The organism is Nitrospirae bacterium YQR-1 (assembly GCA_039908095.1).
Classification (GTDB): Bacteria; Nitrospirota; Thermodesulfovibrionia; order Thermodesulfovibrionales; family Magnetobacteriaceae; genus Magnetomonas.
Genome location: JAMOBJ010000023.1, coordinates 1 through 54,707, shown reverse-complemented (window position 1 = coordinate 54,707; position 54,707 = coordinate 1). Strand labels below are relative to the sequence as shown.

At 43.0% G+C, this 54,707-nt stretch carries 49 protein-coding genes, 2 tRNA genes and 1 rRNA gene; 32 read left to right on the top strand and 20 right to left on the bottom strand.

All coding sequences use genetic code 11. The features are described 5' to 3' along the window. A 16S ribosomal RNA gene (locus H7844_11315) occupies positions 1-1,051 on the bottom strand; the annotation flags it as partial. A gap of 467 nt (positions 1,052-1,518) precedes the next feature. On the opposite strand from H7844_11315, the gene H7844_11310 reads away from it, so the two are divergent. From H7844_11310 to H7844_11295, 4 genes are read left to right on the top strand one after another with little or no spacing between them, the layout of a single operon-like run. Then, positions 1,519-2,259 carry a hypothetical protein gene (locus H7844_11310; GenBank protein MEO5357872.1) on the top strand — a complete coding sequence of 247 codons (741 nt, stop codon included), beginning with the start codon at positions 1,519-1,521 and terminating at the stop codon, positions 2,257-2,259. Further along, positions 2,237-2,962, top strand: coding sequence for a 1-(5-phosphoribosyl)-5-[(5-phosphoribosylamino)methylideneamino]imidazole-4-carboxamide isomerase (hisA, locus tag H7844_11305; GenBank protein ID MEO5357871.1), 726 nt, complete (start codon positions 2,237-2,239; stop codon positions 2,960-2,962). The genes H7844_11310 and hisA overlap by 23 nt, the downstream gene beginning before the upstream one ends. Before the next feature lie 8 nt (positions 2,963-2,970). Further along, a complete protein-coding gene (gene hisF / locus H7844_11300; GenBank protein MEO5357870.1) occupies positions 2,971-3,816 on the top strand; it encodes an imidazole glycerol phosphate synthase subunit HisF in 846 nt (281 codons plus the stop codon). 55 nt (positions 3,817-3,871) lie between these two features. After that, on the top strand, positions 3,872-4,402 hold the full coding sequence (locus H7844_11295; GenBank protein MEO5357869.1) for a CPBP family intramembrane metalloprotease: 531 nt from the start codon (positions 3,872-3,874) through the stop codon (positions 4,400-4,402). A 103-nt stretch (positions 4,403-4,505) separates the two neighbouring features. On the opposite strand, the gene H7844_11290 is transcribed toward H7844_11295, so the two are convergent. The 3 genes from H7844_11290 to H7844_11280 form a co-directional block, all read right to left on the bottom strand. After that, positions 4,506-4,583, bottom strand: a tRNA-Glu gene (locus H7844_11290). Between the two features lie 14 nt (positions 4,584-4,597). Next, positions 4,598-4,670: transfer RNA gene (locus H7844_11285), tRNA-Lys, on the bottom strand. A 34-nt stretch (positions 4,671-4,704) separates the two neighbouring features. Continuing rightward, a complete protein-coding gene (locus H7844_11280) occupies positions 4,705-5,652 on the bottom strand; it encodes a GDP-mannose 4,6-dehydratase (GenBank protein ID MEO5357868.1) in 948 nt (315 codons plus the stop codon). A 128-nt stretch (positions 5,653-5,780) separates the two neighbouring features. On the opposite strand from H7844_11280, the gene H7844_11275 reads away from it, so the two are divergent. From H7844_11275 to rfaE1, 11 genes are all read left to right on the top strand, one after another. Further along, on the top strand, positions 5,781-6,911 hold the full coding sequence (locus tag H7844_11275) for a glycosyltransferase family 4 protein (GenBank protein ID MEO5357867.1): 1,131 nt from the start codon (positions 5,781-5,783) through the stop codon (positions 6,909-6,911). Between the two features lie 129 nt (positions 6,912-7,040). After that, positions 7,041-8,093: an NAD-dependent epimerase/dehydratase family protein gene (locus H7844_11270; protein ID MEO5357866.1), complete on the top strand. Its 1,053-nt coding sequence runs from the start codon at positions 7,041-7,043 to the stop codon at positions 8,091-8,093. Beyond that, positions 8,093-8,821: a nucleotidyltransferase family protein gene (locus H7844_11265; protein MEO5357865.1), complete on the top strand. Its 729-nt coding sequence runs from the start codon at positions 8,093-8,095 to the stop codon at positions 8,819-8,821. The genes H7844_11270 and H7844_11265 overlap by 1 nt, the downstream gene beginning before the upstream one ends. Continuing rightward, complete coding sequence (locus H7844_11260) at positions 8,808-9,887, top strand: radical SAM protein (protein ID MEO5357864.1); 1,080 nt, start codon at positions 8,808-8,810, stop codon at positions 9,885-9,887. The genes H7844_11265 and H7844_11260 overlap by 14 nt, the downstream gene beginning before the upstream one ends. Before the next feature lie 9 nt (positions 9,888-9,896). After that, entirely contained in the window at positions 9,897-11,021 is a 1,125-nt protein-coding gene (locus H7844_11255) for a glycosyltransferase family 4 protein (protein MEO5357863.1), read from the top strand. 172 nt (positions 11,022-11,193) lie between these two features. Next, positions 11,194-11,970: a hypothetical protein gene (locus tag H7844_11250; GenBank protein MEO5357862.1), complete on the top strand. Its 777-nt coding sequence runs from the start codon at positions 11,194-11,196 to the stop codon at positions 11,968-11,970. Further along, complete coding sequence (locus H7844_11245; protein ID MEO5357861.1) at positions 11,963-12,268, top strand: hypothetical protein; 306 nt, start codon at positions 11,963-11,965, stop codon at positions 12,266-12,268. Before H7844_11250 ends, H7844_11245 begins: the two co-directional genes overlap by 8 nt. Before the next feature lie 35 nt (positions 12,269-12,303). Then, positions 12,304-14,511 carry a hypothetical protein gene (locus tag H7844_11240; protein MEO5357860.1) on the top strand — a complete coding sequence of 736 codons (2,208 nt, stop codon included), beginning with the start codon at positions 12,304-12,306 and terminating at the stop codon, positions 14,509-14,511. Between the two features lie 97 nt (positions 14,512-14,608). Next, positions 14,609-14,797, top strand: a complete 189-nt coding sequence (locus H7844_11235) for a ferredoxin (protein ID MEO5357859.1) — start codon at positions 14,609-14,611, stop codon at positions 14,795-14,797. A 49-nt stretch (positions 14,798-14,846) separates the two neighbouring features. After that, positions 14,847-16,259 carry a glutamate--tRNA ligase gene (gltX, locus tag H7844_11230; GenBank protein ID MEO5357858.1) on the top strand — a complete coding sequence of 471 codons (1,413 nt, stop codon included), beginning with the start codon at positions 14,847-14,849 and terminating at the stop codon, positions 16,257-16,259. A gap of 60 nt (positions 16,260-16,319) precedes the next feature. After that, a complete protein-coding gene (gene rfaE1 / locus H7844_11225; GenBank protein MEO5357857.1) occupies positions 16,320-17,288 on the top strand; it encodes a D-glycero-beta-D-manno-heptose-7-phosphate kinase in 969 nt (322 codons plus the stop codon). Positions 17,289-17,293: 5 nt separating this feature from the next. Here rfaE1 and H7844_11220 read toward each other — a convergent pair whose 3' ends face one another. From H7844_11220 to H7844_11205, 4 genes are all read right to left on the bottom strand, one after another. After that, entirely contained in the window at positions 17,294-19,309 is a 2,016-nt protein-coding gene (locus H7844_11220) for a bacteriohemerythrin (GenBank protein MEO5357856.1), read from the bottom strand. Between the two features lie 332 nt (positions 19,310-19,641). Beyond that, the gene (locus H7844_11215) at positions 19,642-20,586 is read right to left on the bottom strand and encodes a diguanylate cyclase (GenBank protein ID MEO5357855.1); all 945 of its coding nucleotides are present in this window, start codon (positions 20,584-20,586) and stop codon (positions 19,642-19,644) included. 13 nt (positions 20,587-20,599) lie between these two features. Further along, on the bottom strand, positions 20,600-21,241 hold the full coding sequence (locus H7844_11210) for a hypothetical protein (GenBank protein MEO5357854.1): 642 nt from the start codon (positions 21,239-21,241) through the stop codon (positions 20,600-20,602). Next, positions 21,238-21,612 (bottom strand): response regulator, encoded by a 375-nt coding sequence (locus H7844_11205; protein MEO5357853.1) that lies wholly within the window; start codon positions 21,610-21,612, stop codon positions 21,238-21,240. The genes H7844_11210 and H7844_11205 overlap by 4 nt, the downstream gene beginning before the upstream one ends. Positions 21,613-21,799: 187 nt before the next feature. Here H7844_11205 and H7844_11200 point away from each other — a divergent pair, with 187 nt between their 5' ends. Next, entirely contained in the window at positions 21,800-22,603 is an 804-nt protein-coding gene (locus H7844_11200) for a hypothetical protein (protein ID MEO5357852.1), read from the top strand. Positions 22,604-22,616: 13 nt separating this feature from the next. Here H7844_11200 and H7844_11195 read toward each other — a convergent pair whose 3' ends face one another. After that, positions 22,617-22,874, bottom strand: coding sequence for a hypothetical protein (locus H7844_11195; GenBank protein ID MEO5357851.1), 258 nt, complete (start codon positions 22,872-22,874; stop codon positions 22,617-22,619). Between the two features lie 54 nt (positions 22,875-22,928). On the opposite strand from H7844_11195, the gene H7844_11190 reads away from it, so the two are divergent. From H7844_11190 to H7844_11175, 4 genes are all read left to right on the top strand, one after another. Further along, the gene (locus H7844_11190; GenBank protein ID MEO5357850.1) at positions 22,929-24,497 is read left to right on the top strand and encodes a hypothetical protein; all 1,569 of its coding nucleotides are present in this window, start codon (positions 22,929-22,931) and stop codon (positions 24,495-24,497) included. Continuing rightward, positions 24,494-26,473 carry a hypothetical protein gene (locus tag H7844_11185; protein MEO5357849.1) on the top strand — a complete coding sequence of 660 codons (1,980 nt, stop codon included), beginning with the start codon at positions 24,494-24,496 and terminating at the stop codon, positions 26,471-26,473. Before H7844_11190 ends, H7844_11185 begins: the two co-directional genes overlap by 4 nt. Before the next feature lie 181 nt (positions 26,474-26,654). Then, positions 26,655-28,148 (top strand): PAS domain S-box protein, encoded by a 1,494-nt coding sequence (locus H7844_11180; GenBank protein MEO5357848.1) that lies wholly within the window; start codon positions 26,655-26,657, stop codon positions 28,146-28,148. 14 nt (positions 28,149-28,162) lie between these two features. Continuing rightward, entirely contained in the window at positions 28,163-29,038 is an 876-nt protein-coding gene (locus H7844_11175; GenBank protein ID MEO5357847.1) for a response regulator, read from the top strand. A gap of 185 nt (positions 29,039-29,223) precedes the next feature. On the opposite strand, the gene H7844_11170 is transcribed toward H7844_11175, so the two are convergent. The 9 genes from H7844_11170 to H7844_11130 form a co-directional block, all read right to left on the bottom strand. Beyond that, on the bottom strand, positions 29,224-30,987 hold the full coding sequence (locus H7844_11170; GenBank protein ID MEO5357846.1) for a formate--tetrahydrofolate ligase: 1,764 nt from the start codon (positions 30,985-30,987) through the stop codon (positions 29,224-29,226). Positions 30,988-31,006: 19 nt separating this feature from the next. After that, on the bottom strand, positions 31,007-33,673 hold the full coding sequence (gene fdhF / locus H7844_11165) for a formate dehydrogenase subunit alpha (protein ID MEO5357845.1): 2,667 nt from the start codon (positions 33,671-33,673) through the stop codon (positions 31,007-31,009). A gap of 18 nt (positions 33,674-33,691) precedes the next feature. Beyond that, positions 33,692-35,470, bottom strand: coding sequence for an NADH-quinone oxidoreductase subunit NuoF (nuoF, locus tag H7844_11160; protein MEO5357844.1), 1,779 nt, complete (start codon positions 35,468-35,470; stop codon positions 33,692-33,694). A gap of 28 nt (positions 35,471-35,498) precedes the next feature. Beyond that, complete coding sequence (locus H7844_11155; protein MEO5357843.1) at positions 35,499-35,954, bottom strand: NAD(P)H-dependent oxidoreductase subunit E; 456 nt, start codon at positions 35,952-35,954, stop codon at positions 35,499-35,501. A gap of 136 nt (positions 35,955-36,090) precedes the next feature. Beyond that, on the bottom strand, positions 36,091-36,567 hold the full coding sequence (gene purE / locus H7844_11150) for a 5-(carboxyamino)imidazole ribonucleotide mutase (GenBank protein MEO5357842.1): 477 nt from the start codon (positions 36,565-36,567) through the stop codon (positions 36,091-36,093). A 190-nt stretch (positions 36,568-36,757) separates the two neighbouring features. Further along, positions 36,758-37,126, bottom strand: a complete 369-nt coding sequence (locus H7844_11145; protein MEO5357841.1) for a DUF86 domain-containing protein — start codon at positions 37,124-37,126, stop codon at positions 36,758-36,760. Further along, positions 37,126-37,419 (bottom strand): nucleotidyltransferase domain-containing protein, encoded by a 294-nt coding sequence (locus H7844_11140; protein ID MEO5357840.1) that lies wholly within the window; start codon positions 37,417-37,419, stop codon positions 37,126-37,128. The genes H7844_11145 and H7844_11140 overlap by 1 nt, the downstream gene beginning before the upstream one ends. Positions 37,420-37,579: 160 nt before the next feature. Next, positions 37,580-38,455 carry a hypothetical protein gene (locus tag H7844_11135; GenBank protein ID MEO5357839.1) on the bottom strand — a complete coding sequence of 292 codons (876 nt, stop codon included), beginning with the start codon at positions 38,453-38,455 and terminating at the stop codon, positions 37,580-37,582. Further along, positions 38,455-40,119: a Na+:solute symporter gene (locus tag H7844_11130; protein MEO5357838.1), complete on the bottom strand. Its 1,665-nt coding sequence runs from the start codon at positions 40,117-40,119 to the stop codon at positions 38,455-38,457. Before H7844_11130 ends, H7844_11135 begins: the two co-directional genes overlap by 1 nt. Positions 40,120-40,322: 203 nt before the next feature. Here H7844_11130 and H7844_11125 point away from each other — a divergent pair, with 203 nt between their 5' ends. The 6 genes from H7844_11125 (at position 40,323) to H7844_11100 (ending at position 46,050) form a co-directional block, all read left to right on the top strand. Continuing rightward, positions 40,323-40,763, top strand: a complete 441-nt coding sequence (locus H7844_11125; protein ID MEO5357837.1) for a transcriptional repressor — start codon at positions 40,323-40,325, stop codon at positions 40,761-40,763. 8 nt (positions 40,764-40,771) lie between these two features. Further along, positions 40,772-41,680: a zinc ABC transporter substrate-binding protein gene (locus tag H7844_11120; protein ID MEO5357836.1), complete on the top strand. Its 909-nt coding sequence runs from the start codon at positions 40,772-40,774 to the stop codon at positions 41,678-41,680. 11 nt (positions 41,681-41,691) lie between these two features. Then, complete coding sequence (locus tag H7844_11115; GenBank protein MEO5357835.1) at positions 41,692-42,441, top strand: metal ABC transporter ATP-binding protein; 750 nt, start codon at positions 41,692-41,694, stop codon at positions 42,439-42,441. 7 nt (positions 42,442-42,448) lie between these two features. After that, a complete protein-coding gene (locus H7844_11110; protein MEO5357834.1) occupies positions 42,449-43,249 on the top strand; it encodes a metal ABC transporter permease in 801 nt (266 codons plus the stop codon). 247 nt (positions 43,250-43,496) lie between these two features. Further along, entirely contained in the window at positions 43,497-44,432 is a 936-nt protein-coding gene (locus tag H7844_11105; GenBank protein MEO5357833.1) for a hypothetical protein, read from the top strand. Between the two features lie 10 nt (positions 44,433-44,442). Further along, a complete protein-coding gene (locus H7844_11100) occupies positions 44,443-46,050 on the top strand; it encodes an ATP-binding protein (GenBank protein MEO5357832.1) in 1,608 nt (535 codons plus the stop codon). A 61-nt stretch (positions 46,051-46,111) separates the two neighbouring features. Here the strand turns inward: H7844_11100 and H7844_11095 are convergent, their stop codons facing one another. Next, positions 46,112-46,417 carry a DUF1640 domain-containing protein gene (locus H7844_11095; protein MEO5357831.1) on the bottom strand — a complete coding sequence of 102 codons (306 nt, stop codon included), beginning with the start codon at positions 46,415-46,417 and terminating at the stop codon, positions 46,112-46,114. Positions 46,418-46,846: 429 nt separating this feature from the next. Between H7844_11095 and htpG the strand changes: the two genes are divergently transcribed. Continuing rightward, on the top strand, positions 46,847-48,748 hold the full coding sequence (gene htpG, locus H7844_11090; protein ID MEO5357830.1) for a molecular chaperone HtpG: 1,902 nt from the start codon (positions 46,847-46,849) through the stop codon (positions 48,746-48,748). A gap of 58 nt (positions 48,749-48,806) precedes the next feature. Then, positions 48,807-49,547 carry a DsbC family protein gene (locus H7844_11085; GenBank protein ID MEO5357829.1) on the top strand — a complete coding sequence of 247 codons (741 nt, stop codon included), beginning with the start codon at positions 48,807-48,809 and terminating at the stop codon, positions 49,545-49,547. A gap of 79 nt (positions 49,548-49,626) precedes the next feature. On the opposite strand, the gene H7844_11080 is transcribed toward H7844_11085, so the two are convergent. Beyond that, positions 49,627-50,406, bottom strand: a complete 780-nt coding sequence (locus tag H7844_11080) for a PhzF family phenazine biosynthesis protein (protein MEO5357828.1) — start codon at positions 50,404-50,406, stop codon at positions 49,627-49,629. A gap of 278 nt (positions 50,407-50,684) precedes the next feature. On the opposite strand from H7844_11080, the gene H7844_11075 reads away from it, so the two are divergent. The 4 genes from H7844_11075 to H7844_11060 all read left to right on the top strand — a co-directional run bounded on the left by H7844_11075 (position 50,685) and on the right by H7844_11060 (position 54,432). Beyond that, a complete protein-coding gene (locus H7844_11075; protein ID MEO5357827.1) occupies positions 50,685-51,347 on the top strand; it encodes a hypothetical protein in 663 nt (220 codons plus the stop codon). 3 nt (positions 51,348-51,350) lie between these two features. Next, entirely contained in the window at positions 51,351-52,046 is a 696-nt protein-coding gene (locus H7844_11070; GenBank protein ID MEO5357826.1) for an HAD-IA family hydrolase, read from the top strand. An 8-nt stretch (positions 52,047-52,054) separates the two neighbouring features. Beyond that, the gene (nadB, locus tag H7844_11065) at positions 52,055-53,629 is read left to right on the top strand and encodes an L-aspartate oxidase (GenBank protein MEO5357825.1); all 1,575 of its coding nucleotides are present in this window, start codon (positions 52,055-52,057) and stop codon (positions 53,627-53,629) included. Between the two features lie 239 nt (positions 53,630-53,868). Further along, positions 53,869-54,432: a flavin reductase family protein gene (locus tag H7844_11060; GenBank protein ID MEO5357824.1), complete on the top strand. Its 564-nt coding sequence runs from the start codon at positions 53,869-53,871 to the stop codon at positions 54,430-54,432. Positions 54,433-54,707: the final 275 nt, after the last annotated feature.

The window sequence follows — 54,707 nt, the reverse complement described above, 5'->3', positions numbered from 1 at the left end:
AGCTGACGACAGCCATGCAGCACCTGTACGAGCTCCCGATATTACTACCGAGTCGTTTTCCTTTCGGAATTCTACCACTCGCATGTCAAACCCAGGTAAGGTTCTTCGCGTTGCGTCGAATTAAACCACATGCTCCACCGCTTGTGCGGGCCCCCGTCAATTCCTTTGAGTTTCAACCTTGCGGCCGTACTTCCCAGGCGGGGTACTTATTGGTTTCCCTTCGGCACAGAGCCCTAAAGAGCCCTACACCTAGTACCCACCGTTTAGGGCGTGGACTACCAGGGTATCTAATCCTGTTTGATCCCCACGCTTTCGCGCCTCAGCGTCAGTTAAGCGCCTGATGGCCGCCTTCGCCACCGGCCTTCCTCCAGATATCTACGCATTTCACCGCTACACCTGGAATTCCGCCATCCCCTCGCTCACTCAAGTTGACCAGTTTTCAGGGCAATTCCCGGGTTAAGCCCAGGGATTCCACCCCAAACTTGATCAACCGCCTACGCGCCCTTTAAGCCCAGTAATTCCGAGCAACGCTTGCCACCTCTGTCTTACCGCGGCTGCTGGCACAGAGTTAGCCGTGGCTTATTCGCAGGGTACCGTCATCATCTTCCCCTGCAAAAGTGGTTTACGACCCGAGGGCCTTCTTCCCACACGCGGCGTCGCTGCGTCAGGGTTTCCCCCATTGCGCAAAATTCCTCACTGCTGCCTCCCGTAGGAGTCTGGGCCGTGTCTCAGTCCCAGTGTGGCCGTTCATCCTCTCAGACCGGCTACCCGTCTTAAGCTTGGTAGGCCATTACCCCACCAACTACCTGATAGGACGCAGGCTCATCCTTTGGCGGATTACTCCTTTTACCGCAAGCATTACCTGCTCGTGGTCTTATCCAGTATTAGCCGCCGTTTCCAGCGGTTGTCCCAATCCAAAGGGCAGATCACCTACGCGTTACTCACCCGTGCGCCACTATGCACATGTATTGCTACATGTACACCGTTCGACTTGCATGTGTTAGGCACGCCGCCAGCGTTCGCTCTGAGCCAGGATCAAACTCTCAGTTTAAACCTAAATATCTTGCAATATCTAAATCAACCTAAGTTTTTCTTGGCTGTTTTTTTACTTACTCAATTTTTTTGACTGCATTTGTTCTCTCTCGAGAATTTTATGACAGGAGCACTACACATCTCTTAGGCTTGTCAAAGAACATCTAACTCAAACTACTATAACCCATATGATTTCTTTTGTCAAGTGTTTTTTTTAATAAATAAAAAATTTTTCTTAACACCGCTTTTTACCGCTTCAGACACTAATTCCAAGTAGCAGTCAAGAGAGTAACGAGGCGGCCGGGAGAAGGGGACACCTCCCTTTACAGGGGATTTCCCTTTGGGGGAGACGTCAAGGAGCTTTCGACGATACCAACAAAGTTAATCAAATGACTGCTGCTTGGTATAATTATTGGGATGTGTCTCAATTTAATTAATAAAATTTTAAATCCCACTTTTTACCCCTGTTTTTGCTAAAATAGATAAATGCTTATAGGTTATGGGATTTTAGCCGGTGAGACTGTTAAGGTGTCCTCACCAGGGATTGTTCAAATATCTGTATTTAAGGAATGGGATGGAAACATAAGCGCAGCGGTGAATACTTCAACATACTTAAAGTCGTTAGGGATACCTGCGGTTTTTCACCCTGTAGGATATTTTCTGTCGGAGACAAGGGAAGAGGTAAGAAGACAAAATATGGAAGTCTTGCTTTATTTGGCCGGACACGCCACTCAGCCCATTATCATTCATGATGAAACCACGCCCTGGGGAACACGACTGTATGGTCAGTATGAGGAGGCGTATGAGGAAGCCCTTAAGAAAATCACGCAATACTGTCCGGTGTCTATTGAAAATGCCTCTAACACAACAGATGTTACATGGTTTTGGAGCAGATTTGCCACCTCGATAACCCTTGACATAGGGCACATTCAGGCCGCAGGAATTGATGCTGAAACATTTGTTGCCGGCATGGACGGCGACCTCTGCAAGATGGTTGAATTTATTCACGTTCACCACGCCAACGGTCCCCACTACAACGGCGTCACCGACCACTGGGGCCTTACCCCAAACTGTAAAGAGCTCAAAGCACTGAGGAAATTCATCAAAAGGAACAGTACCGTTAAGATCATACTTGAAATCATAAACACTGATGATGTGAGAGAAAGTCTTACTCTCATAGAAGAGGCGGTAAGGGAGGTTCATAATGCTGTTAATACCCGCAATTGACTTAAAGGACGGATTCTGTGTACGGCTGTTGCAGGGTAAAAAAAATGAGGTTACACAGTACTCGGACAATCCGGTTAATACAGCCCGCAGGTGGGTTGAAGACGATGCGGAGTTAATCCATGTAGTTGACCTTGACGGGGCATTTACCGGAGATCAAAAAAACATAGAGAGCATAAAAAAAATACGTGCGGCGGTAGATATTCCTATTGAGGTTGGAGGCGGTATCAGAAGTATTGAACGTATCTCTATGCTTCTATCTATAGGTGTGGATAGAATAATTTTAGGCACAGTAGCTGTCATAAATCCCGCCCTTCTTGAGCAGGCATGTGAAAAGTTTCCAGGCAAAGTCCTCGTTGGAATAGACGCAAAAGATGGGAAAGTTGCGATAAAAGGCTGGGAAGAAGTCACAGAGGTTGACGCTCTGGCTCTTTCTTTAAACGCTGTTGCAGCCGGTGCAGCCGGAATAATTTATACAGACATAGTCAGGGATGGGATGCTTACCGGCCCTAACGTCTCCGCCACTAAAGCACTTGCTGAAAAAGTCAAAATACCGGTTATCGCCTCAGGAGGAATTTCAACTTTAAAAGATATTGAAAATTTGGCTAAAACCGGAATAATATATGGCGCAATAACCGGCAAGGCTATCTATAACGGTGCTATTAACTTAAAGGAGGCTATCGGGTTTCTGAAAACCCTTAAGTAAAGACAGCTATGCTTGCTAAACGAATAATACCATGTCTTGACGTCAGAGACGGGCGTGTTGTAAAGGGTGTTAATTTTGTAAATATCAGAGACGCAGGGGACCCTGTGGAGAATGCCGTTTTTTATGACGCCGAGGGTGCCGATGAGTTGACATTTCTGGATATAACGGCCTCTCATGAAAAACGAAAAATTATGCTTGATGTTGTAGAAAGGACAGCGGCTGAGGTCTTCATCCCTGTTACTGTTGGGGGGGGAATCAATACGCTTTCAGATATCAGCGACCTGCTTAACGCAGGGTGTGATAAGGTTTCAATTAATACTGCAGCGGTTAAAAACCCGGGATTTATTAAAGAGGCGTCGGAGCGCTTCGGAAGCCAGTGCATAGTTGTTGCAATAGACGCTAAACGCTGCGTGGAAACGGAGAGGGAAATCCCGGGTTGGATTGCTGAGCAGGAGAGCGTGTATCATCTTAATTTACATGCCGCCCCTTGTGCTGATGGAGAGCCCCGCTTTGAGGTTTATACCCATGGAGGGAGAAAAGCACGCGGGATAGACGCCCTCATGTGGGCTAAACACATGGAAGAGCTGGGGGCAGGGGAAATTCTGCTGACAAGCATGGACAAAGACGGCACCAAAAGCGGTTATGACATAGAATTGAACAGGGCAATTTCCGAGGCTGTGGGAATTCCGGTTATTGCCTCAGGAGGGGCGGGCACTCTGCAGCATTTATATGATGCACTGGCCTTTGGTAAGGCGGATGCCGTTCTGGCCGCTTCCATCTTTCATTACAGGGAGTATTCCATCAGAGAGGCCAAAGAGTTTCTCAACTCTAAAGGCATTACAATGAGGCTTTAGTATTTTGCCTGTCCAACCTAAAATTTCCAGAAACAGGCTCCTCTTACTTGCAATTATGACAGAAGCAGGCGCTCTGTTGTGTGCCGTTGCCATGGCCTGGTACTATGAGTTTGACCTCATCCCAACCCCTAAGAACATTTTAAAAGAGGCTGCTTACGGCATCCTCTTTGCAGTTTTTCCATTTGGCCTCTTTGTCTTCACTCTTTCAAAAGCCGCCGACAATATTGCTTTCCTTAAAAAATCAAGAATCTTTATGCTTAAAGAGATAAGAGGTCTGTTTTCAGAGGCAACGGTAGGAGATATTTTTTTTATTTCAATAATTGCCGGCATTTGTGAGGAAGCCTTTTTCCGTGGAGCTCTTCAGATAAAGACCGGATTGATAACATCGAGTCTGGTCTTTGGGCTTTTTCATTTTATTAACCCTGTGTATTTTGTCTTTGCAACACTCATGGGTTTATACCTGGGTGCTCTGTACTCCTTCACCGGAACCCTGCTTGCCCCCATGCTCTGTCACTTCGCTTACGACTTTGCCGCCCTCTGCTACCTGGCAAATTACACTGATACCAAGTTGCATTCATTCGATTAACTTTGTTGGCTTCGTCGAAAGCTCCTTGACGTCTCCCCTAAAGCTGGTGACGGTTTTTTAGTGGGGCTTGAGAAAATATATCCTTTAAAATCAAGGATATAAGTGGCGTCCCCAACGGGATTCGAACCCGTGTTACCGACGTGAAAGGCCGATGTCCTAGGCCGAGCTAGACGATGGGGACGTCGTTTTGTTCTATGAGTCGCCTGGGATTCGAACCCAGGACGCCCGCCTTAAAAGGGCGGTGCTCTACCAACTGAGCTAGCGACTCAAACTCAGCATTATAACCTATTGTTATATTATTGTCAATCAATAATTTTTTTGTAGTTTAAACTCTCTTTCAATGAATCTTCCAGTTTAATCAGAGGCTGCCAGCTTGTGTGTTGGAATAACTTCTCATACGAGCCTGTGATAACAGGATTATCCACGGGTCTTATGAGTGAGCTGTCTTTTATAACCCTCACCTCACAGTTGTAGAGTTTACAGTACAGTGTGATTATTTCCTTTATTGAGCGGCCGATGCCTGAACAGATATTATAAGCCTCACCGGTTTTGCCTTTTTTTAAGAGTAAGTAGTAAGCCCTTGAAACATCCCTGACATCTACAAAATCCCTTATTATTTCAATGTCTCCGGCAACAATTGTATTATCGGATGAATTTTTTGCTTTTAAAATCTTTTTGCCTAATGAGCTGACAACAAAGTCCTCCGGCTGTCCGGGCCCCACGTGGTTAAACGATCTCGTTAACACAATATCGAGTCCAAAGCCTTTTACATAGACCTGCGACAGGTGCTCCTGCGCTACCTTTGAAACCGCATATGGGCTTATGGGGTTAAGTTGTCTTGTCTCTTTTATCGGAATCTCCTGCTCTCCTACTATGCCGTATTGCTCGGATGAACCAATTGATAAAATCCGGCATTTAAAATCTGAATATCTCAGTGCCTCATAAATATTCAGCACCATTTCCATATTTTTTAAAAAACTCATATCCGGCTGTATCCAGCTGTTTCGTACAGAGCTCAGAGAGGCTAAGTGAATTATATAATCCGGCTGTATCTTATTAAATACCTCGCCTACCCTCTTTTTATCCAATAAGTCCAGCTTAACAAAAGAAAACTTTCCATGGTAATTTTTCTCAAAGGGCGGGTTTATATCAACTGCAATTATCTCGGCGCCCCCTTCCGCCGACATTATGTAAGAGGCAATATAATGCCCGACAAACCCGGAAAAACCTGTTATCAGATATTTTGACATTCTTTAGTGAAAACCCTCTTTTAATATTGTTACAGATATTGTTATCATTATAAGACGCTTTAGCAATTTGTCCATTTTAACATAATTTTTGGATATTGAAACCAACAATAAAACATGGAGGCTTAACCGTGAGACTGGCAATTGACGCAACGGTCTTAGAAGACAGGCATCCGACGGGAATAGGCAATGTCGCTTTAAATGTCGTAAACAAACTCTCTGAACTACATGATGACATTGTAATCTGGAGCGTGGAAGAGAGTCTTCTTAAAATTGACAAGTCAAAGCTCAGGTTTCCTTTTTCAGAAAAAGGCAGGCGTATACTAGGTAAAAACATATATCTTGCGCGTGCGCTGTGGACTCAACTGTCACTTCCGTCTCTTCTTAGGAAGGAACAGGCGGACATATTTTTCAGCCCGATAGCCGAGGGTATTATAAAGCCCCCGATACCACAGGTTGTAACCATTTATGACATCACACCCATACTATTTAAAGAACATGTACCGCTGTTAAGAAACCTTAGTTTCAGGTACAGACTTCCTCAGGTTTTTAAGTATGCTAAAAAGATTATAACAGATTCATATGCCGTGCGGGAGGACATCATCAACTACTATGGTTTGAGGCCGGAGACGGTGGAGGTAGTCTATGTGGCCTATGATACAGGGCATTTTAAGCGTACCACGGATGAGGCCACAGCAGGTGTGTTAAATAAATACGGCCTTGTCAGGGGTGAATATTTTATATATGTCGGAAGCATAGTTGCCACTAAAAACCTTGACACTCTGTTACGTGCTTTTTACAAATCAGGCCTTGATAAGACCCTTGTGCTGGCAGGGAAGATTGCAGAGGCCGGATACTACAAAAAGCTGCTCTTCATTAAAGAAACCTTGAAATTAACAAATGTTAAATTTGTAGATTACGTGCCCTATGAAGATTTACCTGCGCTGTATAGCGGGGCGGCGGCGCTTACCTTTGTTTCCCTGATAGAGGGATTCGGTATGCCTGTTGTGGAGGCGATGTCTTGCGGCCTGGCTGTGATTAGCTCCGACAGAGGGAGTTTGCCTGAGGTCTGTGGCGGTGCCGCCATTGTAACAGACGCCCTGAGTGAAGATGAAATCAGCAGAGCTATGATTGAGCTAGCCCAAAACACGGCAAAGAGGGAAGAACTTATAAAGAGAGGCTATGAGAGAATTAAGGAGTTTTCATGGCAAAAAACAGCGGGCAGAATTTTAGAAATCTGCAAGGAGGCAGCATTTTATTAATACATCGGTTGCATCCGGAAGTACACGCATACGGCAAGGAGCTTTCGACAATGCCAACAAAGTTAATCGAATGAATGCAACTTGGTATGAGGCAATTGAAGGCATCCTGGAAGAGAGGGGAGGTGTGCAGTGAAAAAGGTATTAGTAACAGGCGGGTGCGGATTTTTAGGGTCCCACGTTTGCGAATTCTACACAAAAAGGGGAGATGAGGCCATAAGTTTCGACAACCTGTCAAAGCACGAGCTTCTTAGAACTGGTTTTGCCGTTGAGGAGGCAAGAGGTTTTAATAAAGTTTTTCTGGAAAGTATCGGCGTGAAAAATATAATCGGAGACGTCAGAAACCAGGAGCTTCTCCTTGATGCCGCCTCCGGCTGTGATTATATCGTACACACAGCCGCCCAGCCGGCTATGACAATCAGTTGGGAGGACCCGGCACTTGACATAACAACAAATGTTATAGGTACCTTTAATGTCCTTGAGAGCGCCCGCCGCCACAAGATCCCTGTTGCCGGCTGTGCAACAATACATGTCTATGGTAATAAGATAAATGAAACCCTCATTGAGACCCCGACAAAATACGTAAGGTCTCCAGCGGGTATAGATGAAACCCATCCCACTCTTGAGGGAACCCTCACCCCCCTCCATGCTTCAAAAGCAGCAGGGGATATTTATACAAGGGCATACATTGACACCTACGGAGTTAAGGCGGCCAGCTTTCGGCTAACCGGCATATACGGCAGCCGGCAGTTTGGAGGTGAGGACCACGGCTGGGTAGCAAATTTTTCGATACGCACCGTGCTAAACCAGCCGATTACAGTTTTCGGGACAGGCAAACAGGTCCGGGACATAATCTACGCAACGGACGTCTGCCGCGCTTTTGAGGCATTTTATAACTCACAGGTGCCGGGAATTTACAATATCGGCGGCGGGCTTGAGACTGCTCTGTCCCTACGGCAATGTATAGACATACTGTCGGAGATAACAACGAAACGCCCGGAGGTGCGTTTTGATAAGGACCGCCACGGAGACCTCAGATACTTTGTCTGTAACATTGACAAGGCACGCAAACACCTTGAATGGAGCCCTGAGATTAAACCCAGGGAGGGAATTGAAATGCTGGTTGACTGGATAAATTCCACCGAATTATTTTTTAAACCGAATCACCCCGAGGGTAACTCGTAGTGAAAGCTCTTGTGCTGGCGGGGGGGCGCGGCAATCGCGTTAATGAGGTATCATCCACTATGAATAAGTGCATGATAAAGGTCAACGGCAGAGCCGTTATTGAGTACGCTCTGGATAATGCCGTAAAAACAGTTGTTGACGAATTGGTAATGGTGGTGGGGTACAGGGCCGAGGACATTATAAACACCTATGGGAACACATATGGCGGCAAGCGCTTAAAATACGTGATTCAATGGGAGCAAAAGGGGCTGGTTCATGCTCTGGAGTGCAGCAGGGAGGCGGTGTGCGGGGATGACTTTGCCCTGTTTCTCGGTGATGAGCTTCTGATAAACCCCAAACACAACGAAATGATTGAGCAATTCAACCGCACCGGTGTTTTTGCCCTCTGTGGTGTATTAAAAGTAAATGACAGAAATTTTATAAAAAAGACATATACGCTCATACAAGATGACACAGGCAGAATTTACAGGTTAGTTGAAAAACCCTCTAATCCCTTAAATGATCTAATGGGTACGGGTAATTGTGTATTTAGAAACGCAATATTTAACTATATCGGGGTAACTCCGGTACACCACCAAAGGAAAGAAAAAGAGCTGCCCGATTTAATCCAGTGCTCTATTGATGACGGAAAGGAGGTCAAGTCTTTTATGATTTGTGACAGGTATGCTAACATTAATTCCTTCGGGGATATGAACCAGGCGGAGAGTTTTTTCAATGAACTACCTTAGGTCATTGAAGCGGCTGGCGGCTGCTCTGAGGTATAAGGGCTTCAGGTATGCCTGGAATTACCTGCATTACCACTTTTTCTGGTTTTTAAGGCATCCGCTTATTATTAAATACCTGTACCTGTTTGAGCCCTATCCACAGTACATAGAGGTTGAGGTAACAACGCGGTGTAATCTCAGGTGTATCCAGTGTGAACATACGTACTGGAAGGAGCCGGCGGTGGATATGCCGTTTGAGAAGTTTAAACATATAATCGGGCAGTTTCCAAATCTTAAATGGATAGGATTAACGGGAATCGGCGAGAGCTTTATGCACAGGGATTTTATTAAAATGCTCCACTGGGTAAAGGAGCGGCATGTAATAGTTGAGCTCTTTGATACCTTTTACTTTATAGATGAGGATATAGCACGGGAGCTTTTAACAATCAATATTGAAAATTTCTATATATCTTTAGATGGTGCAACAGCTCAGACGTATGAAAAACTGCGTGTGGGCTCAGACTTTAAAAGGGTAACGGAGAACATAAGAACCTTCTTCAGACTCAAAAGAGAAATGAACTTGTACTTCCCTGAAATAATCTTTCACTTCATAATACATAAGCTAAACTATCACGAGGTGCCGCAGTATGTGGACTTTGTTGCCGAGATTTCAGAAAACTCCGGGGTTGCCATATTTTACTCTCAGATGCTTCACCGCTACAGAGAGACAGAGGACATGTTTATGAAGATACCGGATGAGGTAATAGAAGAGGCGGAGAGAGCAGGTAAGAGACACGGCATTAAAATAACATGGAACCTGGACGTGCAGCGGGAAAAGCCCCCCATGAGCAGGTGTCTGGAGTGGATAATGCCCTTTATCTTTGTAACCGGTGATGTAATTCCCTGTTGTGTAGGAAATGAGGCGAACCGGCGGGACTTTCAGAGAGAGACCTCCCTGGGTAATATATTTAATCAGAGCTTTAAAGACATCTGGAACGGCCGGAGGTATAAGGAACTGAGGAAAACGCTCAAAAGCGGCGGCTGCCCGGCGCCTTGTGTCAGCTGCAGCATCTATGAGAGGCGTGGGTAATTTAAACAAATGAGGGTACTTATAGTAAATCCACATATGTTCATCTACGGCGGGGCCGAGCTGGTTATCGTTAAGCTCTCAAATTACCTTAGTGCTAACGGGATTGAACACGCACTTCTGACAACTAACATTATCCCCGAGATTGAGAACGACCTGAAAAACACAGAGATCATAAAGGCTCCGTTTGAGGTCAGAAATAACTGGAGCGATTTGGCAAAAAACATTTGGTTTTTAAACAAAGGCATACGCAGAAATATAGCTGGCTTTGACGTCATAAACGCCCACAACGCACCTGCCGAGCTGGCTGCCGTTGCCCAAGGCAAGCCTGTAGTCTGGCTTTGTAATGAACCTCCTGAGGTGCTCTTAGGCGGAAGTACTCACAGAGAGGGATTATTAAAGAGGTTTACCAAGAATGTTTTTTACGGATTTGACAAACAAGTTGTAAAGAGATTTATTAAAAACGTGGTTGTTGCGGATGAGTTTAACGCTCAACGCTTCAAAAGGTTATACGGCATAGAGCCGGATATAATCCCCTACGGGATCAATTACGATTTTTTTTCCTTGCCTCCGGAAAACTTAACCCGCAGAGCAGATGGACGATTCACAGTGCTTCATGTCGGGATAATTAATCCGTTAAAAAACCAACTGGCAAGCCTTAAAGCAATAAATATTTTAAGGAGGGACATTCCTGAAATACTGTTGATTCTTGCAGGGCATCAAGAAGATCATTATTATGCCGAGGTAAAGGAATATATAAATGAGCATGAGCTGAAGCCATACGTTGAATTTACCGGACACATTAACAGGGACCGCCTGAGAGAGCTTTTTTACAGCTCAGGCGTACTCCTTCATCCGATAAAGTCCCAGGGAGGGTGGCTCACTCCGTTTGAAGCCCTCAGCGCCGCACTGCCCATAGTTGCTTCAAAGGACATGACAGCTGCATCAATCATAGAGTGTGAAAATATCGGAGTCGTTACCGATAACTTTGCTGAGGCAATTCTGGACGTCTATAAAAGTTATGATAAATATAAAGAGCAGGCCGGGCGTGGACGGCTTTACGTTAAAAACAATTTAACCTGGAATAACTTTTCGTCCTCCATGGTTAAATCCTTTGAAAAAGCCTGTAACAGGTAAGTCTATTTGACAAAGGTTTTTTTATATGGTATTTTAACCTATCATGTGTTTAGTATATGCAGAACATGTTTTTAGACATTATAAAAGTGTATCAGGTAGTCGTGCAGCGGCCTGAGACTTGTTTAGTTTTATGAAGAAGAGCCCCTTACGCATTGACTCTTATGAGAATTTTATGGAGAGTGACTCTATCAAAGAAATAGAAGCGCTCCGTCAAATTGACTTCTATAAGGCTCGCGATGCTCAAGAAAAACTTACAAATGATTTAAATGATTTAAACAAAACAACTGATAACAAGCTTTTTACCAGAGCGGTAGAGGGAAGAGCTAAAGATAAGGAAAGCCTTTTTAAAAAACTTTTTAAAAAAGTAAAAGAACAATCTAAGACAGAAGGATTAACGTATGAACTTTTAAAAAATTGTTATTTAGATATCAAAGATAAAGCAGGTGTAAGATTTGCGTGTCACTACAGTGACCAAATAGAACATACGATTGAGACATTTATTCGTCCACATTTGAATGGATTAGGATATGCTGCTGAACTTAGAAAAAATGGCTATGAAGATGAGAATTACTTAGCTGGAAAGCATGCAATAGATGGAAAGAATCTAAGTAGTGGAAGGACCGGTTATCGTGCTTACCATTTTTTTGTTGGAGTAGTACTAGATACTATGGTATATGATGATAGAAAAGAAATTTTTATTTGTGAGGTTCAAGGCAGGTCATCCCTTCAAGATGTCTGGGGGATAATATCCCATGAGTTAATCTATAAACAATTTGATGGTTGGGAAGTAGATGATGAAAAAACCAAGGAACGTATAGGTAATCTTATGAATAAGATTAGCGATTCTTTAGATGCTACAGATTCATTTCTTATTGAGGTAAGAAATCAGGTTGATGCAGCAAAAAAAAGGAATAAAAAAAGGAATAAAAAAGGGGGTAAAAGTGCGTAAATTATCAAAGGGTCAGTTATTTGGAGAGTACTCTTTTAGTCTTGAACCATCAGACAAAGTGCAGTTAAACAGTAAAGCATTGGAAAATGAGGCAAGCCGTTTGAGAATACAGAACCCGGATAGTATTTCCGGCCCTTTAGCTCAAAAAGCTTATTCTAAACCGTGGGAAGACGATATTATCTTTAGCCTAAAAAATAAAGAAACATTTCTGAAAGATAGAATTAAGAGATTTAAAACAGAGCTTGAGCTAAAAAAAGATGCTGTGAAGAATATTAAATCTATGGGTTGGAATAGCTAGCCACATGAATAGCTATTTTTTTATACTCAAGTAATATGGCTAAAAAACTCAACAGAGATATTTTCCGTATTGGCGACACTGCTGTAAGAATAATATTTCTCAAGACAGTTGTAGGCATGGAAGAAAGCGTATATATTTCTTATAAAAAATATCTTGATGATACTATGAAAGATTCGGGCATTTCAGAATTTTTTGGATTTAAGATATTTGGTGAATACGATTTATGCTTCATTATCTTTAGACGGGATTTCAAGCATGATATGGCATACTCGGGTACGATTGAAGGGATTGTTTACAGTACGGAAGTTCTTTGTTTCATGTGGGACAACTTGCACGGAAGCAAACGTAAAAGTGTAAAAAAAGGTAAGTACTTTAATAAACCACTGATATGTGTAAGTATTATTAAATTGGCCCCTTTTTTTCTAAAAAATAAGGATAATGATGATTTCAACAAAATTTTAAGTAGTTTTATGAATAATGAGAACATCATGGTTTTCGGAAATTTGGGTTGGGGTGAAATTGTTCTGGTTTATGCATCAGATACTTTCAATGAAATATACAGTAGTTTTATACAAAAAATAGACCCCAAAATTATAAAAATATCAGTAAAGTTATTTTCCCAGATAGGCATAAAGTTTGATATGATTTTGGATAACTCTATAGAGAATTGCCTGTCAAAAGATGAGATGGCTGCAAGCAATGCGTTTTATCCTTCTGTTTTTATCTCATGCAGACCGTCTGAGATAGTACCATTGTATAATAAGTTTCTTAGTTATATGAAAAATTTAACAGAGATAGTTGAGTCAACACCAATGATAACCTACGGTTCTTTTGATTTCACTGTGGAGATTACAAAGGGGAAATGGGGAGAATTTATAGGAAAACTTATAGAGTTTCGCAGAGAAAACAGGATTTCAATTTTCAAAACATCTGTACAGATTAAAGGAGCAAATTCTTTTTCATGTTCTGAACAATTAAGCAAAAGTTATTATTTACCAAAAACAATAAAAATAAGTTCAGCGGCGCTAAGCAAAATTAAAGATATAAGCACTGGTGCAAAGGGAACCATCTTAGCCACAGTATATACTTTTAATCAATATCTACAAAATGAATTACTTTATGATTCTATAGAAGATATGGTTGATTATGTGGACGAAATGAAGACAATAGCTTTCGACCAAACACTTAGAAGTAAGTTTCATTCAGGGAAACTCAACCAAACTCATTTAGAATATTTAGAGACAATGATTAACAATATAAAAGATGGATGTAATCAAAGACTTGGAGGGTATTTTCTTCAGGAGGGAACTGAAGACTTCTCACCATATAAAGGGGGCAAACAGGTTTTATTAAAAGCCCTTAAGGCTGTATGCAACGATATTTCAAATAATATCGGATTGGGCAATTGGACAGGGTTTATAAATATTGGTAAATACAATTATTACAGTCATTATTATAAATTAATAATTATGCCATATGATATTACTTTTTCAGTTGAAATGTATTTTGGCATTTTTCACGAAATATGCCATCTGTACCGTTTCAGCAATACAGATGAGATGGTGAGCTTTGAGGATGTAATTATTGATGATAAAGATAAATTATTTGGTGAATCACTATGCGATCTTTTTGCATTTCAATGCGGGTTCTTATGTGATTATGAATTGTATGAAAAATCTTTGTTATCATTTCTTTCAGAATTAATACACACTGATGGGAATTATGAAAAGGCAGGGGAGTATTCTTTAAGAATGCTTTTTGTATATATATATAAGGAGTTAAGCAATAAAGAAGTGCTTTTTGATGATGAAAAACTTAATGATAAAAACCTTGATCTGGAAAATAAATTCGATGAGAAGCTGGATTATATAGTGAAAACGTTACTAAATAATGACAATGAAAGTTACGTAGAAATATATAGAGAAATTATAACTAAGAAAGCAGAGTTCTTATCTTTTTCGAAAACAATTTCGGTCTATTTCGGATTTCTTTACAAGCATAAGACAAATTGGGAACAATTTTATTTATTACGAAAAGATAAATATGGAGATAAGAAAATACAATCTCAAACAAAACGACTACTTAATGGTGAAGTCCTTTATGATGTAGAACATCCGCAGCTGATTATCCTGTCCTTAATGAGAGAAAAAATAATAAACGGTAATAATATTTCTTTTAAAACAAATATGGCTGCAATTCAGTCCTTCATTGAATGTTATTACAAACAAGAAAATGCTAAGTAATATTTGTTTATATTTTTGGAAGTAACCTTTTTATCAAACATCAGTTGAATATAATATATAGTAACTCCTCAAAGTTTTGTGTTACAATAGGGCCGTTATGATGGTAAGAGTGGATGATGATACTTGTATCGGCTGCGGTAGATGTGAGGAGCTATGCCCTGCGGTTTTTCATGTTGATGAGGAAATCGGCAAGTCAGAGGTAATTGACCCCGAGGGGTGTGATTATGCCGGATGTTGTGAGTCTGCGGAGGAAAACTGTCCTGTCCACGCAATACACATTGAATGACCCTGCCGTTACGCAAGTCAGTGGTTTCTTGTATGAAAAGGAGGATATTTTGTCTGAAGACGTAAGAGTACGGTTTGCACCAAGCCCTACAGGTTATCTCCACATAGGGGGGGCAAGGACTGCTTTATTTAATTATCTCTTTGCACGTAAACACAACGGGACTTTCATTTTGCGAATTGAGGATACCGACAGGAGCCGTTCCACGGACGAATTTATAGAGGCAATAATTGACGGCATGAGGTGGCTTAACCTCAACTGGGATGAGGGGCCGATTCGACAAACCGACCGCTCAGACACTTACTATAAGTATGCAATGGAGATGCTTGAAAACGGAAACGCTTACTACTGTTACTGCGAACCGGATGAGCTTGAAATGCGAAGAAAAGAGGCTCTGGCTCATGGAAAACCTCCGAAGTACGACGGCAGATGCAGAGACATTAAAACCCCTCCGGGCGGTATAAAACCCACCATCCGGTTTAAAATGCCGCTTGATGGGCAAACCGTTGTTGATGACATGATAAAGGGCAGGGTTGATTTTGAAAATTCCGTCCTTGATGATTTTATAATAATGCGTTCAGACGGCTCTCCCACCTATAACTTTGTTGTCGTATGTGATGACATTGACATGGGGATAACTCACATCATAAGGGGGGATGACCATCTTAACAATACCCCTAAACAGATTCAGATTTACCGTGCTTTTGATAAAAAAGCGCCTGCATTTGCCCACTTGCCGATGATCTTAGGCTCCGATAAGACAAGATTAAGTAAACGCCACGGGGCAACATCAGTTTTAGCGTATAAAGATATGGGGTATCTGCCGGAGGCGCTGCTTAATTACCTTGTGCGTCTTGGCTGGTCTTATGGCGACCAAGAGGTCTTTACTATTGAGGATTTGAGGGAGAAATTTTCACTCGACTCGGTAGGGAAATCCTCAGCCGTGTTTAATCCCGAAAAACTCCTGTGGTTAAACAGTGAGTACATTAAACACTCCGGCCCCATGAGACTGGTACCACTTGTAAGACCGTTTCTTTTATCAGCAAACATTGTAGATGAAACATACGAGTTTGACGAGCAATGGATATCTAATGCTATAAAAACCCTTCAGGAGCGCTCAAGAACACTCCCTGAGCTGGCAAATTCCCTTAGATACTACATTGCCGACACAGTTGAAATTGATGAAAAAGCCGGCAAGAAGTTTATAAATCAGGAAACAAAACCGTTCCTTACCGCCGTGTTTGAAAAGCTGCAACTTCTGGAAAACTTTACCGCTAACGATATAGAGGCTGTTTTTCTGTCTCTGATGTCTGAGCTTAACGTGCAACTTGGAAAAATCGCCCAACCTGTAAGAGTCGCCCTGACAGGAAACACTGTAAGTCCAGGGATTTATGAAGTTATAGAAATTATCGGCAAAGAAAGAGCTTTAAAACGAATAAGTAAAGCCATTGAGTCAATAAACTGAAATGTTGTTGTATTTTTTTCTTGATTTACAGCCACCATATATTATATCCTTCTTTGAGAAATGCCTTTTAAGAATATCTTAGACAGATTCAGAGATAAGCACATTTTGGTCATAGGGGATATAATACTGGACCACTATGTGTGGGGGAAGGTGGAGAGGATATCTCCTGAGGCACCGGTGCCTGTGGTGGATGTACAAAGGGAGAGCTATCTGTTAGGCGGGGCCGGTAACGTGGCAAACAATGTGGTCTCCCTCGGGGCCTCTGTAACAGTATCCGGTGTGGCAGGGGATGACTACAACGAGGCTGTTCTGTCCTCTTTGTTTAAAGAAAAAGGAATCAGTACTGCCGGCATATACCGCGATCAAAGGCCGACTACCACAAAGACCCGTGTTATGGCACACAGCCAGCAGGTAGTCCGCTTTGACAAAGAAAGCAGAGCTTCCATCGGTAAGTCCGCCTTAAAACATATAACGGAGTATGTAGGAGATAATTTTAACAGCTTTGACGGCATTATTATCTCAGACTATAAAAAAGGCGTAATAACTCCGGGATTTATTAAATTTCTCGTAGATAAAACAGCTGGGAAAGATAAGTTTATATCGGCTGACCCAAAGGTTGGGCACTTTCCTTACTACCACGGAATATCCCTCATAACTCCTAATAAAAAGGAGGCACAGGAGGGCTCCGGTGTCATTATTGAGGATATGCAATCTCTGATTAAGGCAGGCAGAAAACTCCTTAAAACACTGAACTTAAAAAGTGTGCTGATAACCAGAGGCGATGAGGGAATGAGCCTTTTTCACGAAAATGAGATTCATCACATACCTACTGTGGCTAAAGCAGTGTATGATGTAACAGGCGCAGGAGATACGGTGATATCGGCATTTACACTTGCACACGTCTCAGGTGCAACACTGGTTGAAAGCGCAGTAATAGCAAATCATGCCGCAGGCATTGTGGTAGGGTTTGTAGGGACGGCGGCAACTACAGTTGATACCCTGTTATCTTCACTTAGTGACCTTACCTGACAACACTAAGCATGTCCCCTGGTTTTCAGAAATCTACCTAACAATATATCAACGTTTTTTATATGAGCTTTGAGCCAATTGTCAACCGCATGTTGAATGTCCAAAAGCAGCGTCCGTGAGGGGCCGTTCTTTATAAATGTTTCTTTAAATCCCCCCACTGCATCCATCAGTGCCTTGTGTTGTGCTATATGAGAGGTGTAATCGGGATAGTCATATTTTTTCATAAGTCCCTCTTCCATTGAAAAATGCTTTACTATGTAATCCTCAAGAAAGTGCAAAACCCTCGCTATTTCCTCCTTCCCCCTGCCCTCAGACATAACGGCAAGCAGGTCATTTTTCAACTTAAACAGTTCCTGATGCTGTTTGTCGATTGTCTGGTTTCCTACAGAAAACGTCTCATCAAACTGCATACCTAACCCTTCAGTTTTATGAGATTCATGACTGATGTGCAGAGTGTGTGCCGCTTCAGATATATCCACCTTTGCTATGACATCGGCACTTGTCTTAAACTTTGCCGAGGCTGCCCTTAAATCAGAGGAAATGCCGGTCATCACTGCCAGATCTTCAATTACCTCATCAGCCATATGGCCCATGTCAGACACTACAGCGGAGGTTTTTACCACATTGGTGGCAACCCTGTCGGAAAGCTCAACCTGTCTGTCAACCGAGCTCTGTATTTGCTGTACCTGATCCCTTGTATGTCTTACACTATCTACTATCGTTGTGAGGGATATGCCGACATCGTTAATATACTCGGTAGCTCTTGACACTCCTGCGGAGGCGTCCTCCATCGACTTAGCGGTACCTCTGGAGTCATCCTGAACAGTTTTAATTTTCTCGTATATTTCTGCGGTTTGCTTTATTGTCTTTTCCGCCAGTTTTCTTACCTCATCCGCCACAACTGCAAAGCCGCGTCCCTGCTCCCCCGCCCTTGCCGCCTCTATTGCAGCATTAAGAGCAAGGAGGTTTGTCTGGTCTGCTATATCGTTGATAACAGTTACAACATTGCCAATATCCGCTACACTTGCATTGAGGTTTTTAACCATTGCCGATAACTCCACTGTGGAGGAATGTACCTGATTTATTATTTTTATAGCTCCATCAGAGACATCCTTACCCTTATGTGCACTTTCCATAGCAAGTGCAGATGCCTCAGACACCTTTGAGGTGTTAGCGGCTATGTCGGTAATCGTAAGCGCTAAATCCTCCGCAGCACCGGCAGACTGCGATGCCTGCGATGCCAGGTTTTCATACCCTTGCCTCGTCTTTTCCGCTTTTGACCTCAGTATTTTTTCCGTATTTACCGAAAGCCTGTCTGCTATGTCCAGTATTGTATCTATAGTGCTGCTGAAAGAACGTATCATTTCGTTCATGCCCTGTGAAAGTATCCCGATTTCATCCTTACTTCTATAATCTATGCTCAACCGGAGGTCTCCCCTCACCAGTGTATCCACCTTTCCGGCAAGCATTGAAAGAGGCACGGAAACATGCTTGTTGCTAAATATCCAAATGATAATTAAGATAATCAAAGTAAAACATAAAATAACTATTTGTATATGCTTGAGTGCATCTACCTTATTCTTTGAGAACCTCTCAGCCTCTGACACAGCTTTGTTGGTTAGTTCAAAATACTCCTCACTCTGCCTTACAACGGCATCTCTGGCAGCAGGGTCGGTTCTAGCCTTTATAACATTATCTTTAAGCTCACCCCATGACTTACGCACTTCCGCCATAATAGCGATGTAATTGCCGTCGGTAGCCACCGGCAGCATCAGCTCACTGCTGCCGTTAACTAAACCTTCTATGATCTTATCTAATTTTTGTATTAAATCGTCCATCGGTTTCCCTGCTGCTTCCATCTTTACAAGCCTCTGAGTTGCCCCCCTTACAATACCGGAATAATTAACCACTTTAGCGTCAAACTCCATTTTGTCAAGCAACAGATAAACTGAAACAGCACTGGTCAAAGTCAGCAGAAAAATCAAAAATACCGTACCCCTTATTTTTGTCTTAATTTTCATATATATCCCCTGTATTTTTTTTCAAAGTTTTTTACTGTTTACCACAAACAACGCGGTAGATATAGTGTATGTATTAGCGTAACTGTTGTCAATGGGGTAGCCTGAATCTGATATAGAAAATCCGGCAGCCCGCTAAAAGGAGACTGTGCAGCAAACTGTGTCAAGCCTGAGAAAGGCAATGAATGCAACCAGGTATCAGGGTGGCTTATACCAAGTTGCATTCATTCGATTAACTTTGTTGGCTTCGTCGAAATCTCCTTGACGTACGAGCATAGTACGCCTATGTCGCTTTCTCCTTGCCGCCTCGTTACTCTTTTGACTGCTACTCGGTATTAGTAAATGGTAAGCCTGTTGCGGCCTTCTTTTTTTGATCTGTAAAGGGCTATATCGGCCGCGTTGACTAATTGCAGATAATCGTCTAAAGTGCTTTTGTAAGCGGAAAGCCCAAGGCTTATGGTCACATGTATTTCTTTGCCGTCAAACCCTATTACACTTGTTTCAACTCTCTTACGGATTCTCTCACAAACGCCCTGAGCGTCACTTAAACCGGTCTCAGTCAATATTATCAAAAACTCCTCTCCCCCGTACCTTGCCAATACATCCGATAATCTCAGCTCCATAGCCACCAGCTTTGTCACCTGCCGTAGCACCTCATCCCCGCCGGGATGGCCATAAGTGTCATTTACTTTTTTGAAAAAATCTATGTCCAACATCGCCACCGTAAACTCATTACCATATCTTTTAGATTTATTAAACTCCTGTTCCAATTGCTTTTCCATATACCTGCGGTTAAATGTAGAGGTAAGCGTGTCATATTGGCTTAACTGCTCCAGAGTGCTGTTTATTTCCTTTAACTCCTCAAGCTGTTTTTCATACAGGGCAACATTTGTCATATCCTGAATAACTATAGTTGCGTAGTTTTTTGCGCTTACTGAGTCAACCACAGGTAAAAATACGCAATCCTGATACATAAAATCAGCGGAGCCGGTGATTGGCCGGCTATTAATAAATTTAAATAAATACGGCCTCTGTTTCCATGATGTAAATGAAAAATTCTTAAGTAGAAAAACGCTTTTTAATTTAAAATCCAACCACTCCTCAGATAAGTACGGAAACTCCTTAAAAATGTTCTTACCTATTATCTCATCAGACTTTAATCCGCTGTACTTTTCCATAAATTTATTCCAGATAACTATTGTATATGCCTGATCTAAGACCACAACACCGACACTTATATCCTGCACTATGATTTGTAAAACATTACCGTCCATGTTCATCTGACCTCCATAATCACATTGTTTCAAGCTGTTTGTCTAAGTAGATTTTTATTGTTTCAATGGATTTTTCAGACATAAAGACAAGAAGATCACTTTTAAATGCCTCACTTTTTAACTTAAACTTAATTTTCACAAACAGAGTGTAATCCCACTGAAGTTGACGCCTCATAAAAATGCTATATAATAGTTTATTGAGCTCCACCTGCTCATTTATAATTGCCGGTGGAGAGAAAGTCATCTCTGTTTTAAATAGTTGGTTTGAAAATCCGTTTATGCTTGCTCCGCTAACTATGTTGGAAATTTCAAGAAGTAACTCATTTTGCCGGCTTATGTCCATTGCCAGTGAAAACCCAAGGACTTCAGCTACAGCTGCAAAAGAACTTTCGCCAAAAAAAACAATTGTTTCACCCTCCACCAGGCTGTCGTTATAAAAGGTCTGCCTGATAGCGGTTACTGTTTCATCTTTATTAAAAGCAGAATCCTCCGTGATTGTCTCTATGATTTTTTCAGCTTGTACAATTTTTATATCCGGTATGGAGAGATCAACAAAAGAATTCAGCAAAACGGCAAGGCCCTTTCCAGCCTGTCCCATTGCCACATTAAATAACTCCTTTAACAGATCGTATTCATCCTCGTTATAAGCAAGTTCTTTCATATAAAATTGTTCTCCTTAAGTACTTTCTCCGTGGCTTCATAATCAAGGGGTTTGCACAAAAACTCTAAAGCTCCTAATTCTTTGACCAATGCCTGTGCCTTAGGCTGAATATCAGCAGATAACACGATAACTTTTATACATAGCCCCTCAGCCTTGATAATCCTTAAAACTTCATACCCATCCATTTCCGGCATTGTCAAATCCAAAAACATTAAATCATATTTACCACTGCGCGCACGCTCCAGCGCCTCCAGACCATTTACCCCTTCATCTATTGAGACAGACTTTCCTTCAAATATCTCCGCCAGCTCTCTGCATAAAACCCTTCTTGCACTTTTTGAATCATCCACTACTACTACAGATAATCCCATCCGAATGCTCCCATGTTTAGTTTTTACGGACTTATGTTAACATAAATTGTTTCATAAATATAAGTACTTCGCCAACTCTGAAATAATTAAATTTACATCATCACTTTTATCAGATTTATCACAGTCTCGAAAGTCAAATAACAGATAATAAGTGAGGAAGTAAACGATTTTGATAGAGGGGTAAAAATTGAGTAAAAAACAAACGGCTTCAAATTCAGGCGTGAAAACGGCCTCACTTTCGGTAGATTTTAAAAGTTCAGGGACTGCCGGCGCCTTAGGGTTTACATTTAAAAACAACACAGATAAAAACGGCACAAAAACCTCATTTGTGCCGGTTGATGACACGGCTTATTATAAATTATACCCTGGCGGAAAAAATCCTTCTCTTTGGGCCAACACAGGCTCTGTTTCAAATCAGGGAACTGTCAGCGAGGACATCCTTGAGTACATATCTGTGGTAAAAAGCACCTCAGTCTCATTAAGTAAAGAACCCTCCGGTACAATAACCTCACAATGGAGCGGAGAGCATGAGGGAAGTGACACTTTTACTGTCAGCGGTAAAACTATTACTTTTCCCAAAGAAACAACCGGTATATTAAAATGCTCTTATACCGCACTATTTGATTCACTTGAAATTACATGTGCTGAGACAACAGAAGTCTTAATTATAGCCTCAACAGATGACCGCACAGGCAGCGTATCGGTTGACTTCACAGCATCATCCACACAAAGAACAACTTATCTGACTGTAAAAGACGCATGTAGCAGAGAAACCCTCGAAAGTGTGAGTATCTATATAGATAAAAACGACGACAACGGTTATCAATACATCGGAGCTACAAACTCAAGCGGACAGCTTTGCCTTGGAGAGCTATATACGAATAAAAAATATAAGTTGAAAATGAAAAAATCCGATTATCAAAACTCAGATGACGACACTATTAAAAACGATGAGTTTACAGTGCCGGAAGAGAGTGATAGTGATAGTTAGAAATGATACTGAGTTACTTAACGATGCCTAAGAGCTTGATAATAAGGTCTAACGCCCGGGGATTACTCAGAACAATGAGGAAAGCAAGAATGAGGAAATATAGCTTCATTTCAGATTTTGTCACCATGTCTGATCTGATAACTTTTAGATCGTCTTTATATTCGACTTTTGACTCTTTAGACACATCCTCGATCGTTTCGACCAAAGCCTTAGTTTCAGCCTCTCCGAGCTTGTCTTTAAGCATCATGTATAATTCGATTGTTTTAGACATAATTTTAATATACCACATGGCTAATAAATTTACAACCCCCTTTAAAATAACCTCATGACCGATTTTAACCTCACAGCTTACCTTGAAAAAAAGAAATTCGAGTATGCCGGCATTTGTAATCCATCTCCATGCCTGGATACCATAACCGCCTCAGACATCGTAAACTCCACAACCGGCACTGTTGACGGCGTGATGTTGACAGCTCCCATGTGTGAAAGCACCAACACAGATTGCACCACCGCTAATGTGGTGGCTTATATGTTAGCCGCCGGCAAGGAGCCCATAGACTGCCTGTTTTGCACTGAGGCTTGTGGAGAGATAAAAGAACAAGACGACGGCTCCGTTTCTATAACTCAACTACCGGAGTCCTTTAGTGATTATGATTGCATCTCGGAGTGTATAAAGCAAATTAAATGGTCCCAGGATTACTACAACAGCCAGTCCCTTAAATATGACGCTAAAAAAGGCACATATAAAACTACAAAAAAGAAGAACTACCTGGACAGTATAACCCTAAACGTAACAGTACCATCCATCTGCGGTATAACCGGGTTATTTATAAACTCGGAAATATCAGAGTGTTACGCATCTGTCAATTATTCCGGTACAACCGGAGCCATCCCTGAGGGGACAGAAAGTATTTGGGTACATGGAGGTAAGTGGAGTATCACATTTGACTACAAGAGTACCTCTTTTTGCTTTTTCCCTGGTGAGTACATAGTGGCCTATGCAAATCTGCTTGATTATGACGGCAGGTGCAACCCTCTGCTGATAGGTTGGACATACTTTGAGACAAAGTGTCTGACCTCGGGCTTAATACGCGGCTGCGGGTTGATAAAGGATGAGACTAAGAGCATATCGAAAGAGATGATTTATGTACAGAGCAGGGTTTATACGGCACTCTCTAAAAATAATATTAAAGAAGTGACCGTGTATGACAGCTCCGGTAAAAAAGTGAAACCGTACTACAGCTATACTGCCACTGAAACCGTACCGGTAAAGTCCAAACAAGCCTTAAAACATAAAGACATTACAAGTGTAATTGCGTACGTTCAGAATGATTCAAACGCATTTTCAGCAAGCGATTACAGTGTTGACACAACTTCAGGAATTCTGACAATACCGGCTAAAAGCACAATGTGGAAATATAGTTCCATAACAGTGTGGTATCAATACACGTTAAGAAATTACGATCTTGAGGCCACCACAGGACAGTTACGAGTGTCGCAAAATGCAGTGGATTTAAAAAGCGGGCAGGCAGTCTATGTGGATTATAAATATGTGAAATCCACCGTGGAGGCGGGAGGGGACGGTTATGAGTTTCAGGATGAGTGGAGGGCTGACAGCAGGCTTCACTGGTACGTTACTTATAAGGGCAAGAGGTGTTGGCTCAGATGTTCCGACTTTGTTAAATGGAATACCGGTGACAGAGTGCTGATTCACAAAGGAGGCGCCGGTAAAGTAAAGGCAGAGGATACGGAGGCATACATTAAGATGCACAAGTGCAGAGTAGTGGATGAAACCAATAAAACCCCTGAGGATGATTCACTTTCAGACGGTGCCGTTGCTTACTCCCTTGACAGAGAAGTTGACTTTATCCTGCCGGTTAAGGTAACGCTGTGAAATTAGAAGATTACACCGGCTCCTCGCTCTGGGGCAACCTGCGCATCCTCTGGGCTAATATTGACTCCATAGACAGCGACAACGACACCGCAGACATAACCGTCCTTGATGAAAACAAAGAGAAAACTGATGAGACATTTGAAAACGTAATCTTCTTTTACAACTGTCAGGATGATATGACAAAGCGCAGCAACGGCGCTCTTGAGGGCTCCTCAATGGCATTTGAGAAAAACGATCAGGTCTATGTCGGCTATGACCTAAGCGGTGAGGATAAAAGCAATTTAAAAATCATCGGCAGGCTTGACGGCCTTAAGAGCTGCGGGGAGTCGGTAATATTACTTATAGTTGACGACAGCGCTCAGTATGAGCAATCGGATAGTGTAACCTATGTACTTAAGCAATATACTATCAGAAAGGATTTTACACTTTTGGAGCTTGAAAAAACCGGTGCTAAGGTCAGTAAATATCATAACGGCACGGCGCTTGTTATTCAGGGCTCTGAGGACAAAAACAACAGTGTGGCTACAGTTGCCGATAAGTTTGGATTTTCAGAGCGGTGGGATGATGTTGACGGTAAGGAAACATCGTGGCGCTCCACGGTATCAATATTAGACAGCAGCTATATAGTCGGCTCAAACAGCGCATGGAACCCGGATGAGGGAATGAGTACAAACTCAAAGGCACGGCGCAATTACATCATTAATGATGACGGGGAAATCACAAGCTGTTACTATGCAATAAAGACGGACGTATTAGGTACATGTTATTGCTATATAGGGGCATATGCCACAAATCGCAACCTCCTGAAACAATGGATAAAGTACAGAGAGAGTGTGGGAGAAAATGAAATAATCGGCTCCACATATTGGACGGATTACGAAACGGGGGCGGCTGATGCTGACGGCTATGAGTGGAAGTATCACAGGGTAATAGCCGTGGTGTCAAAGACGGCGGCGCTGTTGATGACCAAAAAGAAGGTGCAGGCGGAAAGCGGATTTATAACGAGGCCTGTGACGGTGACAGTGGAGAGCACGGAGCATCAGAGCAGTTACGGCCTCTGTTATAACAATGGTTGTTATATCGGAGCACCGGCATGGTACGGGGTAATTACAGAGTTTACAACGCTTAGACGGGACACACACGAGTATGGGATAAGAAAAGAAGACGTAACCTATCATGAAACGCTCGAAATCGGCACTCTTAAAATTGAGGAGCTGCAATATAATATAAAAGTGGAAGAAGCGCAAAACGACCTTAATTTTTATCCATTTAGCACAACTGAGGTCTCACGAACGGAAACCGACACATGTCATGGGGATTGCAAATCGCATGAGGTAACCTGTACGGATAGTTTCAGCGGCGGAGTAACATGCGATGATTTTGAGCGGTGGAATGTTGATTTCAATGTGCGAACCGGTAATTATTGTTGGTATGGAACATTGCCGGGCGTACAGGTGGAAGCAATTACAATACCGGCAGGGGGCAAACGTACGGAAACCGGCGGCAAGGACATACACATACTGGGGTTTGACAATTATCAGGGAGAAAAGTACATCATATTGTTTTATGAGAAGGCAGATGTGGCGTTATCAAATGAATGGGACAGCCTTGGAAGGGACATAACATATTCATACACGATAAATACAAAATACTACATGTACATAAAATCAGATACAAGCACAGTGAAAACCCTGCTTACAACTAAAACCGAGACCTATGGCCTTGACGGAGGCACTACAGGCGGCAGCTACGTAAGTAAGGTGTCCTGCCAGATAAACCGCGGGATGGCCGTTTATACTTACTGCATACACAATGCGGAGACCGGCACATTTGAAAAGCGAGTGGTGGGGTATAGGAATCTCACTAACAGTAAATACACAACGGGGCAGTCAAAAGAGTATGAAACCCGCAGCAGTTTGAATGTGAGCGAAACATACTGGCAGTATAAGATAGCAGTGGGGTTGACTAAGGGGTAATAATACCAAATTGCAGTCAGAAGTAAACGCAGGCAGCTGGGAGCTGCCCTCCAACTTTTTCTGCCGCAGCTATTGACTAATTCATGTTGATTTGTTTTAAATACACTGATGTTTAGAAACATGAAATCAGACAGTTATGATTTAGTATTTATCAGAGTTATAAGAGGTTATAAGGAAAAACTTGTCAACAACACAGTATAAGAAAGCTCTGGATTTAATAGAATCACCGGATGACGTCTTTCATCTCATAAGCACTACCGTCAATGACGCAGTGGCAGGGATGGATGTAGGAAACAATGTTGTTTTTTGGAATGAGCAAGCTGAGAAGTATTTTAAATATAAGCACGGGGAGATAATAGGAAAGAACTTTCTAAAGATTTTAATCCCGCCAAAATATCATCAAACTTTATTAAAAAACATTGACAGGCCTGAATTAGGCGCATACATATCAGACTCCAGAACAATTTATTTGGAAGCTATGGCAAAAGATAAAGCTGCTATATATTGTAAAATAACGTTATCTGTAATAAGGCTTAAAGGCCAGCTATATACAATATTATATTTCAGGGACGCCACAGACTACAAACTTAAACAAAACTTGTTGACGTTAAAAAAATCCCTTGAGTTTGTAAAAATCGGAGTTTGTGTTACCGATATGGAAGGAGTGATACTCAATATAAACTCCGCCCTTGCCGGGATGCACGGCTCAGACATACCGGCATTAATGAACAGAAATGTACGGGATGTAATGTTTTGCCTGTCGCATATCGAGAGTATGGAAGCCTTCAAAAACCACAGTGAGGAACGCCTGTGTAAAGCCAACGGCAGGGATATGTTTGTTAAGCTGGAATCTGAAATCGTACTGGATGACGATAAAAAACCAATCGCGGTAGTGATTACCTGCGAGGATATTACTAAAAGTAAGGAGATGCAGCTACAAATCTGCCAATACAACGAACACCTTGAGACTCTGGTAAAAGAACGTACCCATACACTGTCTGAAACGAATAAACAACTTCGTGAGGAAATTATAAAGCGAAAGGAAATGGAAGAGCAAATCAGGGGAAACGTGAAGGATTTAAATATGTTGCTTAAAGAGGTGCATCACAGGGTAAAGAATAATCTGCAGATCATAGTAAGTTTGTTGAGCCTTCAGTCTGCGGCTATCTCAGACCCCTGTCTGCATAGCATTTTTAGGGACAGTGAAAGCCGCATAAGGGCAATGGCTTTGATTCACGAAAAACTATATGAGTCCACGGACATGTCAACTCTGGATTTTTCTGAATACCTGAATTCACTGGCATCGGAGCTGTTAAATTCATATAACCTCCGCCACGGCCGGGTTGAACTTAAGACGAATATCAGTGTTAACACTCTCGATATAGATGTTGCAATTCCATGCGGGTTAGTCATAAATGAGTTTATTACAAATTCGTTGAAATACGCCTTTACAGGCAATTCCGAGGGACAGATTAAGGTCATGTTCCACAGAACTGAAGATAATAAACTTCATCTTACACTAAGTGACAACGGCGTGGGGTTGGCAAAAGATATAGACATTAAAAAAGTAAAATCACTGGGTTTGCAATTGATACATGATTTAATCGTAAGAAAGCTAAAGGGAACAATTGAAATTAACACGGACGGCGGAACAGAATTTAAGATAATAATTTAACGAGGTGAGATGAAATGGAACAGGGAACAGATGTAGCAGGTGGCAAGATTTCAACAGGCATACGGGTGGTTGTGGTGGAGGACGAGATAATCGTCGCACGGGATATTGAAATGAAGTTAAAGAAACTTGGCTATAATGTGTTGGATATTGCCACATCGGGAGAGGAGGCTATACAAAAAGCCGGTGACTTATTGCCTGACCTTATGCTCATGGACATAACCTTAGAGGGTAAAATGGACGGTATTGAGGCGGCAGGGCAGATAGATGCGCTCTATAACATTCCTATAGTTTACCTCACGGCACATACCGATCTGGATACTTTAAGCCGGGCAAGAGTGACGGAACCATACGGTTATATAATTAAACCGTTTGCAATCAGAGACTTGCTGGTGACCATAAGCATGGCACTTTATAAGCACAGAATGGAGGCCAGAAATAAGGTTATAAATCAAATATTGAAAGTGTTTTTGAAACCGATAACTTTGAAAGAAAAATTGGAGCAGTCTCTAGGATTAATAACGTCAATCCCCAGGCTTTTCCTTCAGACGAAAGGTTCCATCTTTTTGGTGGAAGATGACCCCAATGTGCTTGTGATGAAAGCCTCTTTGGGCACAGCTGATTGTGAAAGTGTTACAGCCGGTAAGTGTTTGTGCGGTGTAGCCGCTGCCACTAAAGAGATAGTGTTTGCAGAGAGAATTGATAAGCGGCATGAGTTGAATCAGGACGCCTTACCTCATGGCCACTATTGTGTCCCTATACTTGCAGCTAATAAGCTCCTGGGGGTAATCTGTGCGTATGTACGTGAAGGACATAAGAGAGATTCAGCCGATGAGGAGGTACTTATATCATTTGCTGACATCATTGCTAATGTGCTGAGTTACTCAAAGTAATACCAAGTTGCAGTCATGAATAAACGCAGGTGTACTTTTTCTTACCTTTAGTAGCTTGTGACGATACCAACAAAGTTAGAGAATTAGAATGTACCTTGGGATAAAGGGGTCAAGGGGTTCTAAACCCCTTGCAGAAAGGGGTTTAAGGGGAAGGACAGAGTCCTTCCCCTTATTTTTTTCTTTTTTTAGAATAATCCCTTAACTCTGCCGGTTTCTACATCAACGTCAACGCGTCTGTATGCTGGGTCTGAAGAGGTTCCGGGCATGAGCTTTATATCACCTGCCACCGGCACTACAAACCCTGCGCCTTTGAAAGTCAGAATGTCCCGGACAAAGAGTCTCCAGTCTTTAGGGAGTCCCTTTTTATTGGGATTGTCGGATACACTCAGGTGGGTCTTCACCATACATGTGCCGAGCTTGCTTAATTCAGGGTCAGCCTCGATAGCCTTAGCCTTTTTAAGGGCCTCGGGTGAGAAGTCTGCCCCGTCAGCATTATATATTTCCTTAGCAATTTTTTCAATTCTTTGGGTAAGCGGCATTTCTATCGGATAGAGGAATTTAAACTGGTTTTCCTCGTTACAGGCGTCCACCACGGCGTCAGCAAGCTCAAGTGCTCCCTCACCGCCCTTTTCCCAGTGTCTGGACAGAGCCACACGAGCACCCGCCGCCTCTGCGTTTCTTCTTACCATTGCGATTTCCGCATCAGTGTCTGTAAAAAACGCATTGATGCACACCACAGGATTAATTCCTGCTGCTTTTACCGTCTTTATGTGATGAATCAGGTTTATGCAACCCTTATCAACCCACTCAACGTTCTCTCCCTTATACTCATCCGGAATCGGCTTGCCGGGAACCGGAATCGGCGCTCCACCGTGGCACTTAAGCGCCCTGATTGTAGCAACAATAACAGCGGCGTGAGGCTTCAGGCCGGAGTAGCGGCACTTAAGATTCCAGAACTTTTCAAAACCGATGTCAGCTCCAAAGCCCGATTCCGTAACGTTGTAGTCGGCAAGTTTTAATCCCACTCTGTCTGCAATAATTGAAGACTGCCCTATGGCAATATTTGCAAACGGCCCGGCATGAACCAGCACCGGCTGCCCCTCTATGGTCTGCATGAGGTTAGGGTTAAGCGCCTGCACCATCCATGCAGTCATTGCACCGTCAACTTCCAGGTCGGCGGTTGAAATCGGTCTGCCCTGCTTGTCATAGGCAACTACGATTTTACCCATTCTCTCCCTGAAGTCCTTAAGATCATTGGCAACAGCAAGGATAGCCATAATCTCCGAGGACACTGCTATGTCAAAGCGGCTTTCCATCATGTAGCCGTTCATTTTCCCGCCCATACCGATTATCATTTTCCGGAGAGACTGGGCACAGAAGTCTATTATCCAGCCCTGCTGCACATTATTTGGGTCAACTCCCAGACGTTTGAGGTTTCTCTTAGAGAGCTGTTCGTCCGTGTAGTTAAGCTCGTGCTGCATTCTGGAGGTAAGGGCAACCATTGAGAGATTGTGGGCATTTACAATGGCGTTAATGTCACCGGTCAGGCCCAGCGAAAACGGAGTAAGCGGTACACACTGAGAGAGTCCGCCGCCTGCCGCCGAGCCCTTAATGTTCATTGTAGGGCCGCCGGAGGGCTGTCTGATTGCGGCTATTACGTTTTTCTTACGCTTACCAAGTCCTTGAGTCAGCCCCATAGTGGTTGTGGATTTACCCTCGCCTAGGGGTGTGGGGGTTATAGCCGTTACATCAACGTACTTACCGTCGGGCTTACCGGAGAGCCTCTTAAGGATGCTCTTAAAGTCTAATTTCGCTACATAGTGGCCGTGGGGCAAAAGCTCAGCTTTTTCAAGGCCCAGCTCATCGGCTAACTGATACACGGTTTTCATGTTCTTTTCCGCTGCCTCGGCTATTTCCCAGTCAGCGTGTTTTGTTGGATCAAGTGGCACTGTGATAGTCCTCCTTTAGTTACAGTTTTTCTATTTTAACTGCACATACCTTGAATTCCGGTACTTTGCATATCGGATCATAGACCGGATTGGTCAGCACATTTGCCGCCGCCTCTTTAAAGTGAAACGGGATAAATACCACTCCCACATCAGGGCTTTTAATTACCTTAGCCTTAAGCACAATAGAGCCGCGGCGTGAGGACACTTTTAACATCTCTCCTTCAGTAACACCTAAACTCTCTGCATCCGCCGGATGTATTTCTACATAAGCCTTAGGCGACACCGTTGAAATAGCACGCACACGTCTGGTCATTGTACCACTGTGGTACTGGAAAAGCTGCCTTCCCGTGGTTAGTATAAATGGATACAGCTCATCGGGCAGCTCCTCCGATGGGCGAAACTCAACAGGAGTAAACCTGCCCTTGCCGCGTGGGAAACCGTCTTTAAACAGATACGGTGTTCCGGGATGAGATTCATCAGGGCACGGCCACTGAAGCCCTTTGTTCTCAAGCCGGCGATAGTTCATTCCTTTCATGTTGACCCACAGGCTGCCTATCTCATCAAAAACAGTTTCAGCCGTAGTGTTGGCCATGTTGTAGCCAAGTCGCCTTGCCAGCTCAACAATTATCCACATGTCGTCTTTGGCATCACCCGGGGGCTCAAGGGCCTTTCTCACTCTCTGCACTGTACGGTCCGTGTTTGTAAATGTCCCGTCTTTTTCAGCAAAACACGTTGCAGGTAAAACCACATCGGCAAGACGTGCTGTTTCATTCATAAAAATGTCCTGAACAACAAGGAAATCCATCTCTTTCAGAGTCTTTTCCGTATGCTCCTTGTCAGGGTCACTCATTACCGGGTTTTCTCCCATGATGTACATGCCTTTAATCTTTCCAGCCTCTGCTGCATACATCATATCCACTGCGGTAAGGCCGACTTTGTTTGAAAGGGGCACCTTCCACGCAGCCTCAAATTTCCTCTGTACGGCCTCATCATCCACTTTCTGGTAGCCTGGATAGACATTTGGGGCACAGGCCATATCGGATGCGCCCTGAACATTGTTTTGTCCTCTCAGTGGGTTTAGCCCTGCATTAGGTTTGCCGATGTTGCCTGTCATAAGAACAAGGTTTGCAAGAGAAAAGACGTTGTCTGTGCCGTGTGAATGCTGGGTAATTCCCATAGTGTAGTAGATACCGGCATTTTTAGCGCTGCCATAGATTCTGGCAGCTTCGATGATTTTCTCTTTAGGCACACGGGTGATTTTTTCAGCAACCTCCGGCGTATATTTTTCAATTATTGAAATTATTTTTTCAAAGTCCTCAGTGCGCTCATTAATAAAGGTCTGAGCGATAAGCCCCTCTTTATATATTACGTGCATCATGGCGTTAATCAGGGCAACGTCAGTGCCCGGAAGTTGCTGAAGCCACAGATGCGATTTTTTAACAAGCGGCACCTTACGTGGGTCGGCTACAATGAGCTTTGCTCCCTTCTTAACCGCCTTAATCATTCGTAAGGCCACGATAGGATGGTTTTCCTTAGTGTTAGAGCCAATTACGAAAATCACCTCGTTGTCCTCTATCTCGCAAACAGAATTAGACATAGCACCAGAGCCAAACACGGTGGCCAGACCGGCCACAGTAGGGCTGTGTCAAAACCTGGCGCAGTGGTCAACATTATTTGTTCCAACCGCCGCCCTCATGAATTTTTGGAACATATAGTTATCCTCGTTTGTACAACGTGCCGAGGACAACCCTGCAAGAGCATCCGCCCCGTGTTGCTTCTTTATTTCTATAAATTTATCTGCTATGAGGCTTAGTGCCTCCTCCCATGAGGCTTCCTGTAATTTGCCGTCTTTTTTAACAAGAGGGGTTTTCAGCCTGTCTTTGCTGCTGATGAACTCATACCCAAAGCGTCCCTTTACACAGAGCCATCCCTGATTATGGGTATCCGGTTTTGAGTAGATCCTTGCCACCTCATTATCTTTCACTGCAAGGGTGATGTTACAACCCGTGCCACAGTATGAACAAGTGGTGTCAACCTCTTTGAGGTTACGGCGTCCTTTTTTAGCCCAAATTTTGCCGCTTAATGCTCCTGTGGGGCACAGTGAAACGCACTGCCCACAGAATTCGCAATTCAGGTCCTTCTCAAACGGCGGACAAACTTTGGACTTAAACCCTCTGTATGATATATCTATTGCACCGACTCCCTGTACCTCGTCACACACCCGCACACACAAGCCGCAGAGGATGCACTTTTCCATGTCCCTTTCGAGAAACGGATTGCCGTCTTTGGCATGATACTGCCGCCTTTGGCCATAAAAGCGGTTTGTGCGCAAGCCATAGGAGTAGGCAAGCTCCTGGAGTGTACAATCCCCTGCACGTTCACAAATCATGCAGTCGTTAGGATGGTCTGAAAGAAGAAGCTCCACCACGGTTTTTCTCAACTTCTCAATATAAGGCGTATCCGTTCTTACCTTCATTCCCTCAGTAACAGGCGTTGTACAAGAGGAAAAAGGCCTTCTTACACCATCAAGCTCAACAAGACAGAGGCGGCAGCCTCCGTATGGCTCCAGATGTGGGTTGTCACACAGGGTTGGAATAAAAATCCCGTTTTCACGGGCTACCTGAAGAATTGTTTTTCCCTCCTGTGCTGTTAACTTCTTGTCATTAATTGTTATATTTATATCCATTCCCGGTTACCTCTGAGTTTAAATCTTTTTTATTGACTTGAACTTACAAGCCTCAAAGCATGAGTTACACTTAACGCACAGGGCCTGGTCAATTATGTGTGGTTTCTTTTTCTCCCCTGTTATGGCGGCAACAGGACAAACCCTTGCACAAGCCGTGCAGCCGGTGCATTTTCCCTCATCTATGGTATAAGTGAGCAGGGCTTTACAAACACCTGCCGGACAACGTTTTTCAAGTATATGTGCCTCATACTCCAGCCTGAAGCGCTTCAGAGTGCTCAGAATTGGATTAGGAGCGGTCTGTCCAAGTCCGCACAAACTGGCTGCTATGACATCCCGCGAGAGGTCCTCCAGCAACTCCATATCGCCTGCCCTACCCCTGCCCTCGGTTATACGATCAAGTATCTCAAGAAGCCTCTTTGTGCCTACCCTGCAAGGTGTACACTTTCCACAGGACTCATTCTGGGTGAACTCTAAAAAGTACTTCGCAATGTTGACCATACAGTTGTCCTCATCGAGAACAACCATACCGCCTGAGCCCATTATGGAGCCTGCCGCCCCCAACGATTCATAATCCACGCTTATATCAAGAAGGTCCTCGGTAAGACATCCACCCGAGGGGCCTCCGGTCTGAACCGCTTTGAACTTCTTATCCTTTTCAATTCCACCGCCTATATCATAAATTATTTCCCGCAGGGTTATACCCATCGGAACCTCAATAAGGCCGGTGTTTTTAACCTTACCTGTCAGCGCAAACACTTTTGTACCTTTGCTTTTTTCCGTTCCCATCGAGGCAAACCACTCGGCGCCGTTTCTGATTATATACGGGACGTTGGCAAGAGTTTCCACGTTATTGATAATTGTGGGTTTTCCAAATAGCCCCTTTTGAGCCGGAAACGGAGGTTTTGCTTTCGGCATTCCGCGCTTGCCCTCAATGGAGGCAATAAGAGCCGTCTCCTCGCCGCAGACAAAAGCCCCGGCGCCAAGTTTTATCTTTATGTCAAAATTAAAAGTGCTGCCAAGAATGTTTTTACCTAAAAACCCTCGCTGCCTTGACTGATCAAGGGCAAGTTTCAGTCTGTCCACCGCAAGGGGATACTCGGCCCTGATATAGACATAGCCTTTTTCAGCGCCTATTGCATACGCCCCTATGGCCATACCCTCGATGAGCAGATGCGGATTACCCTCAACCACCGATCTGTCCATAAATGCCCCTGGGTCGCCCTCGTCGGCATTACAAATCAGATACTTAACGTCTGACTTTTCACGCCGCCCAAATTCCCACTTCAGGCCGGTTGGAAACCCCGCCCCTCCGCGGCCCCTTAAACCGGATTCCTTAATAATCCCTATGACCTCCTCCGGGGACATTCCGCCAAGCACTCTTTTGATTGACTGATACCCGGCGCTCTTTATGTATGCTTCTATGTCCTCAGGGTCTAACTCGCCGCAATCGGAAAGCACCACCTTGACTTGTTTATCCTTAAAGGCATGGTAGTCTTCCTTAACCGCCAGAGCTGCAACTACAACTCCACCGGCTATGTGCTCAGAGACAATTTGTGGGACATGGTCAGGTGTTACATGCTCATAGGTTGTCGCATTGCCGTCAATAACCACATCAACAAGAACATCTCTTGCGCAAAACCCTCTACAGCCCACTTTATGCGTATAGACGACGTCGTGAAACTGAGCGGCTATATCCTCTTTTTTAAATTCATCGACAAACCGCTCCAGCACCTCCTTGCCTCCGGCGGCTATTCCACCTGTGCCCATGCAAACGTTAATGCTGATTCGCTTTTTCATTATCCGTACCTTAAACTTTTTAGTTTTCCTAAGAACTTAGCTCTTTAATTTTCTTAAGAAGCTGGTTAATGTTGACCTTACCGTGCACCTTTTTATTGATGATTGCCACTGGGGCAATGCTGCAGGCGCCAACACAGGCTACCTTTTCGACTGTAAAATTACCATCCTTTGTGGTTTCCTCTTCCCCGGCAAGGTGAAGCTCCTGCCGTGTTCTGTCAATGAGCTTCTCGGAGCCTTTGACATGGCAGGCTGTGCCGCTGCAGAGAGTCATAATGTTTTTGCCGCGCGGTTTTAAATAAAACTGGGAGTAAAAAGTGGCTACTCCAAAGAATTTACCCGCCGGAATGTTGAGTCTCTCCGACACGTAATTTACAGCTTCCTCAGGGATGTAGTTAAGCTCATCCTGAATGTTTTGCAATACGGAAACCAGATTGCCCTCGTTTTTTAAAAAATCATCAACTATCCTGTCAAGCACTTCTTCCATAACTACTCCATATCTAAAATTTTTTTAAACTATCGGCCTTTGTTTATACCATACAACAAACATAAATTTCAATCAGGGGCCTGCCGCCCCAGCCGTTTATGGTCTTTAGATTTGTACCATATAATTGACATAAGTTTCAATTACCTGCAAATTTCTCACTTAAGTTTTTTGATTTTTCAAGAAGTATCTTCCTGTTGCTTTCCCTGTAGTTCTGAAGCTTATCCACAATGTCGGGGTATTTGATGGATAAAATAGAGGCGGCAAGATAAGCGGCGTTGGCGGCTCCGTTTATGGCTACCGTGGCAACCGGAATTCCTGTGGGCATCTGCACCGTTGAATACAGGGCGTCAAGACCGTTAAGCTCTCCCGATTTAACTGGAATCCCTATGACCGGAAGTGTGGTGTTTGCCGCAATTGCCCCTGCAAGGTGGGCTGCCATGCCGGCGGCTGCAATGATTACCTCTATGCCTCTTTGACGGGCGCTTTGTGCATAAAGGGCTGTTTCATCCGGCATCCTGTGGGCCGACGATAATTTTACCTCAAAGGGCACACCGAGGGCGGTAAGCGCCGCTGCAGCCTTCTCCACTACGGGCACGTCACTGTCGCTTCCCATCACAATGCCGACAAGCGGTTTTTCAGGCACTATTACTCAAACCTCCGTATTATTCAGATTTACTAAAGATAAAAACATTTTTCAGCAGGAAAATTCAATGATTTTTTACATAGAAATTAAAAAAATAACTTTTTTAGCGCTTAAATTGCAAAAAATTCGGAAAAGTTGCATATTTGTAGTGATTGAAAAATCAGATTTTGTGGTCTTGTTCCCGTGCTATTTCCGCCGTGAGCTCAAGGCGACAGACTTTTTCCAGGGCCGGCAGATCGTCCCTCACCACATGCCACAGCACATCGTGTGCAACGTTCTCGTAGTCATGGCGTAATACGTTGCCGATGCCCGCCACCTTAGGCCAGGGAATCTCAGGGTGCCGGTCTTTCAATTCATATGGCAGATGGCGGCTCGCCTCTGAAATAATTTCGATACCTCGTTCGACAAGCCATTGCTTGCGTCTGTCAGATTTAAAAGCCGGGAGTGTTACGCCTGCCATCTCGCTGTTAATTAGCTCGACAGCCTCAACAATGTCTGTAAGACGTGGTATAGGTGAAGGATTTGTCATCAGAACACTTGCAGCGCCGACGCTTCAATCTGCTTCCGTAGCGTCTTGTGCAGGCTCTCACGCGTCATGATGTCTGTCTTGCAGCCAAGGATACGGGCAGCAGCATCCTTTATGTCCATTAACTCGAAAAGTCCTATTGATCCCTCGGGGTGATCGAAAAACAGATCAACGTCAGAACCCTCATTAGCCTCACAGCGTGCGGTTGAACCAAATATGTAAAGATGGTCAACGCCAAGCTGCTTCAGGTCGGTCTCGTGCTGTCTTAACAGGTTTATGGCCTCGCTAAGTTCCATTTCGTATTATGCACAAGTGTGGAGATTTAGTCATTGTTTTTGTCTTCCCCAGCGGGTTGGGGTGTTTTCCCCAGGGCTCCGCCATCAAATAAAATGTAAAAAAATCATCATGACACGCCACAGCCCTGCTCTCTGTGTTTCAAGTACACCGTGAGTAACCTCACCCTTTAGTCAAATATCTGTGTGGATTTTCTGTTACTGTTGTCATGACAGTCTGTTCATCAAGCCCCAGACTGATAAGCCTTTTTACCACCTCCATAAGTGGCATTGAGCCTCCTGTCAACATGCCTTTAGAGTCGGCTATGCGCCCTGAGGCAAGTGTGGTTTTTGCTTCCTTTACCGAGTCGGAGACAAGAATTATACGCTCCGTATGTTTTACTTTAAAAATCAGTTCGATAGTTTTAGGATGAAGATGGTATGGATCCCCGACAACCTCTATGTAAATATCCTTATTTATAAGAGCAAAGCCTGCCAGGGCGGGCTCTCTGTGGTGAAATGCCGGCATTGCATTAAATAAGTGGGTAACCCCTGTTGCTCCGGCATAAAACCCGGCCTCCGCCTGTGAATACGTAGCCTCGGAGTGGCCCATACTTACAACAATCCCGCGCTTTACCACATGTTTTATTAACTCAACTGCGCCGTCCAATTCCGGAGATATTGTAATTATTTTTACTATATCTTCAAAACCCTCAATCAGCCGGTCAAATATTCCAGTGTCGGGATTTATGAATGATTGCTTATTTAAGGCGCCGCACCTGAGCGGATTAAGAAAAGGCCCTTCAAGATTTACCCCTGAAATTTTAGCCTGTGCTGAGATTCTGTTTTCCTCCTGCGCTTCCGACTGTATTTCCATTGCTCTTTTAACTGTATCTATGTGAAGGCGCATAACTTCTATTTCGTCACTGTAAATGGTGGGTAATATCTCAGTAACTCCGTACTGAAAATGCGACTCCGCCATACGGATAATCTGCTTTCTTGAGGCTGTTGATGTGTCAAAACCGCTGATTCCATGGGTATGGATGTCAAAAACTCTCATTAGGCAAAAATCCTCTTTTTCAGTATGATAAAACTTATTATACCAGCTGTCAGGTAAATCAACCCTTCCTTATATCTGCCCAAAAGGAGCATCCCGGTTGAGAGGGTTAGTCCATAGACAAAAACAGTTCCTGTAATCCAGTCAAAAAGGGAAGTTTCCACTTTGTTGAGTTTAACACCTGCGGCAATTAATTTTTTTTCAACAGCTCTCCAGCCGGCTCCACCAACCGGCACTCGTTTATAGAACTCCATAAGAGTGTTTTCGTCTGAGGGTTTTGTTAAAAATGTGACCGCCACCCACGTGACGGTAGAAAAAAAGATTATGAAAAAGAGTTTCTGATAAAAAGGGAGCTCACCGTAAAAGACATATATATAGGAAGAGACAATGGTTGAGGCCAGCATTGCGGAGATTTCACTCCATGCATTAATCCGCCACCAGTACCACCTCATGACAAATACAAGGCCGGTGCCGCTGCCAAAGGCTATCAGAAACTTAAATGTTCCCTCTATTGATGTCGTATAGTATGTAACCACCGCCGTAACAGCGCTCAGTACCAGCATTGATATCCGTGTCACGTTTATGTAGTGTTTCTCTGTAGCGTTTTTCTTAACAAATCTCATGTAGAAGTCCTTCATAAAGTAAGCACTGGAGAGATTCAAGTACACGCTGATGGTTGACATAAAGGCTGCAAAAAATGAGGCAAAGACAATGCCTTTAAGACCGTTAGGAAGTATGTTAAGGGCCATGACCGGATATACCGCCTCGTGGTCCTTGTACGTTGGATATAACACTAAGGAGGCAAGGGCCGCAATAATCCATGGCCAGCTTCTTAACGCATAATTTGCGACATTAAAGAAAAACGTGGCGCCGATAGCGTCTTTTTCACTCTTACACGAGGCCATTCTCTGAACAACCACCCCTCCACCGTCCGATGAGTACTTAGACCACCAGCTCATCCCCATGTAGGCGATAAATGTAAGAATCGGCAGGGATAAAAACCCGCCGTCAATGGGCGGTAAAAAATCCATGAAGTGGTTGTCTCCGTAAATGGCATCTATCTGTGGTTTTAATTTGTCAAGGCCACCCACTTTATTAACAGCATATACGGCTACGATGACGGCTCCGGTCTGAGCAAGTACAAACTGAAAGAAATCTGTGACGATAACCCCCCAGTACCCGGAAAGCAGTGAGTACGCTATGGTTACAGCGCTTGAGATTAAAATTGCAGTCCACTTGCCCCACCCCAAAGTCACATCAAGGATTGTAGCCATAGCAAGTATGACCTGTGCTTTTATTATGGTGTGAAGAAACAGGGAGAAATACAGAGCCTTCCAGCCTCTGAGAATTGAAGCAGCTTTCCCGGAGTACCGCATCTCGGTCAGCTCCACGTCGGTCATAACCCCGGCCTGTTTCCACAACCGGGCAAACACAATAACCGAAAGCATCCCTGTCATAAGAAAACACCACCACTGCCAGTTTTCATATATCCCTTTGTTTCTGACCAGCCCGGTAATATATAGCGGGGTATCGGATGAAAATGTTGTAGCCACCATAGATGTCCCTGCAAGCCACCATGGGAGTTTTCTGCCGGAGAGAAAAAACTCCTCCGTCGAGGATGACGCTTTTTTTGTAAAATAAAGCCCCAGCACCAACGATATCAGCATGTACGCTGCTATAACAAGCCAATCAACTATATTTAGCTGCATATGAGTGATATTGTAACAATAAATGCCCTGTGATTGCCTGTGTTTTTTAAGTATTATTAATTTGAGATGATTTTCCGGAGTACAGCCTTTGGTGAGCCCCCGTATGGAAACAATTCCATCTCTTGACTTATGCAACTAAGTTGCATTATTGTAAACATGACATGCAGGTTTTAACGGAATTAATTAAAGGCCTCAAGAAAAGTGGTTTCAGGCTAACCCGTGCGCGGAAGCAGATACTTGAAATAATCTACGCCTCCGTTGCGCCGCTTTCTATTGTGGACATTATTGCGGAGCTTTCAGCACGCAACCTTCCGGTTAACAAGACTACCGTCTATAGAGAGGTAACTTTTTTACAAAACCAGAATGTTGTAGAGGGAATTGATTTAGGTGACGGCAAAATGCGCTACGAATTAAGACACGATGGTTCACATCATCACCACCATCACCACCTTGTGTGCTTAAAATGCCGGAAGGTTGAGTGCATCCATTTTGATAATTGCCTGGTTGAGGAGCAAAGAAAAGTTTCGGAATTATGGAATTTCAAAATTATTAACCATTCACTTAATTTTTTTGGGTTCTGTTGTGCCTGTAGCGACAGATAGGAGGGGCTATGATTAAAATTATGAGAACAGCAATAGTTATAGTATCAATATTTTCATTTTTTCCGCCGGAGCCTTCAGCCTCTGATAAAGTTAAAATAGCCGTGAGCTTCTATCCGCTGTCATTTATTGCAGAAAGGGTTGGAGGCAGCCACGTTGAGGTAATAAATATGACCCCTGCCGGTGTGCAGCCACATGAGTTTGAACCAACAATGAAATCCATAAAAACCGTTTACTCATCCCACCTTTTTTTATACAACGGAGCAGGGTTTGACTCATGGGCGGAGAAACTCGCACCGGAGTTGAAAAAAAAAGGAACGGTCACTGTTAATATGTCATCATACATGGTTTTATTAAACGCATGGAATGACTCCGGCAAAGCGGATACAAAGGCACATGACCCGCATTTTTGGTTAGACCCTGTGTTGATAAAAAGAGAGGTGGAGGTAGTACGCAACGCATTAATTAAAAAAGACCCGGCTAACCGGGCTGACTACGAAAAAAACGCAGCCTCTATCAGCACTAAATTTGATGAGCTAAACAACAGGTATTCTCTTGAGCTGAAAAACTGTAAGCACAAGGATATTGTTGTAAGCCATAGTGCTTTTCAGTACATAGCAAAACGTTATGGCTTAAATATGTTTTCGATTCTTGGCGTAACCGCCTCAGGGGAGCCGTCCCCAAAAAAACTAGCGGAACTGTCACGGATTGTTAAAGAGAAAAACATAAAATACGTTTTCTATGAATCCCTTCTCAGTCCTAAACTTGCGCAAACACTATCTAATGAGGCAGGTGTGAAAACACTGACGCTCAATACGTGTGAGGGGCTCACAGATGATGATATAAAAGCCGGCAGGAACTACTTGTCACTTATGGAAGATAATCTTAAAAACCTGAAAACAGCCTTGCAGTGTAATTAAAGACATAATACATGCAACAGAATTGTATAGAGACCAGGGGTTTAGAATATAGCTACAGCAGGGAAAAGGTTCTTGAGGATGTGACCTTTACAATTAAAGCGGGCGGCTATGTCGGATTAATCGGGCCCAATGGCGGCGGCAAGACTACTCTGATTAAAATACTACTCGGTTTGATAAAACCCGATTCCGGAGATGTCCGTGTGTTTGGTGAAAAAATCTGTAATTATAAAAAGAGATACCATCTGGGATATGTGCCACAGCAGGGCTCAGCACTTAATGTGTCATTTCCGGCAACAGTTTCAGAAATAGTCAAAAGCGGACGCACGGCAAGGGTCGGTCTTTATAAGAGATTTTCAGTTAAAGACAACGAGGCAGTCAACAATGCTATGGAAATAGCAGGCGTGTCTGAGTACAAAGACAGACTGACGGGGAAACTATCCGGAGGGCAGAGGCAAAAAGTTTTTATCGCAAGAGCTTTGGCCACAGAGCCAAAAGTCCTTTTTCTTGACGAACCTATGGTTGGAATAGATATTGTCTCCAAAGAAACATTCTATAGCTTTTTAAGACGCCTTAACAAGGAAAAAGGTATTACCATTGTGTTTGTATCACACGACCTTGGTGTGGTATCGGAGGAGGTGGAAACAATACTGTGTTTAAACAAAAAACTGTTTTGCCATGACAACCCCGGCCCAACCGGTATAAATAAGCTTATAGAGGACTCCTACGGCAAGAAAGTATCCGCTGTAAGCCATATTCATTAAAAAACTTATGATGGAGATATTTGATCATGCCTTTATGGTGAGGGCTTTTTGGGCAGGGATACTTATAGCCGTCACAGCTCCGGTTATAGGCATATTTTTAGTGGTTCGGAGGTATTCCCTTATGGCCGATACGCTTGCACATGTGTCGCTGGCAGGGGTGGCAATCGGTCTTTTAACTAAAACATATCCGCTTATATGGGCAACCGTGGTTTCTGTGGCTACAGCCATCGGGATAGAGACCCTTCGTAAGTCAAAACGAGTTTACAGTGAGGCCTCGGTAGCACTGTTTTTCTGGGCAGGTATGGCAGTTGCCGTAACCCTGATAAGCATAGCAAGGGGGTTTAATGCCGAGCTTTTCGGTTTTCTGTTTGGTAGTATCGCAACAGTGTCGGAAGGGGATTTATATTTCATCGGTCTCTTAGCATTTGTCGTTGTTTTAGTGATTTTTCTTCATTTTAAAGAATTTTTTGCAGTTGCCTTTGACGAGCAGCTTGCACAGGTAAGCGGTATGAGGGTAAAGGCCTTTAATATCGCCCTGGTCGTGCTTGCCGCCATCAGCATAACTGTTGCAACAAGGATAGTCGGCATTTTGCTTATAGGCGCTCTCATGGTTATTCCGGTACTTTCCGCTATGCAATTTTGCAGAAGTTTTAAACAGACCATGGCAATTTCCATGGCAATTTCCCTTGCCTCAGTCATTGTGGGCCTCTATGCCTCTTACTACATGGACATTGCAAGCGGCGGTGCTATTGTTCTCCTTGCTCTGGCATTTTTCTTTGTTTCCTCTGTTTTTAATAAAAATAATTAATTTTTTACAAAGAATAAACAACAGGGTCGCTGTAGCAGTGATTGTTATTATGGAAACACCACCTTACGTGGTTGCATATAAGAATGTTCTTTGGTGTAACTTGATACTGTTTCTCTGTCTATGTAAAAATAGTGGTTGAAAATATTAGTAGTAAAGAATATAATAGGTAGGGCATTAATCAAGCGGGAATAAGAGTGTTCCAATGAGTTCAAATTGCCCGGGAGCAACTAAGGTGAGAAGGCGTGGGATGAAAAAATTTTTTAAAAGAATACTCACAATTGTCTCTATTCTTACGTGTATTGCTCTGCTGAGCCAGAGAGATTCAGCCTTGTCGGCAGAGACAGGGAGAGTCACTGTTTTATTAGTAAAAAACAGAGAAAACCGCAACGTAACTCTTGCTCTTGAGGGGTTTAAGAGTAGTTGTAATTGTAATATTTCAGAACTGACCATGCGCGGTGCAGAAGCAGAGGATATTACAAAAGATGCTTATAACGCAGGTGCCTCAGCAGTGCTGGCAATCGGTGACGGCATATCACATACTGTTAAAAATATCTCGGAGTTTCCTGTCTTGTATATTCTTGATTCCTCTGTTGAAAGTACACCGGCTGTGAATAATGCTTTGTATGGAATAGATATGACGCTTCCTGCAGAGAGGCAGGGAGAGGGCGTCTTTAATATATTTAACGAAGTTAAAAATATTGGTATTTTTTATGATGCCGACAAGGAGAGCATGGTTAAAAAGTTGCAGGTTTATTTTAAAAGCAGAAATGTAAATGTGATTGAATATAAGATTACCGCACCCGCAGATGTAACAAGTGCTCTAAAGGCATTGACAGGCCGGATTGATTTGTTTTGGATGATACCTGCTGCAGGCATATACAGAAAAGAAATGACTGAGCATATATTTACAAGTTTGATGGAAAGAAGGATTCCAGTGGTGACATTTTCAGAAAAATATTTGGAAATGGGAGCAGTGCTTTCCGTAGAGGCGGAACCATATGATCTTGGCAGGCAGGCGGGAGAGCTGCTACGCACGGAGATTTTAGTTGACGGAGCAGTGAAAGGCAGAAAGTTTTTGCCTCGCAAGTGTGGTTTTGTTATTAACTCTGTGGTTGCCGAAAGAATAGGTATTAAATATAATAAGACGTATTTACAGCAAAACCACGCTATTTTCAAAAAATAGGTGATACAACATGTTAACTAAACTTACAAAAAACTTAAACAAATGTATAAAAGACTTAAGTAAACGGGTAATTGCAAAGTTACTTTTTTATTTTATAGTTTCAATAACTATTATTATGACTTTATTTGTCACTTTTTTTGTGAATGAGCAAAAGGAATTGATAAAAGCCCAGGTAGTCATAGAGGGGCGCAATGACGTCAAAATATTAGCTAAGAGTATCAAGCTTGGTGTTTATATGACTAATGCAGAGATTTTGGATTCACACATACAGGACTTTACCCTTGTGGAAAGTATTTTGGACATAGTTGTTTTTGACAATAAAACTGATGTAATTAGAAATGCCAGAAAAGATAAACCAGTGAAGGCCACTGATGACGATATAATGATTATGAAAAAAATTTCAGCAAATAGAAAGATAATAGAAAATGAATATTTTCATGAGATAGAGTTTTGGGCGCCGGTAATGTTTAGCACCGGTGTCTCAAATGACTATTCTCTTTATCGTGATCTGCCGGATAATAAAGAGCTTCCGGAGGAAATCATAGGTTTTGTCAAGGTGGTTTTTGACAAAAGAAAACTTATCAAGAGCACAGATACTATTATGCTTAAAAGTGTCTTCATTTCTTTTTCACTTGTAATAATGTTTATTGCTATCGCCTTTTTCATACTGGAAAAGAGTCTTAAGTCAATAACAAACCTGACAAAACAAGTAACCCAATACGAAAAAGACAGTACATACCAGATGGTAAAAGTTTCAAGTGATGATGAAATAGGCCAATTGGTCAAATCTGTCTGTAATTTAATGGGAACTTTGAAAGAGCGCGAGACAGAAAAAAGAAATTTGGAAAAAGAGTTGAGAAATGCAGAGAAACTGGATGCCATAGGCCGTTTCACGCGTAATATAGCGCATGATTTTAATAATCTGTTGACTGTTGTAACAGGGCAGGCCAGAACTCTACAATTGAAGCTACCTGCTGACCACTTCGCCCACACATATTTAAACAATATGGTAAAATCATCTGAGGTAGCTTCCAGTCATGTCAAGAGTCTTTTTGAGTATTGCATAGAGACAACGCTAACGCTGACACAGACCTCTGTAAATGAACTCATTGTTTTAAATATAAGCTACTTACGAGGCCTTATTCCCGATAATGTTAAAATTATATTAAATATTACACAAGAGGATACTTCCGTAACGGCTGATTTGTTAAAAATCAACCAGTTACTAACCAACATCATAATTAATGCCTGTGATGCAATGCCTCAGGGTGGCCTCATAACCATTTCCACCTCGCTCGCTGAAATTTCTACCGAGATTCAAAAGATACATAAGCTAGATGGCCTTAAATTCACTAAACTGGTTATATCAGACACGGGTGAGGGCATAACTGAAGAAAATGCAAGGAAAATCTTTGAACCATTCTTTAGCACTAAAAAAGACTCCGGCAAAGGAGCCGGTCTTGGCTTATCCATAGTTATCGGCGTAGTAAAACAACACGGAGGTTTCATTAGTGTTGAGAGTAAAGTCGGCCATGGGACGTCCTTTAACATTTACCTACCATACAACAGGGATTTTGGGCAAGAACAATATAAAGAGCATAAAAATGCAGGCAATTAAGCAGGGGACAGAATCGGCGCTCATAAGTTTTATAGGAATGTGGATTAGAAAAGTGAGTTACTTAAGAAGCCCTAAACAACCGGAACATGACAGCCATTAAGCTGGCCTGTGCTACGAGCATGGCGGCTACCCACTTAATTATGTCGGACTTGGACGATTCTATTTTAACTTCGAGTCTCGATTCAAGCTCTTTTAAATCACGGGCAAGTTTAGATTCAAGTTCTTTTAAATCCAGCTTAGTTGCAAGGTTTTTCTCTAGTAATTCAGATAAGACCTCAGTTTGTACCTCAGCCTGTTCTTCAGTGAACCCTACAGCTTTAAGTTTTTTCACATACGCATGGGTATCAAAAATTACACTTTCGCTCATGTTCTTAATCTCCTTTCTACTTAATGTTATAAAAATACCCGCTCGGTTGTCAACCCGAAAACCGGCATAGAGGTAAGAAAAACGAGTAAAGGAGTTGAAATTAAAGGAGATAATAAGAAGTAAGAAATCACCGGAGAGGTTTAGCAAAAAAAGCTCTCTAACAGATCGAGTGGGTAGAAAAGTATATACTGATTTTAGTATTGTTGATGAAAAAATAAACTTTTTATAGTAGAAAAAAATGGATAGTCTGCTATAATCTGAAATTTCTGCTCAAAAACCACTTTTAGCGGGCTACCGGTTTTTCTATATTGGATTTCGGGTGCCGGCGGCATGTTGATTTCCACTCATATGCTATGCTAAAATGTCAATTGTGGGGAACTTAGTGATTTCCTTATTAAGATATTTATTGAGACTGGAGGTATATTAAAAATGGCAAAGGAAGTGCTGGAGTTTAAAACAGAAGTAAATCAATTACTGGATTTAATGATCCACTCACTGTATTCTCACAAAGAGGTTTTCCTCCGTGAGCTTATCTCTAACGCCTCAGACGCTATAGATAAGGCCCGTTACGAGTCTCTAACAAACAGTGAAATGTTACAAGACGGCGGGGACTGGAAAATCAAATTATCGATAGACAAAGAGGCCGGCACTTTAACAGTAAGCGACAACGGCATCGGCATGAACAGGGAAGAGGGCATAAGAGAACTTGGTACGATAGCACGCTCAGGTACTATGGAGTTTCTGGCAAAACTCAGGGAGAAATCCCCCGAGGACTCCACAGAGTTAATCGGACAGTTCGGAGTCGGTTTTTACTCATCTTTTATGGTGGCCGACAGAGTGGTGCTGATTTCAAAAAAGGCAGGCACTAATGACTCTTTTAGGTGGGAATCAACGGCTGACGGTACCTTCACTGTTGAAGATACACAGAAGGAAACACGCGGAACTGATGTCATCCTTCACATCAAAGATGATGAAAAGATATATCTCTCCGATTACGAACTACGGCGTATTGTTACAAAGTACTCCGACTACATAGACTATCCGGTTGTTATAGACGTTGAACGTGAAAAAGAAAGCGAACTGGAAAAGGGCAAAAAATATAAAGTCATAGAAGAGGAAAAACTTAATTCCCAAAAAGCCATCTGGCTAAGGGATAAGTCCGAAATAACAGAGCAGGATTATAACGAATTTTATAAGCATGTTGCCCATGATTTCACTGACCCGATGAAAGTCATACACTACAAGGCCGAGGGAATGACCGAGTTTACCGCCTTGTTGTTTATACCCTCACGGATGCCCTTTGACATTTTCTACAAAGACTTCAAATACGGTCCCATGCTCTATGTAAGACGCGTCCAGATTATGGAGCACTGCGAGGAGCTGTTTCCACAATATCTGCGGTTTGTAAAAGGAGTGGTTGATTCCTCCGATCTGCCCTTGAACGTTTCAAGAGAAATCTTGCAAAACAACCGCCAGATAGAGATTATCAATAAAAATGTGACAAAGAAAATGTTAGACACCCTCTCTGATATGAAACAAAATGAGTTTGACAAATATCTGGAATTTTATAAACAATTCGGAAAAATTCTGAAAGAGGGTATTCACTTCAGTTATGAAAAACGTGAGACTGTGGCAGACCTGCTACTTTTTAAGTCCACAAACACTGAGCCTGAAAAATATACCACTCTGAGGGATTACATCAACAACATGAAGGAAGACCAGAAGCACATTTACTACATAACGGCCTCAGCCTATGACGATGCTATGCACTCGCCCTATCTGGAGACTTTTAAAGAAAAGGGCTATGAGGTGCTGATTCTCCTTGATGAGATAGACGACATGATATTTGCCGGATTTCAGTACTCCGGCAAGGACTTTAAGTCAGCCCTGCGCGGGGATATAACCCTGGATAAGGCTAAAGAGGAGCAGAAGAAAGAGAGCGAGATAAAGTACAAAAAACTTCTCGATTTAATCAACACAAGACTTAAAGATGATATAAAGGAAGCGAGGTTTTCCGGCAGGCTGAAGGACTCCCCATGTTGTCTTGTCGGAGATGAGGGTGCAATGGATGCAAACATGGAAAGACTGCTTCGCTCAATGGGCAAGGATATTCCCAACATTAAGAAGATATTTGAACTTAACCCGGCTCATCCCCTTGTGGAGGCGATGAATGAGCTCTTTGAAAAAGATCAAAACAGTGAGAAACTCTTAAAATACATTGACATGCTCTACAATCAGGCATTAGTTTTGGAGGGAAGCCGGCCAAAGGATTCCCTTTTCTTTGCATCGATGGTTTCAGAGCTGATGGTCAGGGAAATGAAAAGCAATTGAGGATAATCACACGGAGCCTTTTTCAGGGCTAACAAATAAAAATAATGGAGAGTGAAAAGTGTTAAAAAAACTGATCATTTTTCTCAGTGTTTTCTTTGCGCTGGCTGCTTTTTGCAGTGCAGAGACACCTGAGGAGTCTTTTAAAAAACTGTTCCCACATGTCAAATATGACTCGATAAAGGAGTCTGCTGTAAAGGGAGTCTATGAGGTGTTGGCAGGATCTGAGTTAGTTTATTTTGATCCGGCAACCGGTATTTTAATATTGGGCGAGATGCGCACAAGTGACGGGAAAAACCTGACCTCGGCAAGATTAATGGAAATAATAAAGGAAAAGGTTAAACACATTCCCTCGGAAAAAGGTATGAAAATCGGTAACGGTAAAAATATTATTGTCGAATTCACCGACCCGGACTGCCCATTTTGCAGAAAAGTTGACACCTTCCTGAAAACCAAAAAGGATATTACCCGTTATGTGTTCTTCTACCCATTGCTTCAACTTCACCCCAACGCTGAGAAGAAGAGTAAGTTTATCCTCTGTGCCAAAGATAAAGTTAAGACCTTCTATGATGTCATGGAAGGAAAGTATGATGAGAAGGAAGTAACTGAATGTAAGGACGAAAAAGTGGAGGATACGATAAAGGAATACCGCAAACTGGGGGATACGTTAGGTATATCCGGTACTCCGTTTTTAATTGTAAATGGCGAGCCTGTAAATGGCGCTAACTTCCCGCTCATCAACAAGTATCTTGGAGAGCCGGAGGAGCATCCGGTTGAAAAAACACCTTCCGGTGAGAAATAAACTATACGTGGCAACATAAAAGGGAAAGGGCTTTGCCCTTTCCCAAAAAACTGGAATCAGGCAATAAATCAATGTGGTATCATATCTCAATGGTTCCTTCCAAATATTTTATTGCCGTGCCTGAAATTAAAACTCTGTCTCCTTTCAACTCGCAAATCAGCTCACCCCCACGCGCCGAAATTTGCTTTGCTTTAAGTTTTTTTCTACCAAATACCTCTGCCCAATAAGGCATAAGCTGCGTATATGCTGAGCCGGTTACAGGGTCTTCCGGTATTCCATATTTTGGTGCAAAAAATCTGGCTACAAAATCGTACTCTAATGATGGGGCAGTAACAATAACACCTCGAAGGTCTAATTTTTTTAGGTACTCATGGTTTGGAACAATGTTGGCTATATCCTCATGGTTTTCAAACACTACGACGAAGTCCTCGCATCTAAGGCACCCAACAGGTACCCGCCCCAATCCTTTAATAACCTCCTCCGGTGTTTCACAGGGCAGTGGAGGTTGTGAGGGGAAACTCATAGTAAGTATCCCATTTTTTCTTGAAACTACCAGCGGCCCCGAAAGAGAGTTGAATGTTACTGAATCCGGCTGCAATCCCAGAATATTGAATAATACAAAAGCAGATGCAAGAGTTGCATGACCACAAAGCCTAACTTCTTTTATTGGAGTAAACCAACGGATATGAAAAGCATCTTTTACCGGAACAAAGAACGCAGTTTCCGAAAGATTATTTTCTTCCGCTATTGCTTGCATAATGCCTTCACTTAACCATTCGTTTAGAGGAACAATCGCGGCAGGATTGCCCTTAAAAGCCATATTAGCAAAAGCATCTATCTGATAAATTGACAGTTTCATGCTCTGATGATGTAAACATAATAATACTTTAACATACGAACTTCCCTATAGACGGCCATGTTTTATGTCCCACCATGGGGCCAAACTAATTCCCCGTTTTTTAGTTAATAAATTATATAATTAAACCTGCAATTAAGGCTACTTATAAGTATTAGCACCTCCTTTTTTTTACCTTATACCCATGTCTTGGAGAAAACCTCAACCCCCCTGTACTCTTTACAAATGTCCGGCATTATTATAGAATTGATTAACATTAAAAATTTGGAGGGCTTAACAGTATGGAAGCAGACATTTTAGCATACATGGAAAGGCTGTCGCAAATATTTTCAGCCATAGAAGCCGACTACAAGACAGCCCAGGAGCACTACAGCGGTTTTAACTGTGACGGCTGTGAGGATAACTGTTGTACCACGGTGTTTAACCACTACACGCTGCTTGAGTACTTTTATCTCTGTGAGGGACTCACTAAGATTACCGATCAGGCACTTTTGAAAGTAATATTTATGAGAGCGCAGATGTACTACTCAGAGGTGGCAAAGAAACCGTTTAACATGGAGTCATTGAAAATCATGTGTCCGCTTAACTTCAATGACAAGTGCGTTGTGTATGAAAACAGACCGCTGATATGCCGCTCACACGGCGTCCCATCGGTGCTGCAAGTAAATACGGCTCCGGCTCAACGCTGGCCTGGTTGTAACAGATTTAAGGAAAACTTCGCCAAAAACGCAGAGGGCAACTTTGAGCCCGACTACTACTTTAACAGAACTCCCCACTACTCACAGTTTGCCGCCCTTGAGGGAGACCTTAGGAGTGATTTTACGTATTTTCATAAGTTTAAGAAAACCATAGCTGAAATGGTGCTTGATTACTTTAACGAGGAAATGATTGAGTTTTCCGCCAATGGATGCTTTAAAACCAAAATGTGCGGCAAGGGGGAATAGTTTATGAACATCCCGGAGGTGAAGGCAGCCCTGTGGGGCGACAATAAAGGCAGTAAAGGACACATAACCCACGTGCTGCTCGATATGGACGGCACGCTTGTGGATAAGTACTTTGACGATTACTTCTGGAGACACCTAGTGCCGCAGACTTATGCCCAAAAACACAATATCACATTCGGCAAAGCCTCTGAACAGCTCTTTGCTCGCTACAAGCACCACGAGGGAACACTAAACTGGACCGACATTGATTTCTGGTCAGAGGAGCTTGGAATAGACATCCCGGCACTCAAAGAGCAGATCAATCATCTCATAGAGGCACACCCACACGTAGAGGAATTTCTCAAAGTGCTCAGAAAATACAAAAAACACGTTGTCCTTGCCACAAATGCCCACTACAAAACTATTGCACTCAAGATGAAGAAAACCGCCCTCGGGAAATACTTTGATAAGGTCATAACCTCACTGGATATGGGTGTGCCTAAGGAGTACGAGGGGTTTTGGATAAATGCACAGCATACACTGGGGTTTGACAAAGAAAACACGTTGTTTATAGATGACACTTTAGATGTAGCCCGCAGTGCGGCGGACTTTGGTATCAGCTATGTGCTTATAAAAAACATGGCAAGCTCACGGGAAACCATGTCAAATAACAGCGAACTGTTATCTTTTGACAGCTTTAACGAGCTTTTGCCGGAGTAGCACAGATAGTGGATGTCGAAAGGGTTGATTACCTGATAATAGGCAGCGGAGTGGCAGGCCTGCGGGCTGCCATAGAGCTTGCGCCACACGGCAGCGTCTGTGTCATAACTAAGGACATAGTGAGTGAGTCATGCACGGAGTATGCTCAGGGGGGGGTTGCTGTGGCTCTAAGCGATGAGGACACCATTGGAATTCACTTTGAGGATACGATAAAGGCAGGGGACGGGCTTTGCCGTGAGGCTGCTGTAAGGGTGCTGGTTGAGGAAGGCCCTCAGAGGATAGTGGAGCTGATGTCGTGGGGAATGGAATTTGACAAAAGCGGCACAAAACTTGAGTTTACCCTTGAGGCGGCTCACTCAAGACGGCGGGTGCTGCACGCCTCCGGAGATTCCACCGGCAAAGAGATAGAACGGGTTTTAATAACTAAAGCCCGCAGTTTTGCATCTGTCAGGAAATATTCGTTTTCGTATGTCCTTGATTTAATAGTGCAGGATGGGGTTTGCTATGGTGCTTATGTACTTAAAGATAAAAATATCGTTGCACTTTTGGCAAAGGCCACTATTTTGTCAACAGGTGGAATCGGTCAGATATTTTCACGTACAACTAATCCCGGTGTGGCAACTGGGGACGGGATAGCCGTGGCTTTCAGGGCGGGCGTAATTTTATCTGATATGGAGTTTGTCCAGTTTCATCCGACAACCCTGTATGCGCCCTCTGCTCCTCAGTTTTTACTGACCGAGGCATTGCGCGGTGAGGGGGCATATATTAAAAATATACACAAGGAGCGGTTCCTCAGTCTTTACACCCCTGCTGCCGAGCTTGCTCCAAGGGATATTGTCTCCCGCGCCATAGTGTCTGAGATGGTGCGGACAAACAGCCAGTTTGTTTATCTTGACGCCACGCATCTTGATAAGGACTACCTAAAGAGGCGTTTTCCGATGATCTACACAACCTGCCTGAAATACGATATAGATATAACCTCAGAGCTGGTTCCGGTCTCCCCGGCAGCCCACTACATGATGGGTGGCGTAAAGACCGACGACGGCGGCAGGACTAACATAAAGGGGCTTTTTGCCGCTGGAGAGGTTGCCGGAACCGGTGTTCACGGCGCTAACAGGCTTGCCAGCAACAGTCTGCTTGAGGGGCTGGTGTTTGGACAGAGGGCGGGAGTCAGTGCTCTTAATGAAAATGTCGATTATTCCGCCATAAAACCCTATGATATTAATTTATCCGCACACACAATTGAGGAGCCCGATGAGCTAAGAAGCCTTCTAAGAAAACTCATGTGGGAAAAGGCAGGTATTATCCGTTGTAACATATCACTTACAGAGGCGGTCACTGCTTTAAGAAAATGGGCACACATCTTATCATCAAACTATATGACCCGCTATGAAAATGAAATAAAGAACATGTTTCAGACATCGTTTATGATAGTAGTGTCCGCCCTTTACAGAAAAGACAGCATTGGAGCACATTTCAGGTCGGATTTTGCCTCTAATAAAACAGATACCGGCTTTTACCATATAACACTCCGCAAGAACGAGAATTTTTGTGACAGTATCGAGATTACTACATCACCTTAAAAAGAGCCGCAACCTAATACCAAGCAGCAGTCAGAAGTAAACACAGGCGGCTGGGAGAAAGCGACTTCTTCCCTTACAGGGGATTCCCCTTTAGAGGAGCCTTGAGCTTTGACGGAGCCAACGAAGTTAGACGATTGAATGCAACTTGGTATTATGTTATGCTATAAAGCGTACAGGCTGGGAAATGTATGTTCTCCAGTTGCGGAGAGAATGATGAAGCGCTTAAGGAGGTGGCTTTTATGGCGAAGATAACAATTGAGAAAAATCTGTTTTGTTTTCCGTGGACACAAACAATTCTTGGGACACATTTAAACGGTAAGACTAATTTTATGGCGCTTGACTGGTTAACAAGGACAAATTACAACCCGCCGCTTCTGGGAGTGTGTGTTAATAAGGTGAATGCATCATGCGGGGCGGTTATAGAGACAGGTGAGTTTAGCGTAAACCTGCCTTCTGAGGATATGCTTGAGGTAACCGACTACGTTGGTATCGTTTCGGGCAAAAGAGTGGATAAATCAAATGTTTTTGAAGTGTTTTACGGAGAGTTGAAACATGCTCCAATGATAACTCAATGTCAGCTTACCATGGAGTGCAAGGTTACAAACACCGTGGAGCTTCCGTCAAATTATTTTTTCATCGGTGAAATCATTAATATTTTTGTTGAGGAAAGCTCACTTTCGGACGGCAAACCGGACATAAAAAAAATAAAACCTTTTGTGCTGACTATGCCTGACAACAGGTACTGGTCTATAGGAGATGTCATAGGGAAAGCATGGGATGCCGGGAAATCATTTAAAAAGTAGGAAATTTAACGTCTGGACCATCACCTGTGATACGCGGAGTTTGTAAAACAAAAGTTTCTTCAGAGGATTAGGGCATCTGTCTGAAGTAACCCGAAATCCGATATAGAGGAGAGAAAACCGAGTAAAAGAGTTGAAATAAAAGGAGATAATAAGAAGTAAGAAATCACCCGAGAGGTTAAGCAAAAAAAAAGGCTCTTTACCGAAGGAGTGGGTAGAAAAGTAAGAAGTAACCTCTGTCGCCTTAGACACAGTAGCCTACAGGTAAACGTGGAGGT

Excerpts from the sequence above, each read along its gene's own strand:
- H7844_11310 (MEO5357872.1), top strand. The coding sequence starts at position 1,519 with ATGCTTATAGGTTATGGGATTTTAGCCGGTGAGACTGTTAAGGTGTCC.
- hisA (MEO5357871.1), top strand. The coding sequence starts at position 2,237 with ATGCTGTTAATACCCGCAATTGACTTAAAGGACGGATTCTGTGTACGG.
- hisF (MEO5357870.1), top strand. The coding sequence starts at position 2,971 with ATGCTTGCTAAACGAATAATACCATGTCTTGACGTCAGAGACGGGCGT.
- H7844_11295 (MEO5357869.1), top strand. The coding sequence starts at position 3,872 with ATGACAGAAGCAGGCGCTCTGTTGTGTGCCGTTGCCATGGCCTGGTAC.
- H7844_11280 (MEO5357868.1), bottom strand. The coding sequence starts at position 5,652 with ATGTCAAAATATCTGATAACAGGTTTTTCCGGGTTTGTCGGGCATTAT.
- H7844_11260 (MEO5357864.1), top strand. The coding sequence starts at position 8,808 with ATGAACTACCTTAGGTCATTGAAGCGGCTGGCGGCTGCTCTGAGGTAT.
- H7844_11255 (MEO5357863.1), top strand. The coding sequence starts at position 9,897 with ATGAGGGTACTTATAGTAAATCCACATATGTTCATCTACGGCGGGGCC.
- H7844_11250 (MEO5357862.1), top strand. The coding sequence starts at position 11,194 with ATGGAGAGTGACTCTATCAAAGAAATAGAAGCGCTCCGTCAAATTGAC.
- H7844_11240 (MEO5357860.1), top strand. The coding sequence starts at position 12,304 with ATGGCTAAAAAACTCAACAGAGATATTTTCCGTATTGGCGACACTGCT.
- H7844_11235 (MEO5357859.1), top strand. The coding sequence starts at position 14,609 with ATGATGGTAAGAGTGGATGATGATACTTGTATCGGCTGCGGTAGATGT.
- rfaE1 (MEO5357857.1), top strand. The coding sequence starts at position 16,320 with ATGCCTTTTAAGAATATCTTAGACAGATTCAGAGATAAGCACATTTTG.
- H7844_11220 (MEO5357856.1), bottom strand. The coding sequence starts at position 19,309 with ATGAAAATTAAGACAAAAATAAGGGGTACGGTATTTTTGATTTTTCTG.
- H7844_11215 (MEO5357855.1), bottom strand. The coding sequence starts at position 20,586 with ATGAACATGGACGGTAATGTTTTACAAATCATAGTGCAGGATATAAGT.
- H7844_11210 (MEO5357854.1), bottom strand. The coding sequence starts at position 21,241 with ATGAAAGAACTTGCTTATAACGAGGATGAATACGATCTGTTAAAGGAG.
- H7844_11205 (MEO5357853.1), bottom strand. The coding sequence starts at position 21,612 with ATGGGATTATCTGTAGTAGTAGTGGATGATTCAAAAAGTGCAAGAAGG.
- H7844_11195 (MEO5357851.1), bottom strand. The coding sequence starts at position 22,874 with ATGTCTAAAACAATCGAATTATACATGATGCTTAAAGACAAGCTCGGA.
- H7844_11190 (MEO5357850.1), top strand. The coding sequence starts at position 22,929 with ATGACCGATTTTAACCTCACAGCTTACCTTGAAAAAAAGAAATTCGAG.
- H7844_11175 (MEO5357847.1), top strand. The coding sequence starts at position 28,163 with ATGGAACAGGGAACAGATGTAGCAGGTGGCAAGATTTCAACAGGCATA.
- nuoF (MEO5357844.1), bottom strand. The coding sequence starts at position 35,470 with ATGAAAAAGCGAATCAGCATTAACGTTTGCATGGGCACAGGTGGAATA.
- H7844_11155 (MEO5357843.1), bottom strand. The coding sequence starts at position 35,954 with ATGGAAGAAGTGCTTGACAGGATAGTTGATGATTTTTTAAAAAACGAG.
- purE (MEO5357842.1), bottom strand. The coding sequence starts at position 36,567 with ATGGGAAGCGACAGTGACGTGCCCGTAGTGGAGAAGGCTGCAGCGGCG.
- H7844_11145 (MEO5357841.1), bottom strand. The coding sequence starts at position 37,126 with ATGACAAATCCTTCACCTATACCACGTCTTACAGACATTGTTGAGGCT.
- H7844_11140 (MEO5357840.1), bottom strand. The coding sequence starts at position 37,419 with ATGGAACTTAGCGAGGCCATAAACCTGTTAAGACAGCACGAGACCGAC.
- H7844_11135 (MEO5357839.1), bottom strand. The coding sequence starts at position 38,455 with ATGAGAGTTTTTGACATCCATACCCATGGAATCAGCGGTTTTGACACA.
- H7844_11130 (MEO5357838.1), bottom strand. The coding sequence starts at position 40,119 with ATGCTGATATCGTTGGTGCTGGGGCTTTATTTTACAAAAAAAGCGTCA.
- H7844_11125 (MEO5357837.1), top strand. The coding sequence starts at position 40,323 with ATGCAGGTTTTAACGGAATTAATTAAAGGCCTCAAGAAAAGTGGTTTC.
- H7844_11120 (MEO5357836.1), top strand. The coding sequence starts at position 40,772 with ATGATTAAAATTATGAGAACAGCAATAGTTATAGTATCAATATTTTCA.
- H7844_11115 (MEO5357835.1), top strand. The coding sequence starts at position 41,692 with ATGCAACAGAATTGTATAGAGACCAGGGGTTTAGAATATAGCTACAGC.
- H7844_11110 (MEO5357834.1), top strand. The coding sequence starts at position 42,449 with ATGATGGAGATATTTGATCATGCCTTTATGGTGAGGGCTTTTTGGGCA.
- H7844_11105 (MEO5357833.1), top strand. The coding sequence starts at position 43,497 with ATGAAAAAATTTTTTAAAAGAATACTCACAATTGTCTCTATTCTTACG.
- H7844_11100 (MEO5357832.1), top strand. The coding sequence starts at position 44,443 with ATGTTAACTAAACTTACAAAAAACTTAAACAAATGTATAAAAGACTTA.
- H7844_11095 (MEO5357831.1), bottom strand. The coding sequence starts at position 46,417 with ATGAGCGAAAGTGTAATTTTTGATACCCATGCGTATGTGAAAAAACTT.
- htpG (MEO5357830.1), top strand. The coding sequence starts at position 46,847 with ATGGCAAAGGAAGTGCTGGAGTTTAAAACAGAAGTAAATCAATTACTG.
- H7844_11080 (MEO5357828.1), bottom strand. The coding sequence starts at position 50,406 with ATGAAACTGTCAATTTATCAGATAGATGCTTTTGCTAATATGGCTTTT.
- H7844_11075 (MEO5357827.1), top strand. The coding sequence starts at position 50,685 with ATGGAAGCAGACATTTTAGCATACATGGAAAGGCTGTCGCAAATATTT.
- H7844_11070 (MEO5357826.1), top strand. The coding sequence starts at position 51,351 with ATGAACATCCCGGAGGTGAAGGCAGCCCTGTGGGGCGACAATAAAGGC.
- H7844_11060 (MEO5357824.1), top strand. The coding sequence starts at position 53,869 with ATGGCGAAGATAACAATTGAGAAAAATCTGTTTTGTTTTCCGTGGACA.